The organism is Clostridium sp. YIM B02500, from assembly GCF_022324665.1.
Taxonomy (GTDB): Bacteria; Bacillota; Clostridia; order Clostridiales; family Clostridiaceae; genus Clostridium; species Clostridium beijerinckii.
The window spans coordinates 115,343-168,650 of record NZ_JAKGTE010000004.1 but is presented as its reverse complement, the minus strand read 5'-3'; the positions used below and the strand labels follow the sequence as shown (position 1 = coordinate 168,650).

Genomic DNA, 53,308 nt, shown 5'->3' with positions numbered 1-53,308 from the left:
TAGCATACATATCCGTAACTCTTAGTTTCTATCTTATAAATTTTAAATGTTTCTTCATCTTTATTTTTTATTCCAGTTTTCAACATTACTTCGTTGAAATTGCTCTTAAATTTTCTTTCTTCCGATGCATTTAGATAGTTATATAAATATACACTTCCAACCGCTAATCCTAGCTCTACAAACATTACTTGTGCACCTTCTTATAATTAATATCTGTAACTTTAACTATTGCTAGTGCAATAACAGAACCATATAAAACAAATCCCTCAAATGCTCCATAGCCAAAAGCTCCACCCAAGTGTTTACAATTACTATATATGAAATTAAAAAGTTGTAAATCTAAATTAAACATTATCTTTCTCCTTTCTCATATATCTTTCTGGGTAATATATCTCTCCAAGTATTTGTTTTATTTCAGCGCCCCTATCTTCTAATTCATATAGGCGTTTATATAACTCTATTTCCTTTGTAGATGTGGTTTTAAAGCTAAGTGGTATTACTAAAGGCTTATCCATGTTTTAGCTCCTTTTTAATTAATCTTTAGTTAAAATATATGCAACTATTTATAAAAAGTTTCTTGATATTTATAAAAATATTTTATAAATATTAGAAAAAATAAATAAAAAAAATGGTGGCTATTCTTCTAACCACCAAATGTCATCTACTTTTTTATTTAGTATTTTAGCTATTTCAAACATTTTTTTACTGCCTGGAAGCACAGCCCCATTTTCCCATACATAATAAGTCTTTATATTTACCTTTAACCTATCAGCAAAATCTTTTGGATCCTCTGCATATTCTCTCATTCTAATTTCTTTTAATTTATTTTTTACCCCCACAATACCACCTCTATATAATTGTAAAATAATTACATGCAATTATCAATAAATAAAATATAATCCTGTGTTATATATTTTAACGCATATTTTTTAATTATTTACAAATAATATAAGTGCTCAAATATAAAGTTTATACGCACCAAAAGAGATAGCAATTACTCAGTCTCCTAGCTATCTCTTTTTTCATATTTCTTTCCTTACACTTCTACAAAAGCAAATAGAAGCAAAATGTAGTCGATCAATTTCTAAGTTTTTTAGTTCTTCTGAACTTGGAGTCCTGTCAGCCTTAAGTATTCACCATCTTTTACAGTCAAATAGGTATCCGCGGTAACATTTTCATTTGCAATGATATCTCCTACTTCGTATCTACTGTCTTTGTATACTCCATCCTTAGGTATTACGGAAGGTGCTTTATCAATTGGATACATTACTGCATTGGTTAATTTAAAATAATCTCCATCCTTTAAAGTTACATAACTGTTGCTACCATCTGTTAAGTTTTCATTAAAAATTATGCTGCCCGGCTCACCTGTACTATTCTTTGAACAACTATAATAGCCTCTGCCATTTGAAATTACTAAATACTCACTTGCTTGAATATCTGTTCCTACTTTATAAGTTCCTTGTTTAATTGCTCCATCAGATTTTATTTCATCGTCTTTTTTTACTTCTTCCTTTTTAGGTTCGTCTTTTGGGGCAATAGTTTCTTGCTTGGATTCTCCTTTTATATTCGTTGTTTGAGTTATTGGAGCTTTTTCAGATGTAAATATAGAAATCAATAATAGAGCGATTGTTGCTGTAGCTAACTTCTTAATCGATTTCTTTTTATCAGGCAATTCTCTCCCTAATGTCGCCCATTTTGGCTTTATAAATAATAAAATTAATTCAATTAAACATGCAATAAATCCTATTTTAAACAATATCATACTTCTTCCTCCATTTTTAAAGTTTATATTATTAATTGTATAATATGTATAATTTTTGTCAATAAAAAAAGAGCTAGGTTTTACCCTAGCTTCGAAGTTAACAATTACCTGTATAATCTGCATTTAAGAACATATTTGCTTCTTTAGTTCTTCTTTTATATAATCCTTCTAATCTTTTACCGCCTGCCATTGACCATGCTTGGAAATTGGCTGTTATTGTTGCCGAATCTCTAACTCCATTGCAAATATTTCTATACAATGTGCTTCCCAAAACTCCTGTTGTTCCAACATTATAAGCCATACTTACAAGCGCATCAAACTGATTTTGAGTTAAAGATATGTTTCTAGAATCTAAGTCTTGTTTAATAACAGGCGCGTATTTGCGTTCTATCCAATCTTTTAACATATTAGTTGCTTCTTCTTCTGTGACGCTAGAATTGCCTTCTATTTCTTCGCCTGTCATTCCATAACCCAAAGTTTTTACACCGACTTCATCATAGTAAGGTGTAGCTGAAAAGCCTTCCCATGACTTAATGAAATCAATACAGCTATCTGAAACTAAAGAATCTTGCCATACTCCTTTTGAATCAAAAGTATATTGTTTGTCTTCTATTGTTGTTGTACATGATTGATACATAGAACCTTTATATCCAGTTGAGCTAGGTTCTAAGTAATACCATTTGTTATTATCTTTTAGCCAACCTGTCTGCATCTGTCCATTTGAATTTAAATAATACCATTTACTAGAGTTAGGATCTTGAAACCATCCTGTAGTCATAGCACCATTAGGCTTTAAATAATACCAGTAATCGCCTATCTGAGTCCACCCTGTCACTAGTTGTCCATTTTCGTCTTCTAAACACCAGCACCATTTTGACATAAAAACATCTCCTTTTATTGTGGCATATTAGCACTTACATGATTTACTTCTTGTCCTATTGCTTGAATATTATCAGGATTATCTACAGATATTTTAGAACTTGCTAAGTTATCATTTACAACCTGTATAGCATTTGAAATTGTTGAGCTGGTAGATTTATCGCTAGAACTTTGTAACTCTGCATTGCCCTCTAAAGTCTGTTGTACATTGTCGCTTATTCCAGGCGTTGAAGTATCAACCGCTATTCCAAATGCGCCTGCAAGTACAAGTACGCTATTGATTATATCAGCATAATTTTTAGGGATATAATCAGCTAACTGACCTAACCCAATTTGCTGAAGTAACACAATTACCAATGATACTGTACTTACCAACCATGCCTTGTTTGTTAATCTTGCTTTCCAATCTATGCTCATATTTATAACCTCTTTTCAATATTTTCTATTTTGTAATTCATTTCTTTTAAAGTTAATACAATCTCATTTGTAGCTTTTGCGTTTTCTTTTAGCTGTTCAATAAATTCGCTTCTTTCTTCTTCGGCTTTTGCCCTAGCTTCTAAAAGTTCATCTTTCAACTGTTTTTCTCTGCTTGCAGCTTCTTCTTTTTGATTTTTCAATTGTTCCCTATAGAATTGCTCATCTTCTTCAGATTTACTTTTTATTTGCTCCTGTAAGTCTTTTGTTTCTTTTAACGTGCTATTAAAAACATCACGAATAAATTTGCCTAAAAAGAATAAGCCTATAAGTAAGGCTACAGTTAAAACCCAAGTAACGCTTTCGCCTTTAAATAGTTGCAATATCTCAATCAACTGTGATTTCCTCCTTTATCTCTTGTATAAAACTTTCTGAAATTCCATCTATATTAGATAGATCCCATATGCTTTTATACGGTCTATTTTTTATTATCAAGTCAGCTTTCTTATCTCCTATGCCTTTTTTAGACATAAGTTCAGCTTTATCAGCTGTATTTAAATCTATTTTTTTATGTTGAGTAGTACTATCACCAATTGTTATTGCATTAATGTTTATATTACTTACGCTTCTAGCGACTGAAAAGCCAAGCAAAAATGCAATTACCATAATTAAAATAGACAAAACAATTATTATATAAACTTTTTTCATTCATTTACCTCGCTTTCCAGCCAAATTAAAGGCAATAAAAAAAGACCTCTTAAGTCTCTTAATACTGCCTTATAATTTTAATTTGTACTCTTTGAAGCGATTATAACTTCATATTCTGATTGAGTTATTAGACCTTTAGTAACGCATGCTTGTAAGTAAATTTGATCTATTTTATTGTTATCATATGCAAGATTTAAATGAACTAGATAATCCTCCCCAGTTATTTGTTGATATTGTGCTGGAGTTATCTTCCCATAGTACACATATTCCGCTACATCATCTTTCGTATACAAACCCTTATCATAATAATTCTTTATTGTTGTATACCAATCTATACTCATTAAATAATTCATATTACATGCCCCCCATTCGCACTAATGCTAAAAGCACTTCTGAGTTTTGAGCTTCTAATGTAGTTACACGCTCCTCTAAAGCACTTTCTTGATAAAGTGTCACAACTATGTTCCCTGATTCAATCATTTTAGCTATGCTTAAGCAAGATAAATTATTATAAGTGCCATATACGTCTCCAGATGAAGTTGCAAGTTTTATTGATGATAAATTACTTGTAGTCATTAGAGTTTCTAAATTATCTACTGTTTGATTTGTAAATGTCAATGCTAATCCATTTGTAAGAACTGCTATTAACTCTACATTTAATGTTGTTCCATTATTTAAAATTACTTTGTCCATATTTTCACTTTCCTTTCTTATTTAAAATCATATTTTATTAAATTATGCCTTGAATAATTCTCAACCTCGCACTTCCATCTAACACAGTTAACTGATTATTAGATGTAATTTGAAAGCTTACGCTTGCTGGAACAAAACTCATATTAGTAAATGTTACTGTTATTATCTCGTTTAACACAAAATTACTAGGGTAAGCATCACTACAAGTTATAACTTTATTCCATGTTTTTGTAAGCCCACCTCCAAAAGTAATAATTAATTTATTTTGATTCGTTATATTGCTAGAAAGTGCTATAGTTCCGTTCACAACTGTTGTGTAATCTCCATTAAATATTGTTGTTGCTTTTTGAGTAGCTTTTGCATTTATCTCGTTTATAGCTCCTGTAACAGTTTTATCTGTTGTTGTTCTAGCGTTATCTGTATTATTTGCTTTTGTGGTTAGTTGAGAGTTTATAGTATTAATTTCATCTTGTATCGCTTTTCCCTGCGTCGCATCTAATCCAAAACCAGTTTGAGTCGCCGCTAAATTATTAACCAGCTTATCTGTTGTTATTGTTTTTGCTGCAAATGTATCTAGCTTATCCCAATTATCATTTAAAAAAGTTTTTAAGTTGAATGTTTGATTTGCATCTGCTACTGAATCTGGTTTTATTAAATTTAAAATACTTGTAAAAACTGACACTCTATTCACTCCTTTCTTTAAAACGCAAATTTATTTATTACTGTATTGTTTAAATTTTCTATTGTCATCGAATTTACATCTTCAACAAGTAAATAAGAAAATTCATAGTTAGCTTTGAGATATGCTGGTTTAACATCTTCTATCGCATTTTGAAAATCTGTTAAATTGGGTGGTGTTCCAATTACACTTATAAACTTAATAGTAAATTGAAAACTTGATAAATTCAAAGTAACTAAAATCTCACCATTTGGATAAGCTTTTGCTATATCCTTTATCATTTGAACTGAAAAAGCACCTTGTCCAAGTATTCTGGAATTTATTCTAGATCTTCTAAAATCTAAGCTATCACTAGGTGAAACTTTAATATTAAATTCTTTTTCATATCTAGATAAAGTATTAGAATCCGCTGTGTTAGTATCATAATTACTTCTCACTAATTCTAGACTTTGATTTAATAAGTTTAATTCTGTAGCGTTAGCATTATTTAATTGTTCCATAACCTTTGATGATTTGTAGTAGTCTGGTTGATATGCTAATAAAGTATTTTTATCCAAGCGTTACCGCCCCCAATACTGCTACTTCAGTATTTGCTATTGCAACATTTCCAGCTACTCCGTTTAAAAGCAAATTACTATAGTCTGTTATTCCATCTGCATTTAATATTTTATCTCCCACAAATGCATAACTTACATAATTTTGTTGGAATGCTATCTCTTTTAAATATTCTTTAACCGCATTTTCAATATTGGTTTTAGCTACTAAAGCATCCAAATTAGTCTGAACTGTAACGCTAATATTTATAGCCTTTTCTGTTGCACTAGCTACAGTGCAAATCGCACCAGAAAGTGGCATTGTACCAGCACCATCACCATTTTGGTTAGGATCTATATGGTTTTGCACACTTTGAACTAATGTAGAATCAGCTCCTGTTTTATTCGAATTGATTATTAATACTTTTACAGTTCCAGCGCCATTCCATAATGGAATTACTTTAGCATCCCCTACTCCAGTAACTTCAAGTGCCCAATTTTTAAATTGATTAGCATTTGCTGTTGTAACAGGATTTTGAATTTTTGCATAATATCTATTCCTTAAACTCTCGTCATCCTCTTCGTCATATCCATTGCTAAAAGCTTGTAAATTCGTTACCGTCTGTAATCCTGCGAGTGTCTTAGGTAAATATTTAATTGCTCCTATAGGGATATTGCCTATGCTTCCGTATTTAGTGCATTTAACATTAACATAAGCTATCCCATTAGCTGGAACGGTTAATGTATCTGTAAATACGAAAGGAATACTATCGCTTGATACAGATTCACCTTTATTTATATTACTTCCTGGAATCCCTATTATTTTAACTTGTCCACCGGATTGTGTAGTTTCTTTTCTATAAACACCAAATTTATTTACAACTTTGTCTAAATCCTTACCTTCTGCTGTATCTGCAAAAGGTACATTAGGAAGCCTTTCGATAATTGTATATGCATTTTCAAGTTCAATAGCGACAGGCTTTTCGGCATCATACATTATTTCGCCTTCACTTTTGTTATATTCATTACTTATATTGCTAAGCAATCTAGCTTGTATAATATCTCTGCTGTCACTCACGGTATCACCACACTTTCTGTATTCGTTCCATATATACTTACAACATCAAATTCGCAATTAAGCGTACTTTTGTCTTTAGTAAATATAAAATTATTTACTGATACTATATCTGAATTTTTTAATAAAGCATCTGTAACTATTGTTTGAATCTGTGCTTGTTTGTAAGCTAAAGGATATTCACTTGTTATTAAATCTAATAATGAATCAACTCCGTATTTTTCAGTATTATCTGTATTGTAGATCTTGTATTTATTTTTATCTGTTCTTATAGTTTTTTGTATCCATTGTTTTAAAGCTTGATATCCTCTTACTGTTTGGACTTTTCCATCTTTAACATTAAAATCTCCTAGTTCAAAATCGAAACTAGGAGATTTACCACCACTATTTATTATGTTTGTATTATCTAATTGAGTTATTGCACTAACTGCCTCTTGATTTGGGAACAAATAATATCACCTGCCTTTTAAACCCTGTCTACTGCCACGTATGATTGTCCTCTTGAGAGCGGAATACATAAAACATTATCACCATTATTTATAGTTTTATTTCTTAAATTTTCACATACATAAAGCATTGCATTTTCATCGTTTTCGGTAAAGATTACAGCTCCACCAAATAAACTTATTTTAATTGGTCCTGTAGAAATCACTTTACCTATTCTTGTCTCGTCTGGGTCTCTATTATCTCTATCTCTAAATAACTTCATTAAACCTATATCATAATTATCCATTTTTCACCTACCAAACAACTGTAATGCTAACTTTGTGATCACTATTTTCCAACTTATGACTTGCATTTTTAATCTTGTAATATCCATTTAACCTCTTACCTGCTGATAAATAAATCATTCTATTAGGTTTTATTAAATCTCCACTTTCAACAACAAACATATCATTCAATGAGCATGAATATTCTATTTTATTACTATTAGCTAGTGTATTGTTCGCAATGTTTTGAGCTTGTGCGACATTCTTATCATCTACAGTTAAATTATCACTTAAAATACCGTAAAAACCTTGTTGGCTTGAATCTTCTGCGGTCGCTTCTACTTTTGCATTATCATCATTTCCACTAGTAACAGTTATTTTGTTTTTCATATTTTCCATAGACATATCTATATCTATATCTTTAGGTAAAATCAATCTAGGAGTTATTTTCATTTCTTCAAGCTTTCTAACATACAAAATGTTACCTTCAATTTCTTTAAAATATGTTGTTCCTTGATCGCTTTGCGCTTGAGTTAAAATATCATCAATTATTTGTGCCATAGTAGTATTAACATATGTTTTGCTTATCTGAGTTGGAATATCTGCTATAACACAAGTTAAATAGGCTTCTCCGGCTAATGATTTTATTGCTTCGTCTGCTCTCATATTGTAAAATTGCTTAACTGATATCTTATTATTCTTAAGATAAAAGCTATAATCTTGGCAGGTATAACTCCATGTCCATCTTTTCTGAGCTGGTTTAAAAGCAATTCCTCTAAATATCTCTGAAGAATCATTAAATAATTGTACAACTGTCCCTGTCGGAATTTCTTTTATACTATCAAAAGTTAACTGCATACCTAAATTATCAGTATCTCCACCCCATGAAATAGTATTACCATCCTTTATTATGTCTTGATTATTAACAATAAGCCTATACATAATACCACCTAGCTTTCAACCAATGCGCCATCATCATCAAATGTATATTGGACATCATCTATTGTAGCAGTTCCTCCAAAATACATTGCTCCATCAGAACCGAAATAATACCATTTATCATTATATTTAATCCACTCATTTCTAGCCATCATACAATTATCTTTTAGATAGTACCAATATCCTCCGTATTGTAGCCAGCTAGATTGCCTAGCATAACCAGCAGCATTAAAACTATACCATTCATTATCTATAAGTTGCCAAGAATCTTTATAATAATTTCCAGATGTATCAGTATAGTAATACCATCCTGTTGAATCTTGTTGCCAGCCAACAGTATAAACTTTAGCAATAGTAGTATTGTAATCTCTCCATTGCTTAACACCTAAAGAATATTCATAATCGCCATTTTTCATTATCTGAGGTTCAAATTTTTCAATACTAAATGTATCATTTACATAATAACCATCTGGAGTATTTATAACTAAGCGAATAGGCTCTGCATTAGTTTTAGCATTTTCAATCAACGTGATAATTTCTTTTGCATTAACTTTGCTTTTACAGAAATGATATTTGCTAGCATTTCTAGGTAACCAATCACTCCACGATCCTTGAAGTAATCCTTTTTTCTCTATAAAGTTATATGGAATATCCCAATAAGTTTCAAATACTTCATTCTTACCATCACTAGAAAAAGCAGGTAGCTTACTTGGTATTGTTGGAAATTGTAATACTTTTGTTCTGTTATAATCACTTATATAAATATTATAATTACTCATAACCTACCTCACTTTCTAAGAATTAACCATTTGATAATATAATTTATTATAAATATGTTGTCCTACTTGATCAGCGAATTCTTCATTTCCTACCATGTTACCTTGTACTGTTAGGTATACATGCACTCCACCATTCCCATTACCATTTAACATTTTATTAGTTTGACTATTTGTATAAACTTTACTTCCATTTGGCAAATCAATTAACTCTGGACCATATTCACCAGCTATTGTTAAACCGCCTTTAGAATATTGAGTACCAGTTGCTTTGTGTTGATATGGATTAAATGATACTTGATCCGCGTCCACCGTGTCGGCATTTTGTGCATTTTGAGTTATATTTACTGTTTTATCAGCAAAATTTGTACCATTCCACCAATCCCAGAATCCTTTTAATTTCTCCCAAGCCCATTGAACTGAGCTACAAACATCATCCCAATGCTTAGCCAGCTCATAAATAACATTTACAAATGGGATACACTCTAAAATAAATGATGCAATTGGGTTATTTTCAAGAAAATCCCATGCTCTGCTTATCCACTCACAAATATCTTGCCAGTGTTGAACTACTTCATAAATAACAAATCCTAATCCAGCTATAGCGAGTGCAACAACTCCTACCGGATTCGCATCTAAAGCAACATTTAGCGCCCATTGTGCTCCTTCCCACGCTGTAGTGGCATTTCTAATGCCCCAAATCATTAGTTCTATTGTTGACCATGCGGAAGTTGCAAGTGTTGTAATTCCTATCCATGTGTTAACTGCCATAATTGCCAATTTCCACGCTATAACAGCCCCTATAATTCCTTCGATAACTGGTTTTATTGTAGGCCAATCATTATTTATATAATCAACAACGCCTGTTGCTTTATCAATTATATCTTTAATAGCATCTCCGACTGAGTTCCAATTATCCGGCTTTACTGAATCAAATGATGGAATTACACTATCATAAATAGTTTTAACTAAATTTGTTGCCGAATCAACTAAACCACCGATTGAAGGTGACACTTTATCTATAATAGAACCTGCAACATCTAAAAAGTTTTGTGTAATTCCACCGATATCTTCTTTCACATTAGGTATATGGCTACTAAACCAGTTGGAAAAATCATTTAATCGCGGTAGAACTGCATCCGAAATTGGAATTAATATGCTTGTTTTTAACATACGCTCAATACCTTCAAAAGCACTACCTATATCGTTATATTTAATTTTGTTTATCTGTCCTAATGCATCATAGGTATTAGTTATTTCTCCATCAATATTTCCTAAACTTTCTATTACATTTATGCCTAAATCCTCAAACTGTGTACCGAAAAGTTCAACACCGACTTGAGATTGTTTAAGTGGGTCCTTCATATTCGATAAAGCTGTTATAACATCCTCAAAAGAATTTTTTGCAATATCTCCACCTTGCGCAAACTTTGCTGCTAAATCATCTGCATTAAACCCAAGTTGAGTAAATCCATCTGTTGTTGTTTTACTTCCATCTACAGCTCTTATAGAGAACTCTTTAACTGCATCTCCAACTTTATCTAGATTGAATCCGCCTTCTTGCGACCCTGCGGAGAATACATTAAACATATCTTCTGCATTTAATCCAAGTTTTTTAAATTGAACACTATATTCATCTATAGAATCTAACATTTCACCGCTAAAATCTAATCCACCTTGCTTACCCTGTGCAATTAAATTAAATGCTTCATTTCCATCAACACCAAATTGTTTCATTAACATTGATGCTGCTCTAACAGATTCATTTACTTCATAACCAAATGTATCACGTAAAGTTATCGCATTTTCTGTCATTCCTTTCAAATCATCGCCAGTATACCCTGTTTGTTCTCCAACTGCTTTTATTGCTTCACCTATATCTTCAAAGTTTTCTCCAAAATTATCATTATAAATGTCAACCATAACATTTTTCATTTGTTCCATTCCATTCGTGGTAAGTCCACTAGCTGCCATTACACCATTTAATGACTTTTGGAGTTCTGCACCGAATGTTACAGTTTCGGATATTCCGTCTTTCATCTTTTCCCAAATATCCATTCCTGCACCTATTCCGATACCATGCAATACAGACTTGCTTATAATATCATAAGCATTTGAAACTTTATCACGCATACTTAAAGCTTGATTTTCTGTCTGCTGCATACCACTTCTAAAGGATTGAGTATTTTTTGCTACATTTTGAATTGTTGAGCTAAAATTATCTTTTAAATTCAGTATCGTATTTATAACTTTACTTGCCAAATTACCACCTCCTAACTTTTCGGCGGTTCTGTATTTCTCAACTCTTTTTTATATTGAACGTATTGTATTAATAGTTCTTTTTCTAATGATGATAGATTCCATAAGTATTCGAGGGGATGGCCACATTCAAAGAAATAGCCAAGCCAAAAAAGCTTTCCTATGTCTCCGTTTCCATTCCCTCTTATGAGTTTTTTATTGATCTCCTAATCTTTTCACCACTAAACTTTTCATGAATTAAATTAGCTATATCAACTACATTTTCAATTCCAAAAACCTTTATAGGTATATCAAAAGGGTCCTTTATTTCATGAGCTTCTTGTAATTCTGGCTCTTGTAAGTAAGGGCAAGCAAAATATACATATTGTACTGCTGAATCGGTCAAAACTCTTAAGTCTGTCTCCGTAATATTTCCCTTTTTATCAAATTTAACTGAATTAGCTTGTGCATTAAGGAAATCTAATGTTTGGTCATTAGTTGGTCTTTTAACAGGGATTTTTCCCCATCCTGGTATTTCAATTTGATCTTCTTCTTTTTCTTTGCTTGACCTATCTATACTTTTATTTAAAAAGTCTTTAAGACTTAATTCTTTAATTGCTTCTTTACTCATTATAAAATCCTCCTAAAAATTAAATTTAGAAATAAAAAAGATGCTTAATTAAAAGCATCTTAATATTAAATAGTTTCTATTGGGTCGAAATCTCCAAACTTAAATGGGAATTCTTCTTCAATCATCTTTTTACTTTCAAATCCAGCAAGCATAAATTCTGTAATTGTTATTCCTTCAATGCTTGTCTTTTCGCTTTTCCCTGTTGCTGCATCAGTTAAACTTGATATTAATTTAATATCCGGCATAACTCCACTCTTATAAGCATCAGCACAAATCTTCCATATTGTACTATCAACCTTTTTAACAGTTAATGTTCCTTCACCAGACCATCCGTTATATCTACTATATGTTGCATTATCTCCACAAAAGGAAACATCTTCGAAGTCTCCTTTTACCTTTGCTTCAATTTTAGATAAAGTGGCGAGTAATTGACCATTAAACCACAAGTTACCGCTACTTCCTGTTAAAATTTTATTTGCAATTGCTTGATTAGCCATCTAACTACCTCCTTTATGCTAAATTTATTACAAAGTTTAAATCAACCATACTTTGTAATATCTTCACATTTGCACTTAAAAACAAACTTCTTTTATAAGTATTTAATCTCACCTGTAAATCTGTCCATTCGGCAGCTTCTGTTTTGCCTGACGCTACCCATGCTGCTCTTTGTGCCTCAACATTTATATCACACAAATTGCTATATTCATTATCAAGAACATCGTTGCCAGCTAAATTCTTAAAATATCCATTTACAGCACTTATAAATAAAATTTGATTATCATATTTATTTTTATAGCTGCCTAGATAAGTATTTTTGAACGTATCTGAAATATCATCCAACATAAGGTCCATAGCTTCTACAACTTCTATTTCTTTCATATCTTCTGTTGATGTAGTTCCATTTGTAGTTGTTAAACTATTTATTCCTCTTGCGATCTTTACATCACCATCATTAATTAAAATAAACTTACCAGCACCAAGAGCAGCATTTCTATCCGCTACCTCTGTAACTCTTACAAGATTACTACATTTAAAATAGTTACTTCCTCTTGCAACATTACATTTAGCTAAGATTCCAATAAGTGAAGGGCAATACTTTTCTCCTGTCTCTTCATCTCTAGAATCATTAAAGACTACTTTTGTATTAACAAAGTTAACGATATGTTTTTCGTCTGGTGCTGTTGCTGCATTATAAACTACAGCTTTATAAGTTTTCTTAAGTGTTATTTGAGATTTGACCCAGCTTGTTAATGCTGTAAAATCATCTGCTGTACCATCTGCAATTGTTATCCATCCAGTTTTAACATTCTCCAATACTAATGGTAATGCTGTTGTTATTGCTGGTGCACTTGGTGAACCTGTTGCATCTATTCTTACAATACAAACTTTATAAGGTGCAAATGCAAAAATGTCTTTAATATATTGATAATTAGTAGCCGAATAATCAGCTTCATCAACATCTGTTATAAGACTATATTCTTTATAACTAAATGTCTTATCTGTATCATCACGTAAAATTAAAATTGCATAACCTCTTTCGCTTCTATCAACTAATGAAGCTGCTAGTTGCTTAAATGTTACGTCAATGTTTGGCATTGTTACTGACATATTATCACTCCTATTCTAAATTAATATTTAATTCTTCTATTGGTTCTAATGCTGAATCGTCATAGATTTCTTCTAAACTGTATAAATCAAAACTGCATTCTAATACAGTATCTATAATTTGACTTTGTACACCTTCCTCGTTAGAAATAGGCATAAAAAAAGAAGGTGTAACTTGTACATCTTCTAGGAATGTATTTTCTAGCAGGTCCTGCATTTTTAAATTGTCTTTTTTATATTTGTATTTGTCTTGAGCAAAGAAGTAAATTCTAACTGTCAAATTTCTTTCTTTAAGCTGGCTGTTAAATTTACCAGCTTGTGCACTATCAAATGTTATTCTTAAAGATGGTCTTAATAGTGCGGTAACTGTTCCATCAGTGTTACTTTGAAAAGCGCTTTTTTCATCTTCGGAATAAATTTTTACTTGTGAGAAATCAGTTCCTACTAAAGCATTTGTTATTGCATCATTTATTGCCGCATGAATTTGCGATAGTTTTATTATTTTGACCACCTCCTAGAATAATTTGCTTATGTTTTCTTCGATAAATTTTTCGGAATCATTGAAATATTTATTTTCAAATTGTTTAGATGCTTTATCTACTACATGATATCCATGTACGAAATAACCTGTTTCTTCTCCGTCTTTAGTTATTTGTCTATGTCCATTTTCCACTAAATGAGCATGTGGAGAACTATTATAAACTCTTATAGCTAAAGAACCTTTATACTTGTATGCTTTGCCTCTTTTAAAGCCTTCCATATAATTACCTGTTTTTTTACCAACAATTGTTTTAGCTGTTTTAATTACTAATCTTTTTAAAGCTGTGCCTTCTTTTCTTAAGAATTTTTTGCTTTCTTTTGGTAATTGGTCATTTGCCATAGCTAAAATATCTTTTGTGAACTTATCCATTTCTTTAAAATCAAAAACATTAGCCATAAGCTTACCCCCCTATAATCTCTTGACAGAATATTTCTAAGAAATCGTTAGACATATATGGGTTTAAAATATATTTAATATCAAATCTGTGACCTTTATTACCTTCCTTGTATATAAAGTGCATATCTTCCGTTATATCTTTTCCTGCGCCATATCTAACTTTTATTTTAGTGGTAACATTAGATAGCATTGTATCGGCTTGTTGCTTTTGTAACGAACCAGTTTGAGGGATTATACTAGCCCATATAGTTTTTATTTTAGTATCTTTGAACGTCCATTCCTTAAGCTCTTCATCAAAAACTTCTTCATTTCCCCATATTTCAATTCTTTTATCTAAACTTTCTATACTCATACTATTACCTCATTTATATAATCGCTCGATAAGCATAAGTGAGTTTTGAGCATATCATAAGAATCTCTGTATCTTGCTGATTCAGAATCATCTGTGCTGAATTCGGATTTGCAAAAAATCTTTATTGCTCTAGTAATTAAAGGATCAGTATCATCAATCTTACTTTCTAATATTCCACTAAGTTTTAAATCAGCTTTAGCTGCATCAATAGCGTCTTGTATTTCTTCATCTAAGCTATTATCATCAATTCTTAATGCTAATTTTACTTTATCTATTAACACATAATCCCTCCTTTACAAATATGAAAGGAAGGAAAAACCTTCCCATATTAAGCAGTTGTAGCTTTAGAAATCTTAACAAAAGCTTCACTAAGTGCTGGCTTACCATCTGCAACAGCAAGTCCTCTATAAACAATCTTTCCACTTTTAAATCCTGCAGATCTATCTGAAGAAATTTCAGGAGTTTTACTAAAGTTCATATAGTAATATGAATGATCGCAGAATAATATTGTATCGTCTGGAACATAATCATCTAAGATTATTGGATATCCTAGTATAGTCATTGCTGCTCTATCTTGTGGGTTATAAGTAAATATAGGATTCTTTAAATCATCCTTAATCTTTCTTATACCTCCAAATAGCATTTTTCTATTCATACAGAAACATGCATTTTGATGATACATTGTTGGGAGTAAAGCCATACCATCCATCAAGTTATCATATCCAACATTTGCTGAGCTTGCCCAAGTAGTAGAATTTGTAGCATCCCAAGTAATACCTTTAAGTATTCCTGTTGGTTCTCCATTTCCAGCGCCATTAATGATTGCATTCTCTATTGCAATAGATAATTGTCTTCCAATTTCACCAGATATATAAGTTTCAAATGCATCTATTGTCATTGCATCAGATGCAGCTGAGATTTCTACTAATTTAATTAATTCAAAACCTGCTAAATTAACTTTAATTACTGTATCATCTTGAGGTGTTCCATCTGAGCCTTCTGTTTTCCATGAAGCTGCATTTTTAGCATTAGCTACTGCAAGTGATAAGTTTCCTGGAATATAAGTTACATTAATTTGATTAAATAAAGCTGATGTTTGTTGTAACTTTTGGATTATTAAATTAAGTGTTGTAGTAGGTACTGCAGCCCCTGCACTATTTGAAGCAGTAGTTAAAGCTCTTCTCTCAGTTTCATTTAAATCTTTTCCTTGCAAATTCTTAAGAAATGCTGATCTATACTCAGGTGAAGCGATAATTTCATCTTGAGTTAAATTTCTAAAGTCTTTTTGCTTATCTCTTTCTCTTTCTTCTGGAGTATCAATGTGATTGGCATCAATAGTTCCATTATTTATTCCTTTTGCTATAGACATTCTTTTTTCAATGGATTTTTGTTCATCATCCAGTGATCTTAATTCCTCTTGGATAGTATCTAATTCTTCATCTTTTGCTGTTTCTAATCTACCTCTAATTTCTTCTTTTTTAGTCTTTATTTCTTGCATTCTTTTTTCAAACATATTTTATACCTCACTTTTATTTAAATTTTTGTAGAAAAAAAGAACCCTTTCGGATCCGCTTATAAATAAGTTTTTAATATTAATTTTTTTCTAAGTTCATCATTCCTGATTTTTTTATTCCTCTTTTGTTCAGCTTCTTCAAGCTTTTTATTTCTAAGTTCTTCTATTTTCTCTTTGCATCTTTGTCCAACTACAGCCTCAGTATCTGGATAAGCTGGAGTTGTTACTACTGATACATCATATAAGGTTTTTATCTTGTTTATAGTTCTTTCATAAATCTGATCTTTCTCATTCCATGTTATTTCTTCTGCTGTTTCATCATCATAGTCTATATCAAAAGCAAAACTACATTGATTCACCACATTGGAGCGAATATTTTCTTTTAAGTCATTTGCATAACTTGTGCTAGTTGGAATGCAGTTAAAATTTAAGCCTATTCCATCTATGTTTAAATTTAAACTTCCAGAACCACTTCTAATTGTATTCCTTCCTAATGGCATGTCTTGACTATGATTAAAAAGTGCAACAACATTTGACATATCGCAATCATCCAAAGCCCCTGGCATTATTTTCTCTCTGAATGGTACAAAGAAACCTAATGTATCGGACCATTTATTAAATTTAAGAGCATAACCTTCAATAGATTCTTGTTGGTTATCTCCTTCTCCAACTGATCTTAACTCTATTCTTGATGTTACTGTTCTAATTTCCCTCTGTCCCTGTTTGATTATCTGTGGCATTATTACCATCACCTCCTCCACTATTATTTACGCCTTGATATTGGTCTGCCTTTTGAGCATTAACCATATTAAGTGTTTGTACTCTTCTCGAACCTTCTTCGCCGCCTATGGTTGGCATATTAAACATATCAAGTATATCGTCTAGACTAGCTGCTCCTATGTTAGTCAAGAAAGTTCCTACATTAACTTTTGTAGTATTACTAGCATATTGTAATCTGTTAGCTTCGAATATGACTTCGTTACCAAATCCTCGTTCTCTATCTGTAAATAATTTAGATGTAAATTCTTGACTTAATTGAATTCCTATAGGTTCAAGTACACTTTCATAAAATGCATTCCATTGTTCTTCAGTATAATCTGAAATTACAATAGATTTACTAATCCCAAAATATTTATAAACTTTTTGCTCTATGAAATCCATTTGAGAACTATTTACCATCTTAGGCTCTGAACCTACATTCTGATAATCACATGATCCATCAATAGCAGCTACACCGCCATTATTATTTATGTTCATATAATCTTTAACAAAGTCTTCAGTCCTATCCTTTTTATCTTCACGTTTTAATATTTGAGTAAATTTCAAAATTCCTCGAATAAAAGCTGATGTTTTTATTGCATTAATAATTCCTTGGTCTGTAGTATGAATAAGTTCCAAGGTCGGATATAATGCATAATCATTTCTTTCTCCAAACAAATCATCATTATAGAAAAATCTTCTTAAATGAATTAATTGAGAATAAGGAACTGTTATATAATCTCCACTCATAAATGTGAACTTTGCAAATATTTCTGAATTACTTTCGAGAAACTCCATATTTGAAAAATTAATAGGATATAATCCTTGTAGGTTGCCTTTAGAGTCTAATGAAATATAAATAAATGCATTATTCTGCATATAAAGCTGGGTTATTACTTTATATCTAAATATATAAGCATTCATAAACGGATTAGGCTGTGTATCAAGCAAGTATTGAACATTATCATTGAACAGCTTAACATTCCCTTGATTGTCTTTTCGCCTATACTTAGGTTGTAATTTAGCCGCATTTCTTGCTATAGCATCTACAGCACTTCTAACAACATCGCTTGCATATGCATCATTCCCAAACTGACTAAAAATAGGAACATAGCCATTTAACATTTTTAATTGAGTTGCTTGTCCTGTTGGTTGCCTTGGTTTGTTGCTACCAAATATAATATTAAACAAGCTTCTTTTTTCTCTTGCCAAGTTATCACCACCTTTCAAAGGCAAAATAAAAAGCCCTATAGGCTTACTTAAATTTATTTAGTATCGCTACTATATCAAATCCACATGGAATTATTGCCACCTTGCACCCAATTCTGTCTGAAATTTGTTTCTCAATATTTTCATAATCTGTATCTCTAAGTAGCCTATCTGCTTTTAGAATTAAGACATCATCTTTATCAACTTGAATTTGGGTTAATTTTTCTATGGTTATTTCTTTATACTCCATAACTTTAATTCCTCCTTAAATAAAAATAAGCCTTAACGCTGGCTTTGCGAGATATGGACCACCTTAACCTTTCTCAATTTTGGTTTGATTTTGTATTGGCAATCTTATCAACTCCTTTATTCATCTTCTTGGCTAAATTCTAATGTATCAGTACTTTTTCTTCCTGGAAATCCTGGCTTTTCTCCTGCAGGTGAAGGATTATGGCCTATTCCACATCCTGGTCTTAGTGGTCTTGGATATGTTGGGCTTTTACAATAACCAAAATATTGATTATCTCTAGGCGGTTTTATATTTTTTATTTTTTCGCCTGATTCTGTATTTGGTGTTCTTGTACCATGTCTAAATGTTAATAATGTAATTAAACTACACAGTATCATAGTTCCACATATTATTAATGTTACTTGTACGCAATCACTCATTTAATCATCTCTTCTCCCAACTAATTAATTTTATTTCATCTTTATCTTTAGTTATTATAGGAAAATATTCTGGCGTTTCTTGTCCTTCTTCAACAATGTTAAAATGCTTTGAATATGCATAATAAGTAATTACATTCTTAAAGAAATCATTATCAGCCTTTATGATTAAGATATCTTTAAAGATTTCTAAAAGAGCCTCTGGTTTTTCATTTATAAGATCTCTACTTATTGGAATTATTCCTTTTCTTTTAAATAATTCATTCATTTTAATCTCTCCTAACCTACTAAATTTATATATTCCTCTGAATGTTGTCCTAAGCCTACATAAGCGTCTAATAAACTCACCATTCCATCAATACGTTGACGTTGGTTTCTTCCTTTTAACGGTCTTATATTATCGTTATCATCATATTTTACACTCGTATTAGTTAAGCACCATTTAAGAATTGGATTATTATTATAATTAATTAGCTTACTCTTTAAGTCAGCTTCCATAACTCTCATAGGTTGGCTGAATGTTAGCGCTCCTTGAGCACATGGATACATTTGAAATCCTTTGCCTTTCATTTCTTCAACCCAATAACCTGCAAGAGCTCTATCATAGTAAATCCATAATGGTGTGATATCATATTCATTTAACATTTTTTCATACCATGCGGTAACATCACTAAAATTCACTCTAAAACCTTCGCATGTTGTAAGTAATCCTCTATCCCTCCATAAATCATATGGAATTTTATCTTCTTGTACACGCTTATCCAGCAATTCCTCTGGTAAGAAATACTGTTGCAATATATATTTTTTATTGCTGTTAGGCTTCATGATTAATAATGTTGCACATGTCAAATCGGTAGTCGCTGATAAATCACAACCGCCAATAGCATAAGTATTTCTTATGTCTTCCATATCAAAAATTTCAGTATTATTTATATCTTCAAAACTCAACCATGCTTCTCCATTAGTTTCTCTAATATTAAAGTCTTTACATAATAAGTTTTTAATTAATTTAGAATTTGCTTTTGCTTTGTTAACTTTATTTTGTAACTGGTCAATCTTTTTAATTGTTCCTAGTCCTGGATTTGCTTTAGTCCAGCATTCTTCGTCTGTCCACTCATCTCTATCATCTAATTCATAAACAATAGCTAAGAATCTTTCGTTTTTATATCCTTCTGAATCCTCATAACCATTTATAAGTCTTTCAGATTCATCATATTTAAGGTCATATACGCATTCTCTAACTGTTCCGGCTGTAGTTGTTACAAATATAAGCGGCTGTTCTCTTGCGGTTGTACCATCGACTATAACATCATATAAATTTTGGTCTGTCCATGCATGTATTTCATCAAGTAAAGCTCCATGTACATTTAATCCATCTAAGCTATCTGAATCTCTTCCAAGCGGTTTAAAAAAAGAATCGTTAAATTCGCTTGTCATTTCTCCAACTAAAGGTTTTATCCGTTTAATTAAAGATGGCGATTTTTTAACCATTCTTTTAGCTTCTAACCATATTATCTTGGCTTGATCTTTCTTTGTTGCTACTGCATATATTTCACTTCCTGGTTCTCCATCAGCTATTTGCAAATATAATCCTATAGCTGCACTTAAGGTTGACTTACCATTTTTTCTAGCTACAACTAAAAGTACTTCTTGATATTTTCTAGTCCCATCTATTTTATGTATAATACCAAATGTTGCGGCTACTAAAGCCTTTTGCCATAATTCTAGTATAAAAGGTTTGCCACCCATTGAACCCTTAGAATGTTTGCAGTAGTTCTCTATAAACTCTAATGCGTGATTAGCTTTCTTAGGGTTATATTCCCACTCAGAGCTATCATCATTTATAAGCCTTACAAGTTCTTTATATGTCTTGTAAACTTTAAGGCTTACATTAACTATCCCATCAGTTAATTTCAATTTATCAATTTCTTTTATAGCTTCTTCAAGTTCTTTTTCTTTAGATTTCAGCTCTACTTCATTTGTTACTTTATCATTCTTAAGTAAAACAATTTCTTTTTTTAGTAATTCTCTCTTTTGGAATAATGGTTTATGCTTTATCTTTTCCCAGTATTCTAAAATAGGGTTATAAGTTAATTCATATATTATTTTTCTTGCTGTATTACTCATTTGTTATTCACGAACTCATCAAATCCATCGTCATCATTTTTAGGAGGTTGTTTAGGCAGCAAATCAGTAAGTTGTTTTATAACTGACATATGATTTTTAATCATTGTATTATATATTTCAACCTCTGGACTTTTTTTAGTTCCCCACTGATTTTCACCATTTTGATATTCACTTATAACCCCATTTTTATTTATGGTTGCTTGTAGATCTTCTAATGTTATAGACATAAAAGCGGCATTTTCAATTAGAGAATGAACTGCTTTTTTTGTTTTCATATCTACATCTTTAAATAATTTATCAAGTCTTTTTATTTCTTCTGATATTCTTTCATCCTTTGATAAATCTTTTAACTTATCTTCATTTCTCATTAAAAATTCACCTTCTTTCATATCTTTTATACCACACCCCCTTATAGAACCAGATTTGTGTTTTTTGATTGAGCCCTATACGGTCATTCACAATCTTTCTAAAATTCATTGATAGGGGGGGATATTATTCATCTTCATCTGCTATCTTAATTAAATTTCCTTCATCATCAAAGGTCACATCATCTCTTATAGCTTTATATTTACTCATATGTTCTTTGTTATGACAATCTTGGCATAGATACTCTAGCTTATTCCAATTAAGAGTAACACTTGGGTCATTTATATTGCTAGGTGTAAGTACTACTTTATGATGTACTATCTTCCCAGGCTTACCACATCTATTACATAAACCATAAACAGATTTTATAAAACCTTTCTTACATTTCTTCCACGCTATACTATTATAAAAAGCTTTTGCAAACTCTCTAGCCATACTATCACCTTATAGCTTCTTTAATCTGCTCTACTATTCTCTTGCCTATTTCATTTATAATATCATCGTTAAGCTCAACATCAGATACAGTTATCTTTATTCCTTCGTCGCTTTCCTTCTCATTCTTTAATAAATAGAACCATTTGCCATTATTAAATGTTATTTGAAAGTAAGGAAGTGCACTTAAATCTATATCATTTATCTTGAATACATTCTTGTTAGTATTTATTTCTATATCTGGCTTTGTAATATTTTTGATTTTATATTCAGTTATCATGATCTCACCCCTTCATTAATATCCCAATTTATAAATCCTATAAATGTATCTATTTATTCTACCTAACAGTTTCTTTTTAACCTTTATTCTTTTTACTCTTAATGCTATCTTTCTAAGTCTTTCTATTTCACAGCTTAGATGTACAAATAAGAAAAGTCTCCTTTTAGATTCTCCTGTTAGCTTAAAAGAACATTCATATCTTCCATTAATCCCAAAAGGAATATCTTTTATTTCATCTTCTTTAGTATCAACTCCAACACTCATTTGAATATTGCTAGATGTCCCTATCTCTTTTCCATCAAACATTAATGTCACGTTATCTATATTGGTATCTGGTCCCATAACCCTAGCTCCTATCTTTCATCGTAAATTCAACAACCAAGATCAACACCATACAACAAAGTGCTAACAGTTCTCTATTCTTGAATATATCCCAAGCAGCTGCAGACATAAGAAATATTTGTAATAAATCTATTATGTTTTCTTTAAGTTTCTTCATAATCCCACCCCTTTAATTTAAAGCATAAAAATAGCACCTACCATTTAGTAAGTGCTTAATCATTTTCTATTTTCAGTTTCCATCCTATACATACTTTAACTTTTTTATCTGTAACCTTTAAACAATCTCCATCGTGGAAATCATCATTATCAACTTTTGGATTGCAACACATACATTGGAGCTGTTTTAAATCTTTATCGTAATAATTCAGATGATGTTCACAATTGCAGCAATGCTTTTTTACATCTCTTTGAATTATTTTTTCAGGTACAGCATCTTTACTTAATCTAACTTTATGCATTACCATTCAATCACCTTACTTATTAATATTCTTTCTGATTTCTCTTTCCTCATTTATCTGTTTCCAGTGTGTAGCCATACATACTAGTCCACCGCCAAAACACGCTATAGCTGCTAATAATAAAGGTGCAAATATCATCCCAATAAGAAAACAAGGTACACCAGCAAATATTAATTTAAGATGTGTATCATAATGATTCTTTCTAACTTCCATATATTCTTTGCTTTTCATTCTTGCCGCATCTTGCATAGCCTGTTCATGTCCATCTTCCTTAATTTGTTTTACAGTTTCCTTAATATCCATAATTAAACCCCTTATCCCTTTTTTATTAATTATATAACTATCTGTCAAAGAATAATATAGTATCAATATTTATTTCTTATAACTATTTTTAAAACATTCTTTTATCCCTTCATAAGGATAATAATACGTATTTATTGTTTCACAGTTATTTATATTTTCACATGTATTACATTCTACTGGAGACTTAGCACATACAACTATTCCTTTATTGAACTTTATATTTAATTTTAATTTCTTTCTCTTGTGGCTGTTCATGTTAAATCTCCTTTCTTTGAATTTAAAATTTAGGCTGTTTTATTATATTAAAAAAGAACTCTGTTAAGAGCTCCTATAGTTGTTGAGAATTTTGGTTCTGCTTAATAATTTCATTTTTCATTTTAACCCAATTCTCTAAATTTTGAATTTCAATGGTATATCTATTTTTACTATATTCATAAATATGATTATAAAGTTCTTCATTCCTCCATAGCTCTTTCCAAAATATTAATGAAATATTCCATGCAAGCATATCATTTTTTATATTTAAACCTATTATTTTATCCTCGCTTATATATAGCTCATATGGTATAGAGCGTTCTCCTTGTACTAGCCTTATCTTGATATACAATAACGTTATACATAAATCCTTAACCGTGCTTTTGTCTATTGAGTTAATTGCTTCATCAAAAAGTACTATATAGCTCTTATCGATTGGTTTATCAGCTTTTTCTTCTTTAGTTGTGTCAGCATCTGCCGAAACTCCATTAAATTTATTTTCTATTATTGTTTTTATTTTGCTGTTTAGTTTCACTGCATTTTCAAATTCACTGGTTGTTTTCTCAATTTTTTGAACTATTCCTTCTAAATCTTCGGATAAATTAATCAACTTATCTTTTGTGTTTTCAGATTTATTTTCTCCAACTATTGTCATAATAATTGCTATAACTGATAATATAATTGAAGCTACAGTACTTGCAAATGATACTTCATTTACGAATTTATTTTTCGTAAAACAAGCCGCCACTATAGTTAATGATGTGCTTGTCAAAGCTATTCCTAATACATATTTTATATGTAGTTTCATTTTCTCATATTTTACTTCTTCACTTAATTCATTATGTTTTCCCATATTCATCCCCCCTTTGTACCCTAATTATACAAGCCATTCCAAATTATATCAACAAAAAATACCCAATATCGACTACATATCGCTACAGGGTATTTTAGTAAAAAGGGGTTTGTGAGATTATAAGGGCTGTAAATTTCCTTTCAAGGAATTCTTTACAATACTATAATATCACATGTTTTAAGCTTTTTAGTCTCAACATAGTCTCAATTTTGTCTCATGGTTTTACGCTCTAACTGCAAAACCACATAATCTACAAGTGCAGTATTCCCCTACTGCTACTCCACATTCATTTTCCTTTCTAAAAATACCACAGCTACATTTACTACATTCTTTTAATTTGCTACAAAAACATTTATGTTCATCATCCTTATTTTTATATTGTATAATGCATTTCATCATGCGAACCTCCGTTCGGTTTTTCTTCTATTGTATAATAAAAGCACCACACCTACAATAAAATGTGATGCATATTAGTTCTGATTTTTTATGGTAATTTATTTATCTTATCTTGTATGTTCTCAGACTTTTTAATTATTATCCATTTTCTTATGTCTATCCACAATAGTAATACCAAAATTACTGCTATTACTGAGTCTGATATACTAACTTGAACTCCACCATCAAATAATATCTCTAATTCATCCCATAATACTTTTAATATAGCAAATAATCCAGACATGATAAGCACATCAACTATATATCTTTTAAACTCTTTAATCATTGTTTCCCCATCCTTTCAGAATATCATTTAATTAAGTACATGAATTGTGATATATTCTCCACCAACTCTTCTCTTTTCCTATACACTGTAGCTCTAGCCATATTTAACTTATTTGCTATTGAGGTTACTTCTTCTACATCACAATACTTTAACTCTATGAATCTCTTATCTTCCTCACTGAGCATTTCTATATTGAACTCCATATTTCTTACATAGCTTTCTTTTTCTCTTATTTTAGATTGTAATTTAAGTACACTTTTAACCATGTTGCATTGCTCTTTTTCAAGCTTTGTAACTTCCTTTTCCATTTCTCCCTCAACATAGCTTGTACCAGTTGAACTTGTTTGTACTCTTTCTGATATTCCTGCGCCATTTTGGTATGGATCTACACTAATATATTTATGAACATTTCTAATGCTTTCATCTATATCACTTATTTGCTTTTCTAAGACTTCTATTCTTCTTTTCATATGCTGAATATCTTTCTTATACTTAAAGTATCTGTATAGTCTTCCTTCGGTCTTTCTGAATAGTTCTTTATCCATGCAATACCTCCTACTTAAAATAACTCTTATCTACTTTTACCCACTCTTTACCCTTCTTAATCTCTATCTTTACAATTCCCTCTATTATGTCAGCTTGATTGTAGCTTTCTCTAAAGGTTGGTTTCCCATCTTTATTAAACTCTACTGTTATCTTAAACTTATCTAAAGCATATATAGTTCCAGATCTTTTATTCATCTTTATAGTATTAGAGTTTTTACCTTCCTTAGTTTTAGTTACTCTTGCTGTTTGTCCTACCTTCATAGATTAATCCTCCAACCCCTCAACATAAATATTACTTGCAAGTATTTCATTAATTCTTATTAGCTTCACAACAAGTTCTTTAAGCTGTGGTAATTTAGATTCATATTCTTTTAGTTTAAAGTTGGATTGTTGAATTTCTTCGGTTAGCTGTTTATTCTCAGCTGTTAACTCTTCATTTTCTTTCTGAAGTCTGAAACATTCTAATTCAAAATCAAAACCTGCCAGATATTGATTACCACATATTTTATTATCTGTGCCTTTACCTCTTTCATTTTTAGGACACTTTCCGCTTTCTTGGTAACACTCTTTCTTTTTATCTTCCATCTATTTCAACTCCTTTAATAGCTCTGGATTCTCATAAATATTACCAATCACTTTTATGAACATATCATCTATCTCCATATCTCTTAAAGGTTCTGTTCCATACTTAAAATGTTTCATGCAAAAGGCTCCCAAATTAAAACACACTTCTACTTTTCCTGGCTTTAATATATAGTCTACATCATTGAAAAATCTGACTATATCGCCTTCGTATATTTCATTATCTTTATAATCTTTAACTCCTGTATATTGCCCTAATGTATTTATATCTACAGGCTCATGTTTGGTTTGCATACCCGGCATGTCATCTTGATAAACAACAATATGTCTATCTTCATCTTTTCTACAATCTGGCATACAATAATAGCCACCATAAACCCATTCATTAGTGATTGAACTTTTAGCTCTAAATTTAATTTCTCTCATATTATTTATCCCTCCTAGGGCGATCTTTTAATTTTTCTAAGTGCTTAGGATAATAAGCCTGTACTTCCTTTGCTGTTATTCCGTACATATTCAGTAACCCTAAAGGTGATTGCACTCTATCCCAAAATTCTTCAATAACATGTAACTTATTTTCTTTTGTCTGTTTCTGTAAATATTCAATAAATGCTTCTCTAAATTCAATTTCTTCTTCTTTAATTTTATCTAGTTGATCTAGTTCACTTATTCCAGTTAAATCTATATTCTTTAGCTCTATCCCTGTAACATTTACTTTTTGAAGATATTCAGTATAGAAATAGCCACTGAATCCTTCTAAAAATACTCCATTTCCACTTGAATTTGCTTTAAATTCATCACTTTCACAAGTCCATATTCTTCCGTTATGTGTTTCTGCTTCTAAACATGTATGCATTACAACCTTGTCACCTTTTTTTAACATCTGCTCATCTTCTTTCTATCAAATTTAAACATTGTAACCATAATCTAAACAGAATATATATCTTATCGCTTCACATAATAATATTGAGATCTGAAAACTGCCATTAGATTACACTCGTTTTTTTGTTTACCTAATGGGATTCTATTATTAATTGATTCCCAAATGAGAGTAGAGAAATAAAGCTGTATTGCTTTTATTCCTCATTCTCTATTAAATTTAAATACTTGTTTTTTAGTATTGAGTGTTATGCCTTTTCTAACATTTCATCATTGAACATAAATAACTCAACATCTTCTAGAAAATAAATTGGTTTTCTTTTTTGATACTCTTCAACGCATATGATTGTGTGAATGCCCTCATAATCTGCTATTTATCTCATTTCTGGATCAAACCATAAACCATTATATTTTTTATTTGGCTCTAATTTTTTAATCTTTACTTTATCATTTTCACTAAACATCAAATCATCCTCTCTAGCCTTACACAAACATATTTATTTGCCCTGGTAAAACTAATTCTTTTTCTTGTTTTTTCTTCACTTGGTAAGGTTCATCTTCCCATCCTACACCTATATAATCAAGAACTCTTCCCCATCCAAACTTTTCGCCTGTTTCTTTATCAATTGCACATTCATACATCCAAAAATGCCATTCTTTTTCATTATGCTCTCTAAGTACATCAAATCTATGAGGGCGTTTTTCCATGTGTATTCCAAATCCACACATATTGCACCCTGTTCTCTGAGCTTTAGTCGTATATAATTTTCCATTTTTATCTTTTTCAATGGTTCCATATATCTCAGGAATTATTGTATCCGGAAAATGTTCATTTGCTTTTAGTCTATCTTCTTCAATGGCTTTTCTTTCATACTCTTCCCTTAAGCCATCTTTCCATAACTTATCCATTTCCAATGATAATGTTAATAAATCCTCTCTATTGAATATTGCAAATGGTGCAGATCTAGTTGTGCTTTTTCCAAAATAATTACATCCATGTATCATTAATCCCTTAGCTCTTCGTCCACCTTCTGATGCCATTAAACCCATAAAAGGTACTGCATTATGTTCTTTCGCCCAATCTTGGCAAGGCTTTTCTTTTAAGTAATAGCAGCATTTAGAACTTAATAAGAATGGGGCTATATCATAATCAACATCTTCATTCTCATTTTCATAACCTGCAAACTTTTCAAGCCATTTCTGAGCCAACTTCATCTTTGTATTTTTTCTATATCCTCCATAAGCTCCTGTTTCTCCAGTTATAATTGCATGTCTTACAGTTTTATTTTTCTCTGTTGGATTTTGCAATTTCTCAACTTTTGAAGCTATTTCTTTTGACAATACAGGAAAACCAAACTCTCTTATTATCTTAACTTTACTATAAGGTTTCCCACTTTTGTCTTTGGCTGATTTTAATTTAATTAACCCTAATGCATCATGAATTTTCTGTATGCTTTTATCTTCCAGACTACTTACAGAAACTCCTGGAGCTGTTATCCCTATACTTCTTAAAAATAGAAATAATGTTATGCTATCTAATCCACCAACACTTATATAATAATCAAGTTCTCTTCGATTACATTCTTCAACAAATTTTAGGGCTATTATCTCAGCATACTTCTTCTTAAATTCGTAATCTTGCTTTTGCTTAACCATAAAGTTTGCAATCTTTGTCTTTGCATCTATTTCTTCCATTCTCTCTAATACATTTTTAGCCATTTTAATATTTCCCTCCACGTCTGGAGATATGCGCATACTTTTTATCTAGAATTACTCCTATTTATTTTAATTAACTATTTTTCTATTTTCTCAAATCTATCTTTGGTATAATTCCCATTAGTACCATACTTTAATTTAATTACATAGTAATTTTTTGTTTCCTTTACTAGAGTATAAGTTTCCCCTACTCTCAAAGAACGTTCCATATCTTTATCATTTATACATTTTACTTTTGTCATTGCTTACATCTCACTTTACTGCATCTTTATACATACTTCTTACTTTCTTAATTAGAATGGCATGTCTCCGTCATCTACTGGCGTTATGTCCTCTTCAAATCCACCATTAAACATATCTGTTGGCATTGATTGTTCACTGCTCTTTCCTTTACTTCCCCAAAATTCTATGTTTTCAACAATAGCTTCTTGTGCATAATGTTTAATTCCATCTTTCTCATAAGTTCCACTTTGCATCCTGCACTCTAACTGTATTCCTTGACCTTTTATAAAATTATTTGCTATGAATTCTGCGTTTTTACCAAATGCAGTAAATGGAATAAAGTCACTTTCATATTGATTTGTATTTTTATCTTTAAATTTTCTTCTTGATGCAATTGTATTTTTTAATACCGCATTCCCAGTACCAGGGGTAAATTGTAAATCTATATCTCTAACCAAATTCCCGTTTATAATTAACTTATTCATTCTCTTTTCCTTCTTTCTCAAAGGACAAGTTTTAAGCCTGTCCTTTTTATATTGCTCTTAAATCAAATTCAACTCTTTCATTATCAAAAGTAAAGAATTTACTTACTTGTAACTCTATAACTTGGCTATCGTCTTTATATGCAATTCCATTTAAACTATCTAAAATTATTTTCGCTATATTATCTGCATCTGGTTTCTTTTGTGGACGTTCTAAGCCTTGTTTTATGCCCTCAATTCTCTTTTTTGAATAACTCTTAGGTACTTTATGATAAACTCTTATATCAGCTCTTATCGGTTCATTAAAAAAGTGTCTCCCATCCTGTTGCTGGTAACATATTTTTACCCAATTTTCATAATTTACAGTATCTTCTGGAGTTACTGCATGTTTCCCAAATACTCTAGGTCTTGCTTTTCCTTTTATCGTTCCTTCAACTATTACCATCGGCAACCTCCCGCTCTAACATTTCAATTTTTCTTTTTCTTAATACTTCGTTCTTTAAAATATCCGAACACTTCTTTTTCTGCTGTTTCTCTTCTTTTAGCTATATCTCTTATTGTTTTCTGTGCAAGTTCTTTTGGACTCATATATTTCCTTCTTTCACTTGATTTTCATATGAGAATTGGCGATTGCAGCATTAGTGTTTTATCACTCATTCTATTAACTTTTAGTACTTAATTTCTTAGAATTGTGAAATATTATTTCTTATCCATTAATGGTTTCATCTCATTGCACAAAACTTCTAATCTTCCAATTCTGTCGCGAATAAAAGTATTTAGCCATCCAAATAACATATCGAATATTTCTTCTTCTGTCATTTCTTCAAGTCCACCTTCCCAACCTGCGCAGTATCTTTCATCTGACCATGCTTCATACATATCTCCACATTCTCTTAATGTTAAGTGAACACAATGATTATTAAATGCACTTTGAATTTTCTTAGACTCTTTTAATTTTGTATCATAGAAACCTGTTTTCTTAACTGATTCGTCACTTATTCCGTAATATTTGTCTAAATCACTTATACTTTTTTCTCCATAAAATACATTTGACATAAAATTATCCTTCCTTTACTGCACAATATCTCACATTACGAATTTATTAATTCGACCTTAGACCATGCCAATAAACTTCTTAGCGTTTCTATTTCTAATCTTGTATTTCTAATAGATTCTTGACATACTGCATAAGAATTTTCTGCTAAGTCCCTTTCTAACCTTAATTTACTTACCTTCTCTTCACCCTTCGCTAGATCTTGTATTATTGACATTGGATACTTGTCTACCTTAAGTTGTAGCAGCTCTTTTCTTAATGCTACTCTGTATTCTTTTTCAGCATTTGCTTTTTTAAGTCCTAAAGTTTTCAGATTATCATTACCTCTTTGTAACGCTATTTTAGCTAATTCTATTTTTTCTATAATCCTTGGTGGATTTAGTTCTTTATTATTCATTCATCACACTCCCTTATATCATCTTCTGTAACAAGCTTGTCCGCCATGCATTTGAGAATTATATCTTCTCTTGAGTATTTATCCCCATGCATTGTTAAACACTTTAAAATCCGTTCTAGTGGCTTGTCCTTTATTTCCAAAACTTCTTGTATTTCTTCCCTTGTAAGATATTCTTTTAAAAAATGTTGTTCTAAATAATTTTGAAATTGTAATTTGTATTTTAGATATAGTTTTCTATTAAAATGAACTCCTGTTTTATGATCTCTATGGTGCTTATAACATAGATAAACGAAATTATGTCTGCAATCTTCTAATGGTTTTAGCTGCTTTCTAGAAATTATATGATGTAGTTCTACTCCATAAGATGTTCCACATTCATTACAATATTCATCCTTCGCACTCATAGGCATTAACCTTCATATGCAAAAGCTGCAATTATTTCTTCAGTTCTTATTTTTATAAGTTTTTCATTTTCATCTATTTGGTGTAATTCATTTTGAAGTTTTTCAATTTCTTTAATAACTTTTATTTTTCTTTCTTCATCCCTATCTAAAATATCTTTTTTATGTGCTTTGACATCATCAATGCTTATATAAAGTCTTCCTCCAAAAGCAACTCCATCTTTAATCTTTTCATAAATACCATTTGGGGTTTTTAATATTATTGTTTTCTCTACAACTTCAAATATGCTTTTTACATCTTGTTTCTGCTTGTCTATTTGCTTCTCTACGCTCTTATTTTCCTCTTTAGGTGTAATTACATTACTAGTTTCTTTTTGCTCTAAAATCGGCTGATTTTTAATATCTTCTTTTGTTCCATTATTGGAATTTTGCTTTAAATATTTTTTAGGTGTATGCTTTTTATTACTTAGCTCTGGGAATTCAGTTTCTTTAACCATTAAAAATATCTCATTTGCATTATCCAAAGGTATATCAAATTCCTTTTGTACTTTCTTAACAATTTCAAGCCTATTAATTTTCTTGGGATCCATTCCCTTAGTAAGTCTTAAAATCTCTTCTTTGATTTTTGGTTCTAATTCTTTTATTTTATCCATGAAATCCATCCCCCATTTCTCTAAAAACTTTTCTTTTTCTTTTAAATATTCATTGCTCTTTACAATAACTTGTTCTATCTCTTCTAAACTAAAATCATATAGTTCAAATAATGCTGCTCTTATTGAAGTAGTTAACCCGTTCTTTATATCTGCCATTTGTCTATCTACTTCCTTTGCGGCTTCCTCGTCCTTGGTTTTCTTAGCTAAATAAGCTAAAAGTGTAATTTTATCTGGTGGTAATTCTTTTTCCCAAAGTTCTAATTTTTTAGCCATTGACAGCAATTCAACCACCTCCTATTCATTTAATGGTAATAGCTTTTGAGTTTCTAAATCATAATGGAATTTAACAGTGCCTAATCGCCCGTTTCTGACCTTCTGAAAACTAACCTCCAATGTATCGCCTCTTATTCTTTCGCCCTTTTCTCGAGCCGAATAGTAACCCTCACGATAAAGCATTCCGATTGTATCTGAATCTTCTTCGATATTTCCACTGTCTCTTAAATCGCTCATTACTGGGTGTTTGTCTTGTCTTTGTTCTACCGATCTTGAAAGTTGGCACAAAACTACCATTGCAACATCGAGTTCTCTAGCTATACTCTTAATTTTTTTGGATATCTCTTTCATTTGGTCGTAGGCACTTCCATTTTTCTCGCTTGTTATTTTCCCTAAGTGGTCTATTACTATAACCTCTAGTCCTTTTTTAGTTTTAATTTCTTTGGCTTTGGATCTTATTTTTGATATTGTAGCTTCTGGTGGAGAATAAAACATTAGGTTATCTTTTTTAGATAAGTTGTTAAATGATTTTGATAACTCTATCCATTCATTCTCTTCTAATCTTCCCCTACTTATTTTCCCATTACTCATGTTTGTATCTGTAGCAAGCATTCTGAAGCCTATTTCATCTAATCCCATATCTAGTTGGATGAATAAAGTATTTGCTTTTATACTCTCCAGGAGCTTTAAAGTGAATGCTGTCTTGCCGATTGAGGGTCTTGCTCCAAACACAATCATGTTTTTCTTTTGAAGCCCGTTTATAGCATTATCTATTACTTTAATCCCTGTTGGCACTCCAGTTATTCCACCTTTTCTGTTGTAAGCTTCTTCTACTTTTTTAATGCTCATTTCTATCAGCTGAGCTGTATTATAAACTTTGTCATCCTCTCCGCTTATATTCATTTTCATTAGTTCGTCTTGAATATAGTTTATTTTGTCTTGTGAGCTCTTTTCCGAGCTAGCTATAATCTGCATTAACTTACTTATTTTTCTTTGCCTGCTAGACTCAATAACTGCTTCTAGATGTGATTTAAATGTCGATTTGATTCCGCATAGTGAAATGTTTGATATTTCTGTAACTGTTATTAAATTTTCTTTTATTTTATCTTTGAGTCTATTCAAAAGTATTACTGCATCAAAATTGTTATCTTGCTTGTACAGCTCTTTCATGGTTTTATATAAGAGTTGATGTGGCCCTCTATAGAAATCACCCTCTCTTAAAGTATCTATAGTTTTTAATATAAGTGAGTTGTCTTTTATAATGTTGCCTAGTACTTCCCTTTCGCTTTCTATAACCTTGTCTAGTTCCTGCATTTAATCACCTCTGTTCGTACTTTTTTAGTATTGCGAATTAATTATTATCCGAAACATACACCAGCATTCCAAGCTTGTATTTTAATTTCTTCTTTTTCTCGATTTAATTTTTCTATTGTTGCCAATAATCTTTTAAATCTTATAGAATTTATTATTTCAGTTTCCTTTATTTCTTCAATTTCATCATCTGTATAAGGTTCATAACTATTATTTTCATTTAAACTTTGATTGTATGATTTCATTTTGCTACTTCCTTTCTACATATTATTTACTAGTAATTAAAGTCATCCCCAGTACTTTTAAATACCTTAGGAGCTTCTTTATTATTTTTAGTACACCAGTTATTTAATGTTCTATAATGATCTTTATATTTCTTAGTTCCATTAGCTATATAAGTATCTAAAGATATTATTGTTTTATGAACTAAGTCTTTAGAAAACTTATTAATTAATTTGTCATATTGTTCTTGAGTAAGTTTTACTTTATCAATAGAATCATCAATGAAAGATAAATTTATATTATCTATACTATTCTTATCTTTACTTATCTTATCTTCTCTTATCTGTGGTACAGTTTCGTCACATTCACGTAACAGAACCGTGGACGAAGGTGGATTTAATGTATAAGATTTGTTAGTTTTGGTATATAACATGGACTTTTCATCTATATAATTTGTTGGCTTGTAAGTGTCTTTTCTTAAATAATTGTGTATTAACCAATGTTTTATTACTACAACACCACTATCAAACTTGATTACAAATCTTTTGGCTATTAATAACTTTAAATCATCTTCGCTACAGTTAATTAACCTTTGTATTTTCTTTGGGCTATTTATAAAACCATCATCATCAGCTCTCATATTTAAGTGGAAGTATAAAGCCTGAGCGCTTAATGGCATATCTAGGAAAGCATCTGAGTCTATTATTTGTTTACTGAACATGCGTTTATCGGCCATACAATCACCCCCTATAATTCATCAATTGTTAATATTTGACTTACATATAATGTTTTTCTGCAATGCTCACATACTCCACATGCAACTGGTTTTTCTTCGCCATTTTTAATCTTTATAACTCGTTCAATGTTGTATTCAATTTCCTCTAACTTTGGTCTGGTATATCTTTCATCAACTTTTATAATGGCTTTTAGTGGATTATCATTCTTTTCTATTGCAACAATGTATGGAATCAAATCTTTTCCGAATTGCTGCTTAATTAACTCTCTATAAATTGCCATTTGTTCAACGTATCCATAATGTTCAATGAAAGTTAATCCACCATATTTTTTATGGATCCCTTGGGTTGTTTTTAAATCTGTAAAGAATCCTTTTTCTAAGTTCAGTACGTCCACCATTCCGCGCCACTTAATACCAAATAATTCACCTTGAATAATTACTTCTTTTTCCCCTTGCAAAAATTTCATACAATTCGAATCATCTGCTAAGGACTTAACCATTGTTTCAGCTACTTTAAAGGTTGATTTTAATTCTCCTTTAGTTTTGCCTTGAGTTGAATATAAACTTGGATTTTCTTCTTTAAATTTATCCAATGTTCCTTCGCTCCATGAATGTACATATTTACCTAACAAGAATGCATCACTTTCAGCCTGCTTGTACTCTCCTTTTAGCTTCGCTGTAGCCATTAATTCACATTGTTTGAATAGTTTATACTGTGATACTGACATAGTGCTTAAATCAGCTTCTAGGCTGTAATAATTCTCTTTAGTTATCTTCATTTTGGTTCACTTCCTCAAAAGGTGTATCTACAAAGTTTGTTTGGTCAACTATATCACCATTAGACTCCAATTCTTTTTCAAGATCACTCTTTTCTGTTGCTGCTTCTTTTGGCTCTTGGCTTTCGAATTCCATATCTGAACCTTCATCCCATGCATTTTTCTGAGGAATATTATCAAAGTCGATATTTATATGCTTACACAATCTTCTTAAAACTGTTTTCTTTGCCATTTCTCCAAAACTTTTAACCCATGCATCTGAAAATTTGCCTGTCTTTTTACTCTTCTTTGAAAAATTATCCCTTATATATTCAACATCTTCTTTTGACATTGTTTCATATTCCATTGCTCCATCCTCATAGTAGACAACTGCGAAAACTCCTATAATATCATCATTATTAAATGCCTTTGGTTTAAAGTTTATATATGGCTTTCCATGATCTACGCCTTCCTCAAATTCATCACCATATCTAACAAGTTTTGCATAGATATCTTTAATTGGTTTTGCACTAAATTTTCTTACTAATTTTGTTTCTCCTTTATAATCTGTCATAAACTTAGGAGTTCCATCGTAGGTAATTACATAGCATTCATTATTAGCAAAATCTAAGTCTAAATAAGCACCTTTCATTATGCATTTAGCTAGGTTAAATTCTTGCCCTTTCATGTTAGTTATATCAACGCTATTTAGTACACTTAATACATTTTGTTTAAATCTTAAAGTGTTAAATCCTTTAGGTAGTGCTTGAACTTCTTTTTCTAACATACCTGTTAAAAACTGATTTGTTGTTCTTAATACTGTTGTTTGTATTTGAGTATTAGCCATTTATACTCCTCCTTATTTTTCAACATCTGATAATACACCGTCTAAAGCTTCAGCTACATCTAAAATCATGCTATAAAGCACCGAATAATCATTTTCTAAATACTCTGCTATATCATTATCAGGTAAAGCGTTTCTCACATCATTTACATGAGAGTTAACAACTGCAGCTTTGTCTTTTAATTGTTTTAAACTAACCAACTTGCATTCCTCCATTTCTGTGATATAATGTACTTGATTATTTTGTTATGCTACTACGGATTACTTGCCGGTGTCCTTAGTAGTTTTTCTATTTTTATGCATCCTTAATGCTCCTTCAACTTGACATTTAGTCATATTGAATACTTTTCCTATGTCTTTATAAAACATTCCTTCCTCCTTCATTTTTGAAATCTGTTCCATAAATTCATCACTATATTTACTTTTTCTGATTATCTTTTTATGATTTTTTCTCATACAAGTTCTTCTAGCTGATACATTCATTAATGAAAGTGCTTTATCAATCGAAACATCTTTTAATATAGCAATAAATAACGCATACCAGTTTTCAATCACTTTTCTCTTCCTTCTTGCTAAAATCAATTGCAGCTTGTCTAAGTGTTGCTGTTAAATTCAGATGATTCATTAAATACATATTTGCTATATCTTTAGATATTTCTAACTCTTTATTTATCATAATTAATCTCCTATTCATGATTGAATTTCGATTTCTTTCAAAATGATATCTTCTGAAACAACATCCCATTCGTCATATTCATAACTAGTTTTCTCCCAATATGGTATTGTTGCTATTAACTCATTTTTTCTTTTGTATAAGATATAAGGCATTTTTCTAGATATTATTTCAATTTCACCATTCCAAGGATGATCTTCTCTTAAACGTTGTATCTCTTCAGAAAAATCTTCTTTGCGAACTAAATCTCCCTTTAATTGCTTAACTGCTTTTCTGATTTTATTATTAAGTATCTGGATTGCTTTGCTATAAGTGCTTGCATATTCTTCTTTCATCTCGAATCCATAATTGTCTGAAATATAAATCTTATATGCTTTCAAAGTTATACACCTACTTTCTTTTCCTATCTGTAGTTTTAAATTTATGTGTGCTTGGATTAAACCATATAATAAACTGTTTTCCGATTATTCTTATTTGGTATCCTTCCATTGTTATTTAACCTTTCTTGCCTTATCTATTAACTCTGCTACTTTCTTAAACTCAACTAAACATTTAGGGCAGATATCTAAATCAAATACTTTTGTTAGTCCTTTCATTTCTCCACAGCAATGGCAGCCTACTTTATACTTTCTTAAAATGATATCTTCACCTTCTACAAAGATTTGTAATTTATCTCCTTCATTTAGTTTTAAAGTTCTTCTTAGCTCCATTGGTATTACTATTCTTCCTAATTGATCTAATGGTCTTGTTACTCCAGTACTTTTCATAATTAACACTCCTTCACTATTTTTAATATTTTGTATTAAGCCTTTTCCACTAATCGAACTGATGTTATTAAATCTTCTATGTCATTTTCGCTAATTTCGGTGTCTATTTGCCATCCACCATCGTCATATAGATATAATATTGTATAGTCCCCATTGTCACTTTTAAAAAGTTCTTCTTTTACTTCGTCTATTGCAGTATCAATTAAATCCATCATCGAACAATTTGAATTTTTTATAGCTTTGTAAAATTTTGCTTTGAAATTATCTATTTGGAGAATCACTTCTATAAGCATATTTTGGGGAGGAAAATCGTGATTATATTCTTGTATGAGTTTATATTCCTTAGCAGTGGTGCACTTGGCGCCTATATAATAATAAGTAATAGGTTTTAATTCTCCTGTTTCTTTGTTGTAAATATTTGTATCATAAGAAAATACTTTGTCACCTTTGAATTTTTCTTCTAATTCTTTTAGCTTTATCTCTTTATCAGATGTTTCTTTGGCTATAAGCACTGGCGCCACATCATTTGGATAGTCCATTTCAAACTCTCTCTCACCACATTTGAATTTTTTCATTTTATAAATCTCCTTTATCTAGTTTTTACATATCACACATTAAACTTCGATTTATTTTTAAGTAGTACTTTGGGTGTATTGCCATACTTCTTAGCTTTCTTCTTAGCCTTTTCTTCACATTCAAAACATACATAATCTTTATCTTTTGCTTTGTTCTTTACGCTTACATTGAACTCTTGGTGGCATACTTTACACTTCTTATAAAGAAAACCGCTTTTCATAAAACCGTATTTCATTTGTATACCTCTAAGGCTAGTAGTAAAAAGCCTGTCCAAAAGATACAACCTACTAAAAATGCTCCGAAGAATCCAACATCTTTTTTAACTTTTAAATGTGGTATACGTTCCATAGTGAATGTTTCTATTACAGTATCTAAACAATTAAGTTTTTGACATACTATACATTTTCTTGTGTTATCTACGCTTAAGACTTCCCACTTACACACTTGGTCATCTATCTTAAGATTTAGCTTTTGTCCTGGAAAATAATCTTGATTCTCCATGACTTTAATCCTCCTTACACTCTTATTCCGGTTATTGATTCGAATTTTTCACTATTAAAATTAGGTATGCTCTTAATTTCTTCTTTTTCGTTATCAGTTAAGTTGTCCCATAAGTTTTCCCAAGCTTCTTTATAGGTAAACACTTTTAAATATCCGCCAGTAGTTTCATATGTTGGGTGTTCCTTCTTTTCTTCATCCGACATATTTTCTTCATAAATCCATGCTGCAGTTTCTATATTCCAGCGAATGATATCTCTAGCTTTAATATTTAACCAATCTCTATAAGTTAAGTTCGAAGGCTTATCAAAGATCCTTATTTTATCTTCTTCAGTACAAAATACTCCTGTTGAAAAATCTGTTGTGTTACAATCACCTGTGTTCCTATCACCTGTGTTCCAATCACCTGTGTTCCTATCACCTGTGTTCCAATCACCTGTGTTCCTATTACCTGTGTTCCTATTACCTGCGTTACAATCACCTGTGTTCCTATTACCTGTGTTCCAATCACCTGTGTTCCTATCACCTGTGTTCCTATTACCTGTGTTCCAATCACCTGTGTTCCAATCACCTGTGTTCCTATCACCTGTGTTCCTATTACCTGCGTTACAATCACCTGTGTTCCTATCACCTGTGTTCCTATTACCTGCGTTACAATCACCTGTGTTCTTTAACCCAGTGCAATCTTTGCCCTCATTAACAATAGTTAATAATTCCTGCCATGGTATTTCACGAATTATTCTAAGTTCATTAGTAACTGATTTGTTATCTTCTGTTTCTACTAGGTCTAATGCTTCTACCTCTGCAACTTTATTGCTACTATCAAAACTGTAATAGTTAAAACAATCACTTGCTTTTTGGCAGAAATGAAATCCCTTACCACAAAGTCTTATATCTCCTTCATGTTTGAATGTTTTGCCTACCTCATATTGAAATCCTCTGCATGTCCAATCACTGTTAAATACTTTAAATCCTTTTACTTTACTCATTCCTCTTCCTCCTTAATATCAATCCCATTTTCTAGTTGTAGCCATATTTTAAACTGTTCTTCTGTCTCAAACTTATTAGCCATTTCATATATTATCTTTGAAAATTCTTCTAGGCTTAGAAACTTGAGTAAGTCTAGATTCCTCATTTCTGTTCAACTACTTTCTCCAATTAATTTATTTAATACACTCATTTCTACCCTCCTTAATTCAGAATCTTAATATTAATTTACGGAATTATAATTGCAACCTTTTATCATTAATTCCAACTCTCTATTTGGAACCCAATTTATAATTGCTTGTTTAGCTGCCCCAAAATCTTTAATTAAAGTATTTCTATAAGAATTTACATTTAATTTATTCTTATAATCATGCCAAAAACTTCTGAATGCTTTCTTTGCTAATTCTCTATATGCAGCTGTATCTTTTCCTCCTAGTATTGCTACTACTTTCTTATTTGCTAGATCATTTAATTCTTGTTGTTGTGAATAATCTATAGTTGTGTTGTTTTCGATTTTTGTCATTCTGTTATCGAGTTCTACTGTTTTTTCATCTATCATTAGAATTGCTTGTAGCTCTTTAGATATTGGTTTAATAAATGCTTTAGCCAGTACATCTTTTGCTCTTAGTTGATAGTTAATTAACTTTTCTGCTACTTCTGGTTGTTCTTTTTGCATCTTAGGAGTTATAGATATCTTTGCTAACCATAGTGGAAGAAAATCTAATTCTATTCCTAAAACCTCATTGTTTGGGTCAATTACCCCTGCTTCAAATTTGAGGCACCCCTTGTTTAAGACTAAATCACTTTGAATATTTATAACTTGTCTATCTTTTTGACCTTTTGTAAGTCCTATTCCATTACAGATATAGCTAACTCCTGTGAAAATTTTCCCTGTTGATTCGTCTTTAACAGCTACTAAGCTGTCTCCGAAAAACTCAACTGATTTGATTAATAAACTATTCATAAAGTTCCTCCTTTACTATTTCAAAATTATGTCTACCTGATACGAATTTCTTTGTGCGATTGCTATGATTCATACGATGCGATAAATAAGAATTGCAGTTTTTAAGGTTTTAATTTGAGTAAATTAATTAATTGATAGTGTTTTTTTCTTCCTTGTTACACTTTGGTACCATCGGGTTAAAAAAAATTTCTTCGACTGATAGGCCGAATGCTTTTGCAATACTTGAAGCTTCCAACATTGTCCATTTTGGTATCTTGCTGTTTAATCTTCTTTGCAAAGTAACGGATGTCATACCTGTTTTTTTGCAAAGAGTTAATTGGGTCCAATTTTTGTATTTTAGTAGTAATTTTATGTTGTCATTTGCATACATTAAGTCTTTTGCCATATATTGTTTACCTCCTTTTGTTACTTCTTGGTATCAGTATATTTCTATTTAGGCACCAAGTCAATACTTTTTTGAAGATTTTTTTTATTTTTTTGCACATTTGTATTGCATTTTGGTAACACTTATAATATTATATATTGTATAGTAAACACAAGAAAGGATATCAATAATGAAACAGGTAAGTTTAGAAATTTTTGCAAAGAGATTAAAGACATTAAGAGAAGAACACGGGTTAAGTACACGTGCATTAGGAGAAATAGTTGGAACTAGCAACGCAACAATCTCACGTTATGAGACTGGGAAACGTGATCCTGATTTAGTTTTAGTTCATAATATAGCTAAATATTTTAACGTAACTATTGAATATTTATGTGGCGAGGATGTTAATTCTGATGAAGAAAGCTTAATTAATATGTTTTCTAAGTTATCAGAAGAATCAAAGAAAGACGCTATTAAATATATTACATATCTATATGAAAAAGAAAGGTGATAAATATGGAGGGCTCTGTTACAAAACGTAAAGATGGACGTTGGCAGGGAGTTGTTGACGTTCCTACATTAACAAAAAAAAGAGTTAGAAAATATGTTTATGCGGCTACACGCCAAGAGTGTAGAAAAAAATTAAATGCGCTAATTGAAGAAATAGAAAATGATGGAGTTTTAAACCCAAGCAAAATAACTTTTACAGAATTTGCACAAATTTGGCTAGATACTTATTGTGTAAATTTATCTCCTACCACTTTAAATGGATATAAAATAAGTATATTTACTTATGCATGTAAATATATAGGTGATGCCATTATGTCTAAAATACTTCCAATTCACATCCAAGAAATGATAAATGAATTTTCTAAAACACATTCCCAAAAAACATGCCGAAATTTACTTTCAGATATAGGTGGCGTATTTAAATATGCAATACTTAACAAAACTTTAAAAAATAATCCTTGTGAAGGAATTAAAATTCCAAATGATATAAATAAATATGAATATTATATATATAACGAGGACGAATTTAACTCTTTATTAGATCTAGTTATTGATACAAAAGAGGAGATTCCGGTTTTATTAGCTGGATTATGTGGGTTGAGAGTTTCTGAAATCATGGGTTTAACTTGGAATGATATAAATTTTGATAAGAGAATAATTTACATAAGAAAAGCATATGTACATGTAAATGGTGATGTTATAGAAAAGAATACAAAAACTAGAACATCATATAGGGAAATCGTTGCCCCTAAATATGTAATAGAAAGGCTTTCTTTATATAAAAACGTAGGATTTGTTTATCCTAAAAAAGATGGGACTGCAGAGAATGGCGGTAATTATAGTAAAAGATTTTCTAGAATGTTAAAAAACGCTGGTCTTCCTCATACTCGTTTCCACGACTTAAGACATTTCAATGCAACTATGATGCTTAAAAACGGTGTAAGCGATAAAGAAGCAGCCGAAAGATTAGGCCATTCAGATACAAATATGACTAAAAAATATCAACACGTATTATCTAATATGAAAACTAAGTCAGCGGATATCCTTGACTCTATTGTAAAACGTTCGGATGTCAAAAAGGATGTCAAATAGCCGTAAAACTAGGTATTTATGGTGGAGGCGACGGGTGTCGAACCCGTGTCCGAAAGTAGATTGATTTATCTTTCTCCGAGTGCAGTCTAAGTTTTAAAATTCCCTCAAAGTATCGCCCTTAGACAGGCTATACTTCTCAGTAGCTTCATGAATACCCCTCTAGCTCAAAGCTTTGCTAGGCTTCGTTTCCCACTTTAATGACACCAGTGATCCAAGCCGTAGGCAACCTGGGCTGATGAACAGCTATTAAACTAAGCTGCTAATGCAAAATTATCTTCTGCGTTTACATTTAGTGCATACTTTATTAACGAGGCTCCATGCGTCCCTCGACTCGCTTAACAAACCCTTCTTACCCCCGTCGAAGCCAAAACGCCCCCAAGTTAAAGATGGTTTAATAACATATTTTGTTTTCAAAGAAATGTTCATCTTGTATAACCTATTCTAACTTAATAGATGCTAAGTGTCAACTGGTACATTGTTACTTAGTTAGAATCAACAATCAAAAAATCCTGTATTATAACTTAAAATCATTAAATACTTTTATTAAAAAACTTTACAAATTTTAAGTTTTAAATTAATAATCAAAGGATAATATTTATTATAAATTTTATCCTTTGATATAAATCAATAAATATTAATTTACTTTATTTCTATTGCAACCATTGTACAATCATCTTTTAATTTTCCACTTTCTAAAATACTATCACTTAAGAAGTCATCTAAGTAATTCTTAAATTCAAATATGCTTGCATCCCCCATATATTCTTGTATAACTTTATCCTCTTCTAGAATAAAATCTAATCCATCAGTAAAAAAGAAAATTTTATCTCCCGATTCAAAAAAGATGGTTTGCTCACAAAATTCACTATTATCAAACATACCTAGAAAAGATCCTTCTACAATTTTCTCTTCTAAGCTTTCTCCTTTTTTTTGAAAAAGAAATTGGTTAATTCCGGCTCCAACTACTTTAAGCTCATTACTATTAAAATCCATGCTAAAACAACATACAGCAACATAATTTTCTTCGTAATATTTTACTAATTTCTTATTTAAATTTTTTACTATCTCCATTGGATCATGGTGACCCTTATTAACTTCTTGAAAACACAAAATATCAAATGCAGAAATATTTAGAGCTGCCGATATTCCCTTACCTCTAACATCAATTATCATTCCAATAATAAAGTCTTTGTTTATTTCATAAATTCTATAGAAATCCCCACTAATGGTATGTGCTGGCATATAAACACTCATAGTATCAATAAAATTTTGAGCAGGAAATTCTTTTTGAAGCGTACTCCTTTGTAACTCAGCAGCTTTCTTTATATCTCGCTTCATTTCAGTAATATCCCTTATTGCTGCCAATATGGCTTGGTTACCTTCGTATAATATGTAGCTATATGAAACTTGAACATTTATTAATTTATTATTTGGAACGTAGAAGTCATAATCATAAATTTCTTTCATTTTTCGTTCAGATATTATATTTCTAAATACTTTATGCAAAGCCTTTTTATATTTGTCTTCAAAATGTCTATATACATTACTTCCAATCAAATCATCATAAAGCGTTGCAAACAAATTACAGGCTTCATTATTAGCTAAAGCAATTTTATTATCTACTATAATAATTACAGCATCGGGTGAATTATCAATTATTTGTTTATATCGTTCCCTGCTATCTTTAGTTATGTTATCAAGCATTTTTTTCTCTGTTATGTCTCTAAGCCTCTCAACAATAAATAATAATTCTCCATTTTTATCTAACACCGGATTATAGCATACATCCATAAATTTATTTAATTCTGGAATATATCTTTCACGCGATAGCATTTTCTTAGTCGCCACTACTTCTTCAAAAGAACAATCTAAGCATTTTTCGTTTCTAGATAGCACCTCATAACACATTTTTCCCTTTATTTCTTCTGAGGTTTTATTATAAAACTCATACCCTGCTTCATTAAAAAAAGATATAGTATAATCTGTATTGTATACTTTTATTACATCAGGTATTCCATTCAATATGCCTTTAAGCTCTTCTTCTAATATTTTGTATTCAGTAATATCAGTTGCAATTACTAAAGCAAAATCTTTTTCTTCATGACTAAATATAGATATATTAGATTTAGCGTAAATACGTTTTTCATCCTTTGCTTTTAATGTAAGCTCTATTTTATCGCATACTCTCTTATTACTTAAATTTTCAAATATACTAATCTTATCTTCTATATTAGTTAAATTCAAAACATTTGAAGGTAAAATTTTAATAAGTTCCTCTCTAGAATAACCCAATTTACTACAAACTTTATTATTAAAATCCATAAAATTCTTTGGAACAAATCCTTTGCCAATCTCAATTACAAACACTAACTCATTTACCTTGTCCCAAATTTCTTTGTAATTACTTTGACTTATTTCTACGCTTTCATCTAATGTTTTTATACTTTCTTTACCCTCACGCATATAATCGAAAGTCCTTTCTATCTGAATTTCACTTCATAAAAACTCCAGATATTTTTACGGACAAATTTCAAATACCTTATCTAACCTTGTTAATTTGAATAACTTCTCAACTTCTGGCTTTAGTCCTTTTAATTTTATACTTCCATTTTTTTCAGCGCATTTTTTATAAACAGCTACTAATGCACCAAGTCCGGTACTATCTATAAAATTACAATCATTAAAATTGAATATAAAATTCTTTTGTCCTTCATCTATTAACTTATTTACTTTTACTCTAAAATTTGCGACTTCATCAACAACAAAGTCTTTTGGTATATTTATTTCCATCAATTATCACCTCATATTTTAAATCTTTCTACAAGCTTAGTTAATTCTTCTGCCATAGCGCTTGTTTCCTGCGCTGTAGCTGTCAAATTATTAATTGCACTAGCTTGTTCTTCTGCTGCCGAAGATACATTTTCACTATTTGACGCATTGCTTTCTGTTACTGTTGCTATATCATTTATAAGCCCAATTACCTTATCAGACGATGCTACTTCATCACCAGTAATATCAAGTATCTCAGTGACATGTTTAACTATATTTTCTATTGCATTAATGATATCTACAAATGCTTTATCTGTTTCTGATACTATTTTTACTCCATTGTTTACTTCTGACTTAGATCTTTCCATTGCTATTACCGCATTCTGTGTTTGCTTTACCATTTCACTAACTAGTACAGCAATCTCTCTTGCCCTATCATTTGATTCTTCTGATAATTTACGAACCTCATCTGCAACTACACTAAATCCCTTTCCATGCTCCCCTGCTCTAGCAGCCTCTATAGCTGCATTCAATGCTAAAAGATTAGTCTGCTCTGCAATAGAATTTATTATGTTTATAATACCATTTACTTTACTTGATAATCCACTTAAAGATTCTAATGCCTGCGAAGTTTCTTCACTGCCTTTACTTATAATATCCATTGCCTTTACAGTTTCCTCAACTTTTTCTCTTCCAAGATCAGCTGCTGACATTGTATTAGCTGCATTTGAACTTGTAGCTTTAGCTCTACTTTGAGCTAATTGAACAAGACTTGAAAGCTGAACCAACACTTTTGAAACATCAACTATAGATTCATTTTGTTTTTCTGCATCTTGCGCCACTTGATTAACTGTAGCACTTATTTCTTCAGTTGCAGCACTTATTTCTTCTGAAGAAGCTGCCATTTCTTCTGATGCTGCATTCAACTGTTCTGCTGCGTTAGTTACATTTCTTACTATTCGATCTTGATGCTTTATCATTTCATTGAATGATTTTCCAAGTTCCTCAATTTCATCTTTGCTTTGTATATCAATCTTAACAGTTAAATCTCCTTCTCCTGCAGATCTCATTAATCTCTCTAGTTTCTTAATTGGATTAATTATTCCTATTGTTGAATATGTATAAGCACATATCATTGCTATAATGATTGATATTAAAGAAATAATTATTGTATAGTTCCTTATACTTAAAGCCGCTGACATATATTCGTCATATTGCGCTGTAACTGCAATCACCCAGTTACCAACAGGTTGGAAAACAACATATTTATATATATTCCCATATGTATAGAATCCTTCTGAAGATTTTCCTTCTTTCATTTCCTGAACTAAAACTTTTAAATCTTCTCCTGCATTATCATTTGCATTTTCTCTTAGGATTTTACTTGAATCTGGATGATAAACAATTAATCCATTTTTATCAATCATATATGCATATCCACTTTTACCAACTTTTATTTGAGATGCATAACTTGATATACTATCAAACTTTATACTTCCTACAAGTGTACCAATCAATTTACCATTTTCCTTCAATGGATAAGCTATAAAAATAGCTGGATTACCAGTAAATCTAGAAGTTAATACTTCACTAACAACTTCCTTACCGCTACTAAGTACTTGTTTCATATAATCTCTATCACTTAAATCTATATCATTCTCTTTTGACTGAGTATTTACAATTACCTTGCCATAAGCATCTGTAATAATTAATACTTCCATAAAATCTTTATTTTTCTCTTGGACCGCTCTTATATATTCAGAAGCTGTATCTAGATTGCTTGTATTTGAATTTTCAACTGCTTTTATAATATCGCCATTCAAACTTGCAACTTCCAAAGAATGTTTTGTTGAATCCATCGTTTTATTTATTAAATTAGATGTATCGTAAGTCTGTTCCTTTAATTGTTGTTGAACAGCCGTTTGTATAGATGCGCTGGACATTCTATACGATATATACCCAAGTAACCCCATTGGTAAGGAAATGAGTACAAAAAAAGTGATCATAAGTTTTATCTTCAAAGAAATTTTCATCGAGTTGCCTCCCTAGCATGTACAATATTCATTAGGTATCAATTACTAACCATATATCAATCTATATGTCACATAAAAGACTCTTACGCATAATTATAGAACTTCCGTCTAAGATTAGTTCATCAGTATAACAACTTATAATATACAAGCCTCTACCTGATTCATCTAATATATTCTCTTCGTCTATTTTCTTATGCAAATTTATATTCTCAAATCCTTGCCCACAATCTTTTACTATAACACTTAGTAAATTATCTTTCAATTCCCAATCAACATAAATTGGTTTGTTGCTATCACTACTATTTCCATGAATATACGCATTATTAACGGCTTCAAATATTATAAGTTTCACTTCAAAAGATTGTTTTTTTAAATCCAAAACCTCAATGATATCATTAACCTTCTTATCAAGACCATCTAGTCCATAAAATATCACTGATCCTTTTGTTACTGACATATTAACTCCCCCTCTTTTACATAGTTAAAGTATTTTTTCATAATTAACTAAAAATCCTACTTATCTTATCATTTTTTATTAATATTAACTAATTTTTCCAATCAATCAATTAAAGATAAAATATCCCCATTACATTATTACACTTATTTCATCTGCTTTCAACATATTACATCATATCCATTGGTTTTTTTAATATTCTATATTGTATGAAATATAACATCTTCAAAAAATAATTTTCACAATATATTTTCATGTGAACTTCTCTTAATCAAAAAAAACATAAAGTGATAATTTATTTTCAACATCACTCTATGTTTTATATGATTCACCTTCTATTGCCTAGTTTTATTTTATAACTAATCATATCATTAGTTTGTATTTTTCATTTAACTTCTAAAGTCTATCTCTTCTTAAAGTTAATAAGTATTACTATATCTTAAATTTTTGTACCATTTCATTAAGTTTTTGAGCAAGCTCCGCTTGACCTTGAGCAGTTAATGCTACTTGTTCAATAGCTTTTGTTGTTTCATTCATACTATCTTTTATCATTTCAGCTCCTTCACTTGATTTTTGCGATGTTTGTGCCATATTCTGAACTGCTTCACTAACTTGTCCAACTGTAGCTGTTATTTCTTCTGACATAGCAGCAATTTCTTCTGACATGTTACTTACAAAGTTTGAATCATTATAGTACTTGTTACCCACTTCACTATAATCATTAAATTGTTCTTCTACATTTTTGCTTATAAACTCCAATATATCACTACCTGTGTTGATGCTACTATTAAATGCTAACTGAACTTTATTAATTGTATCTTGAATGTTTATTACTGCATCAGATGATTGCTCTGCAAGTTTTCTTACCTCTTCTGCTACTACAGCAAATCCTTTTCCTTGTTCCCCTGCTCTTGCAGCTTCAATTGCCGCATTTAATGCAAGTAAATTTGTTTGTTCTGCTATGCCTCCAATTGTTTCTGCCATAACTTTTATACTCTCTACTACTTTTCCATCTTCTATGGCTTTTTGCATTTTTTCTTGCTTTTCAATGTATAATTTCCTAGTTTCATTAATAGCTTTTTGACTATTATTTTTAACTTCCATAGATTTTTTCTTAGACTGACTTGCATTATTGCTTCCTTCCATAGCTTTAGAAGAAAGTACATTAACGCTTGAATCTACTTCTTCAATAGATGCACTTATTTCCTCAGTAGTCGCGCTAGATTCTTGCATTGCAGAAGCAATATTATCTACTGCTTGATCTATGGTGTTGGCCTTTGAAGATATTTCTTCAACGGTTGCTGAAAGTTCTTCTGAGCTTGCACTTAAATCCTGCGAGTTTTCCATAATTACTTTAACTAAGCTACTTACATTTTCTTGTGCAGTGTTTAAAGCCACACCTGTTTGTCCAAACTCATCTCCCCTTGTAATTGTAATTGCAGTTGCAAAATCATATGTTGATAATCTTTTTGCGAAGTCTTTTATCTCTCTTAACGGATTCAATATATTCTTACTTAACATATATGCCATAAAAAGAATGATTAAAAATGCTATTGTTGTAAAAATCAATATCGTATATCGAACACTCTTAAATTGAGCGATACTGTTTAAATTAGCTTGCTCCGCAGCTTTTGCATTCGCATCAATGCTTTTTTGAATATTTTCAAGTAAAGAATTTTTAATTGTAGTTAGATCAGAATTACTAATTTTAATTGCTTCATCATAATTCCCGTTTTTCGCGAATTCAATTGCTTTATCTCTTACTTCTATATATTTAGCTAAGTCATTTTTCAAATTATTATAAGTTTGTTTTTCTTCTGATAATGTAATTACACTTTCGTAGTCTTTCATACCGTTATCATTTTTTATGTCCAAATTATTTATAACCTTTAAATAATCATCTAGTTTTGTTTTATCTCTTTCGAAAACTAATCTATTATATGTAGCTCTCATATCATTGATATTTCCCTTTATTTCCCCTAAGTCTTTAATGGATGTTAAATTATTTCTATACAAGACCTCTGCATTATCATTTATTTTTGCAGAACTTAATATTCCTTCTGTTCCTATTGCGGCTATAAGAATACAAATCACAAAGAACACTAAAACAAGTTTCTTCTTAACACTTAAATTAATAAGAATTTTCATTATAACACTTCCTTTTTTAATAATATATCCCCAATTTTTCGTACAGAAATTAATTTAAATAAAATAATCCTGCAATTATAGATTCATAGTTATTCTCCATTATAAACTCTGGTCATTTTTTATCGACTTATTTCATTATTTGTAATAATTTTACACCATTTCAAAATATATTTCAATATTCGCTATATAATTACTACATTTCTTACTCTATTGTTTAGTGATTAAGATACTGTATTCAACTTGTTAATATATAATTAATTAAATTCAAATAATAAACTTAAAGAATAATGATATAGAAAAACCAAAATGTAATGTTAGAATTAATATGCCATATTAGGTAATTTTTATAATTAAATTGCCCTATTGAATTTTAAAACATATATGATATAATATTTACATAAATTTCATATTAATCCAAAATAATCATTATGAGATTAATACAAAAATTTATTCAGTTTAATATTTTCAAAGATAAAAATTTTTAAGTTTTGTGCAACCGATTGCAACTGTGCAAAATATAAACTCTAGTTACGCATTATTTTATTCGTGACTAATACTTAATAGAGAGGGGGAAATAATTACTACTTTGCATGTACAAACAAATAAATATAAGATTGCTGCATTTTTTGCAACCGATTGCGCTATGTTAAGGAGTGTGTATCAATGAGAAAAAAAATAATATCAAGATTAATTGCTTCAGGTTTATTTTTAAGTTTAAACTTACTTCCAATTTCAATACCAAACTTTGGAACAAACGGAATTTTAACTACAGCTTATGCCGCTAGTAGTACTAGCCTACCATCTAATACTAAAGATGGAGCTATTCTTCATGCCTTTGACTGGTCTTTTGCAACTATAAAGAATGAACTACCAAACATAGCGGCAGCAGGATATAAATCAGTTCAGGTTTCTCCTGTACAAGGAACAAAAAGTTCAAGTAAAGATCCAAGTCAATGGTGGTTATTATATCAGCCAACCAATCAATCTGTAGGTAATGCACAGCTTGGAAGCTACGATGATTTTAAAGCACTTTGTACTGAGGCTGATAAATATGGCATTTCAATTGTTGTAGATGTAGTAATGAATCATATGGCTAACAATGGAAATCCGGATCAACTAGATTCCAGTATAGATGCTAGCTTCAAAGACCCTAATTTATATCATAACCAAGGACAATGTAGCAATTGGACTAATAGATATGATGTGACGCAAAAAGGTATAGGCATGCCAGATTTAAATACTCAAAATTCCACCGTCCAAAACAAAGCAATAACATTTCTAAATCAATGTATAGATGCTGGTGCTGACGGATTCCGTTTTGACGCAGCTAAACATATTGAAACTAATATTGGACTAGACTCTAATCAATCTTGGGCTGGAAACTACTGGAGTAATGTTCTAGGTAATCTGCATAATAAATCTAATTTATTTATTTATGGCGAAATTCTGCAAGACGGTTCAGTAGATAATATTGCCTCTTATGAATCATTTATGAATGTTACTGCAAGTAATTATGGCGGAGCGGTAAGAAGTGCAGTTACCTCAACAAATTTAAGTTCACTTGGCACTACCTTGGGTGGCGTTGACTCATCTAAGGCAGTCGATTTTGTTGAAACCCATGATACTTATGAAGATGGATCAAGCAAAAATTTAACAGATACTCAAAGAAAACTTGGCTGGGCTATAGCTGCTGCTCGTGCAAGCGCTACACCTTTATTCTTTGACAGACCTACTGGCAATATTGGATCCAAGGGTGATGATCTTTGGAAAGATCCTGACATAATAGCAATTAATAAATTCCATAATGCAATGGTAGGAAAAAATGAATATATTAGGTGGACAAACAATAATACAACCATGTTAATAGATAGAGGAACAGATGGTACTGTAATAGTAAACGATGGTGGAAGCACTTCTATTAACTCTCCTACTAATCTAGCAAATGGCACTTATACTAATAAAGGTAGTGCTAATTGTACTTTAACAGTTTCAAACGGAACAATTTCAGGAAATATTCCTGCTAATTCGGTAATTGTTCTTTACAATGATGGATCAATACCTACACCTCCTCCTGTACCTTCTACTTATGCTCCTCATTCAGGTTATAAAGTGGATTATGATAGCAGCACTTTACTACAAGGTAACAGTTTTACTTTATACTATAGTGGTTCTTTAGCAAATTCTAGTTCAGTTAAACTCCACTGGGGATATAATGGCTTCTTAAATCCATCAGATGTTACAATGACTAAAGGTTCAGATGGATTCTGGGCAGCAACTATAAAAATTCCTTCATCAGCTACAAAACTAGATTTCGATTTTACTAACGGATCCAACTGGGATAATAACTCCAGCAAAGATTGGCACTTACAAGTTTCTTCATCATCTGTGCCAGTACAAGTTAATCCAGCGCCAACAGCTAGTAAAACAACCACTATATACTACAATGGAAACTTAGCAGCAAATTCAACTTCAGTAATTTTACATTGGGGATATAATGATTTTACAAACCCAACTGATGTTACAATGACTAAACAATCTGATAGTAGATGGGCCGCAACTATAACTATTCCATCTGGTGCTTATTCTTTAAATATGGCATTTAAAAATGATTCAGGATCTTGGGATAGCAATAGCTCAGCTAACTATAACTATTCTATATCTCAATAATTCTGATTCATAATTACGTTATACCAATCCTTCAACTTGATTAATATATAATAAAAAACAGAGGTTGCTTATAAACCTCTGTTTTTTATTATATTTCTATTCTTTTAGAGTAAACTAATCAATGAATAATATCATAGCTTTACTCTTATTTTTATAAATTAACTATGCAGTAGCTGTAACACTTTCTTCTGCATCTACATCTTTTTCATTTACTAATAAGTTTACAAACTTTTCTCCATAAGGGAGGCAGAATTGTATAAATGGTCCAGTTGTTATCATTGCTATCACAGTACCAAGACCAACTTTTCCTCCTAATATAAATCCTATTATTAAAAATCCAGCATCTAGTGTTATTCTAATCCAACGGTATTGTACCTTAGTCTTATCTTGTATTATAAATGGAACAATATCATTTGGGGCTACTCCTACGTTTGTTGCTGACAAAACTGCAAACCCTATTGCAATTATTAAACATCCAAATACAACCAATAATGCCTTTATAAAATAGTTATAAG

The 53,308-nt window shown here is 30.8% G+C and carries 83 protein-coding genes and 1 other RNA gene (2 of these 84 cut by a window edge); 3 read left to right on the top strand and 81 right to left on the bottom strand.

Features of this window, described 5'->3' with window-relative positions; all coding sequences use genetic code 11:
• The 74 genes from L1S46_RS04940 to L1S46_RS04580 form a co-directional block, all read right to left on the bottom strand.
• Positions 1–185, bottom strand: partial view of an FtsK/SpoIIIE domain-containing protein gene (locus tag L1S46_RS04940; RefSeq protein ID WP_238899389.1) — the beginning only. 1,081 nt of this gene lie to the left of the window's left edge; the window shows 185 of its 1,266 coding nt (coding positions 1–185); its start codon is at positions 183–185; the stop codon falls past the left edge of the window.
• Complete coding sequence (locus L1S46_RS04935; protein WP_238899388.1) at positions 185–352, bottom strand: hypothetical protein; 168 nt, start codon at positions 350–352, stop codon at positions 185–187. Before L1S46_RS04935 ends, L1S46_RS04940 begins: the two co-directional genes overlap by 1 nt.
• The gene (locus L1S46_RS04930; RefSeq protein ID WP_238899387.1) at positions 345–515 is read right to left on the bottom strand and encodes a hypothetical protein; all 171 of its coding nucleotides are present in this window, start codon (positions 513–515) and stop codon (positions 345–347) included. The genes L1S46_RS04935 and L1S46_RS04930 overlap by 8 nt, the downstream gene beginning before the upstream one ends.
• A 120-nt stretch (positions 516–635) precedes the next feature.
• Positions 636–839: a helix-turn-helix domain-containing protein gene (locus tag L1S46_RS04925; RefSeq protein ID WP_238899386.1), complete on the bottom strand. Its 204-nt coding sequence runs from the start codon at positions 837–839 to the stop codon at positions 636–638.
• A 254-nt stretch (positions 840–1,093) separates the two neighbouring features.
• Positions 1,094–1,765, bottom strand: a complete 672-nt coding sequence (locus L1S46_RS04920) for a hypothetical protein (RefSeq protein WP_238899385.1) — start codon at positions 1,763–1,765, stop codon at positions 1,094–1,096.
• Between the two features lie 97 nt (positions 1,766–1,862).
• Positions 1,863–2,645: a lysozyme gene (locus tag L1S46_RS04915; RefSeq protein WP_238899384.1), complete on the bottom strand. Its 783-nt coding sequence runs from the start codon at positions 2,643–2,645 to the stop codon at positions 1,863–1,865.
• 14 nt (positions 2,646–2,659) lie between these two features.
• On the bottom strand, positions 2,660–3,061 hold the full coding sequence (locus L1S46_RS04910) for a phage holin (RefSeq protein WP_238899383.1): 402 nt from the start codon (positions 3,059–3,061) through the stop codon (positions 2,660–2,662).
• A gap of 2 nt (positions 3,062–3,063) precedes the next feature.
• Entirely contained in the window at positions 3,064–3,453 is a 390-nt protein-coding gene (locus L1S46_RS04905; protein ID WP_238899382.1) for a hypothetical protein, read from the bottom strand.
• Positions 3,446–3,766, bottom strand: a complete 321-nt coding sequence (locus L1S46_RS04900) for a helix-hairpin-helix domain-containing protein (RefSeq protein ID WP_238899381.1) — start codon at positions 3,764–3,766, stop codon at positions 3,446–3,448. The genes L1S46_RS04905 and L1S46_RS04900 overlap by 8 nt, the downstream gene beginning before the upstream one ends.
• A 77-nt stretch (positions 3,767–3,843) precedes the next feature.
• Positions 3,844–4,119, bottom strand: a complete 276-nt coding sequence (locus L1S46_RS04895; RefSeq protein WP_238899380.1) for an XkdX family protein — start codon at positions 4,117–4,119, stop codon at positions 3,844–3,846.
• A 1-nt stretch (position 4,120) separates the two neighbouring features.
• Entirely contained in the window at positions 4,121–4,459 is a 339-nt protein-coding gene (locus tag L1S46_RS04890) for a hypothetical protein (RefSeq protein WP_238899379.1), read from the bottom strand.
• A 37-nt stretch (positions 4,460–4,496) separates the two neighbouring features.
• Positions 4,497–5,141, bottom strand: coding sequence for a hypothetical protein (locus L1S46_RS04885; RefSeq protein WP_238899378.1), 645 nt, complete (start codon positions 5,139–5,141; stop codon positions 4,497–4,499).
• A 17-nt stretch (positions 5,142–5,158) separates the two neighbouring features.
• Positions 5,159–5,695, bottom strand: a complete 537-nt coding sequence (locus L1S46_RS04880) for a putative phage tail protein (protein ID WP_238899377.1) — start codon at positions 5,693–5,695, stop codon at positions 5,159–5,161.
• The gene (locus tag L1S46_RS04875; protein ID WP_238899376.1) at positions 5,688–6,749 is read right to left on the bottom strand and encodes a baseplate J/gp47 family protein; all 1,062 of its coding nucleotides are present in this window, start codon (positions 6,747–6,749) and stop codon (positions 5,688–5,690) included. The genes L1S46_RS04880 and L1S46_RS04875 overlap by 8 nt, the downstream gene beginning before the upstream one ends.
• Complete coding sequence (locus L1S46_RS04870) at positions 6,746–7,195, bottom strand: DUF2634 domain-containing protein (RefSeq protein ID WP_238899375.1); 450 nt, start codon at positions 7,193–7,195, stop codon at positions 6,746–6,748. The genes L1S46_RS04875 and L1S46_RS04870 overlap by 4 nt, the downstream gene beginning before the upstream one ends.
• A 17-nt stretch (positions 7,196–7,212) precedes the next feature.
• Positions 7,213–7,479, bottom strand: a complete 267-nt coding sequence (locus L1S46_RS04865) for a DUF2577 domain-containing protein (protein WP_238899374.1) — start codon at positions 7,477–7,479, stop codon at positions 7,213–7,215.
• Between the two features lie 7 nt (positions 7,480–7,486).
• A complete protein-coding gene (locus L1S46_RS04860) occupies positions 7,487–8,398 on the bottom strand; it encodes a hypothetical protein (RefSeq protein WP_238899373.1) in 912 nt (303 codons plus the stop codon).
• A gap of 8 nt (positions 8,399–8,406) precedes the next feature.
• On the bottom strand, positions 8,407–9,174 hold the full coding sequence (locus tag L1S46_RS04855) for a cell wall-binding protein (RefSeq protein ID WP_238899372.1): 768 nt from the start codon (positions 9,172–9,174) through the stop codon (positions 8,407–8,409).
• A gap of 15 nt (positions 9,175–9,189) precedes the next feature.
• A complete protein-coding gene (locus tag L1S46_RS04850) occupies positions 9,190–11,433 on the bottom strand; it encodes a phage tail tape measure protein (RefSeq protein WP_238899371.1) in 2,244 nt (747 codons plus the stop codon).
• A gap of 181 nt (positions 11,434–11,614) precedes the next feature.
• Positions 11,615–12,040 carry a hypothetical protein gene (locus tag L1S46_RS04845; protein ID WP_238899370.1) on the bottom strand — a complete coding sequence of 142 codons (426 nt, stop codon included), beginning with the start codon at positions 12,038–12,040 and terminating at the stop codon, positions 11,615–11,617.
• 65 nt (positions 12,041–12,105) lie between these two features.
• The gene (locus L1S46_RS04840) at positions 12,106–12,537 is read right to left on the bottom strand and encodes a phage tail tube protein (protein WP_238899369.1); all 432 of its coding nucleotides are present in this window, start codon (positions 12,535–12,537) and stop codon (positions 12,106–12,108) included.
• A 13-nt stretch (positions 12,538–12,550) separates the two neighbouring features.
• Positions 12,551–13,648, bottom strand: a complete 1,098-nt coding sequence (locus L1S46_RS04835; RefSeq protein ID WP_238899368.1) for a phage tail sheath C-terminal domain-containing protein — start codon at positions 13,646–13,648, stop codon at positions 12,551–12,553.
• Positions 13,649–13,658: 10 nt separating this feature from the next.
• Entirely contained in the window at positions 13,659–14,156 is a 498-nt protein-coding gene (locus tag L1S46_RS04830) for a DUF6838 family protein (protein ID WP_238899367.1), read from the bottom strand.
• A 3-nt stretch (positions 14,157–14,159) separates the two neighbouring features.
• Positions 14,160–14,582 (bottom strand): HK97 gp10 family phage protein, encoded by a 423-nt coding sequence (locus L1S46_RS04825; protein WP_238899366.1) that lies wholly within the window; start codon positions 14,580–14,582, stop codon positions 14,160–14,162.
• A 4-nt stretch (positions 14,583–14,586) separates the two neighbouring features.
• On the bottom strand, positions 14,587–14,934 hold the full coding sequence (locus L1S46_RS04820; protein ID WP_238899365.1) for a phage head closure protein: 348 nt from the start codon (positions 14,932–14,934) through the stop codon (positions 14,587–14,589).
• Complete coding sequence (locus L1S46_RS04815) at positions 14,931–15,215, bottom strand: head-tail connector protein (RefSeq protein ID WP_238899364.1); 285 nt, start codon at positions 15,213–15,215, stop codon at positions 14,931–14,933. Before L1S46_RS04815 ends, L1S46_RS04820 begins: the two co-directional genes overlap by 4 nt.
• Positions 15,216–15,262: 47 nt before the next feature.
• A complete protein-coding gene (locus tag L1S46_RS04810) occupies positions 15,263–16,447 on the bottom strand; it encodes a phage major capsid protein (RefSeq protein WP_238899363.1) in 1,185 nt (394 codons plus the stop codon).
• Between the two features lie 59 nt (positions 16,448–16,506).
• A complete protein-coding gene (locus L1S46_RS04805; RefSeq protein WP_238899362.1) occupies positions 16,507–17,187 on the bottom strand; it encodes an HK97 family phage prohead protease in 681 nt (226 codons plus the stop codon).
• Positions 17,150–18,418 carry a phage portal protein gene (locus tag L1S46_RS04800; RefSeq protein WP_238899361.1) on the bottom strand — a complete coding sequence of 423 codons (1,269 nt, stop codon included), beginning with the start codon at positions 18,416–18,418 and terminating at the stop codon, positions 17,150–17,152. Before L1S46_RS04800 ends, L1S46_RS04805 begins: the two co-directional genes overlap by 38 nt.
• Before the next feature lie 43 nt (positions 18,419–18,461).
• Positions 18,462–18,665 carry a hypothetical protein gene (locus L1S46_RS04795; RefSeq protein ID WP_238899360.1) on the bottom strand — a complete coding sequence of 68 codons (204 nt, stop codon included), beginning with the start codon at positions 18,663–18,665 and terminating at the stop codon, positions 18,462–18,464.
• 116 nt (positions 18,666–18,781) lie between these two features.
• On the bottom strand, positions 18,782–19,084 hold the full coding sequence (locus L1S46_RS04790) for a hypothetical protein (protein WP_238899359.1): 303 nt from the start codon (positions 19,082–19,084) through the stop codon (positions 18,782–18,784).
• Positions 19,085–19,088: 4 nt separating this feature from the next.
• Positions 19,089–19,349 carry a hypothetical protein gene (locus L1S46_RS04785; protein WP_238899358.1) on the bottom strand — a complete coding sequence of 87 codons (261 nt, stop codon included), beginning with the start codon at positions 19,347–19,349 and terminating at the stop codon, positions 19,089–19,091.
• An 11-nt stretch (positions 19,350–19,360) separates the two neighbouring features.
• On the bottom strand, positions 19,361–21,208 hold the full coding sequence (locus tag L1S46_RS04780) for a terminase TerL endonuclease subunit (protein ID WP_238899357.1): 1,848 nt from the start codon (positions 21,206–21,208) through the stop codon (positions 19,361–19,363).
• Positions 21,205–21,576, bottom strand: coding sequence for a hypothetical protein (locus L1S46_RS04775; protein ID WP_238899356.1), 372 nt, complete (start codon positions 21,574–21,576; stop codon positions 21,205–21,207). Before L1S46_RS04775 ends, L1S46_RS04780 begins: the two co-directional genes overlap by 4 nt.
• 124 nt (positions 21,577–21,700) lie before the next feature.
• A complete protein-coding gene (locus L1S46_RS04770) occupies positions 21,701–22,009 on the bottom strand; it encodes an HNH endonuclease (protein WP_238899355.1) in 309 nt (102 codons plus the stop codon).
• A 4-nt stretch (positions 22,010–22,013) separates the two neighbouring features.
• Positions 22,014–22,286 carry a hypothetical protein gene (locus L1S46_RS04765; RefSeq protein WP_238899354.1) on the bottom strand — a complete coding sequence of 91 codons (273 nt, stop codon included), beginning with the start codon at positions 22,284–22,286 and terminating at the stop codon, positions 22,014–22,016.
• Between the two features lie 15 nt (positions 22,287–22,301).
• Positions 22,302–22,628 carry a hypothetical protein gene (locus L1S46_RS04760; RefSeq protein WP_238899353.1) on the bottom strand — a complete coding sequence of 109 codons (327 nt, stop codon included), beginning with the start codon at positions 22,626–22,628 and terminating at the stop codon, positions 22,302–22,304.
• Between the two features lie 4 nt (positions 22,629–22,632).
• On the bottom strand, positions 22,633–22,785 hold the full coding sequence (locus L1S46_RS04755; protein ID WP_238899352.1) for a hypothetical protein: 153 nt from the start codon (positions 22,783–22,785) through the stop codon (positions 22,633–22,635).
• 55 nt (positions 22,786–22,840) lie between these two features.
• The gene (locus L1S46_RS04750) at positions 22,841–23,086 is read right to left on the bottom strand and encodes a hypothetical protein (RefSeq protein WP_238899351.1); all 246 of its coding nucleotides are present in this window, start codon (positions 23,084–23,086) and stop codon (positions 22,841–22,843) included.
• A 15-nt stretch (positions 23,087–23,101) separates the two neighbouring features.
• The gene (locus L1S46_RS04745; RefSeq protein WP_238899350.1) at positions 23,102–23,389 is read right to left on the bottom strand and encodes a hypothetical protein; all 288 of its coding nucleotides are present in this window, start codon (positions 23,387–23,389) and stop codon (positions 23,102–23,104) included.
• A 69-nt stretch (positions 23,390–23,458) separates the two neighbouring features.
• A complete protein-coding gene (locus L1S46_RS04740; RefSeq protein ID WP_238899349.1) occupies positions 23,459–23,644 on the bottom strand; it encodes a hypothetical protein in 186 nt (61 codons plus the stop codon).
• A 73-nt stretch (positions 23,645–23,717) separates the two neighbouring features.
• Positions 23,718–24,497, bottom strand: coding sequence for a hypothetical protein (locus L1S46_RS04735; RefSeq protein WP_238899348.1), 780 nt, complete (start codon positions 24,495–24,497; stop codon positions 23,718–23,720).
• Positions 24,498–24,719: 222 nt separating this feature from the next.
• Complete coding sequence (locus L1S46_RS04730; RefSeq protein ID WP_238899347.1) at positions 24,720–24,896, bottom strand: hypothetical protein; 177 nt, start codon at positions 24,894–24,896, stop codon at positions 24,720–24,722.
• 85 nt (positions 24,897–24,981) lie between these two features.
• A complete protein-coding gene (locus L1S46_RS04725; protein ID WP_238899346.1) occupies positions 24,982–25,218 on the bottom strand; it encodes a hypothetical protein in 237 nt (78 codons plus the stop codon).
• Between the two features lie 23 nt (positions 25,219–25,241).
• The gene (locus L1S46_RS04720; RefSeq protein ID WP_238899345.1) at positions 25,242–25,763 is read right to left on the bottom strand and encodes a transcriptional regulator; all 522 of its coding nucleotides are present in this window, start codon (positions 25,761–25,763) and stop codon (positions 25,242–25,244) included.
• A 10-nt stretch (positions 25,764–25,773) separates the two neighbouring features.
• Entirely contained in the window at positions 25,774–26,025 is a 252-nt protein-coding gene (locus L1S46_RS04715; RefSeq protein ID WP_238899344.1) for a hypothetical protein, read from the bottom strand.
• A 3-nt stretch (positions 26,026–26,028) separates the two neighbouring features.
• On the bottom strand, positions 26,029–26,349 hold the full coding sequence (locus tag L1S46_RS04710) for a hypothetical protein (RefSeq protein ID WP_238899343.1): 321 nt from the start codon (positions 26,347–26,349) through the stop codon (positions 26,029–26,031).
• Positions 26,350–26,772, bottom strand: coding sequence for a YopX family protein (locus L1S46_RS04705; RefSeq protein WP_238899342.1), 423 nt, complete (start codon positions 26,770–26,772; stop codon positions 26,350–26,352).
• A 1-nt stretch (position 26,773) separates the two neighbouring features.
• Positions 26,774–27,229 carry a hypothetical protein gene (locus tag L1S46_RS04700; RefSeq protein ID WP_238899341.1) on the bottom strand — a complete coding sequence of 152 codons (456 nt, stop codon included), beginning with the start codon at positions 27,227–27,229 and terminating at the stop codon, positions 26,774–26,776.
• A 479-nt stretch (positions 27,230–27,708) separates the two neighbouring features.
• Positions 27,709–28,944 carry a hypothetical protein gene (locus L1S46_RS04695; protein WP_238899340.1) on the bottom strand — a complete coding sequence of 412 codons (1,236 nt, stop codon included), beginning with the start codon at positions 28,942–28,944 and terminating at the stop codon, positions 27,709–27,711.
• Positions 28,945–29,018: 74 nt separating this feature from the next.
• On the bottom strand, positions 29,019–29,183 hold the full coding sequence (locus L1S46_RS04690) for a hypothetical protein (protein ID WP_238899339.1): 165 nt from the start codon (positions 29,181–29,183) through the stop codon (positions 29,019–29,021).
• A gap of 51 nt (positions 29,184–29,234) precedes the next feature.
• On the bottom strand, positions 29,235–29,648 hold the full coding sequence (locus tag L1S46_RS04685) for a single-stranded DNA-binding protein (RefSeq protein ID WP_238899338.1): 414 nt from the start codon (positions 29,646–29,648) through the stop codon (positions 29,235–29,237).
• A 46-nt stretch (positions 29,649–29,694) separates the two neighbouring features.
• Complete coding sequence (locus L1S46_RS04680; RefSeq protein ID WP_238899337.1) at positions 29,695–30,090, bottom strand: RusA family crossover junction endodeoxyribonuclease; 396 nt, start codon at positions 30,088–30,090, stop codon at positions 29,695–29,697.
• Positions 30,091–30,344: 254 nt separating this feature from the next.
• Positions 30,345–30,701 (bottom strand): hypothetical protein, encoded by a 357-nt coding sequence (locus L1S46_RS04675; RefSeq protein ID WP_238899336.1) that lies wholly within the window; start codon positions 30,699–30,701, stop codon positions 30,345–30,347.
• Positions 30,702–30,736: 35 nt separating this feature from the next.
• On the bottom strand, positions 30,737–31,096 hold the full coding sequence (locus L1S46_RS04670; protein WP_238899335.1) for a hypothetical protein: 360 nt from the start codon (positions 31,094–31,096) through the stop codon (positions 30,737–30,739).
• Positions 31,093–31,500, bottom strand: coding sequence for an HNH endonuclease signature motif containing protein (locus L1S46_RS04665; RefSeq protein ID WP_238899334.1), 408 nt, complete (start codon positions 31,498–31,500; stop codon positions 31,093–31,095). Before L1S46_RS04665 ends, L1S46_RS04670 begins: the two co-directional genes overlap by 4 nt.
• Before the next feature lie 5 nt (positions 31,501–31,505).
• Positions 31,506–32,423, bottom strand: a complete 918-nt coding sequence (locus tag L1S46_RS04660) for a hypothetical protein (RefSeq protein ID WP_238899333.1) — start codon at positions 32,421–32,423, stop codon at positions 31,506–31,508.
• 21 nt (positions 32,424–32,444) lie between these two features.
• On the bottom strand, positions 32,445–33,737 hold the full coding sequence (locus L1S46_RS04655) for a DnaB-like helicase C-terminal domain-containing protein (RefSeq protein ID WP_238899332.1): 1,293 nt from the start codon (positions 33,735–33,737) through the stop codon (positions 32,445–32,447).
• 44 nt (positions 33,738–33,781) lie between these two features.
• The gene (locus L1S46_RS04650) at positions 33,782–33,979 is read right to left on the bottom strand and encodes a hypothetical protein (RefSeq protein ID WP_238899331.1); all 198 of its coding nucleotides are present in this window, start codon (positions 33,977–33,979) and stop codon (positions 33,782–33,784) included.
• Positions 33,980–34,008: 29 nt separating this feature from the next.
• Positions 34,009–34,692: a replisome organizer gene (locus tag L1S46_RS04645; RefSeq protein ID WP_238899330.1), complete on the bottom strand. Its 684-nt coding sequence runs from the start codon at positions 34,690–34,692 to the stop codon at positions 34,009–34,011.
• A gap of 11 nt (positions 34,693–34,703) precedes the next feature.
• On the bottom strand, positions 34,704–35,471 hold the full coding sequence (locus tag L1S46_RS04640) for a PD-(D/E)XK nuclease-like domain-containing protein (RefSeq protein WP_238899329.1): 768 nt from the start codon (positions 35,469–35,471) through the stop codon (positions 34,704–34,706).
• Entirely contained in the window at positions 35,458–36,294 is an 837-nt protein-coding gene (locus L1S46_RS04635; protein WP_238899328.1) for a RecT family recombinase, read from the bottom strand. The genes L1S46_RS04640 and L1S46_RS04635 overlap by 14 nt, the downstream gene beginning before the upstream one ends.
• Before the next feature lie 12 nt (positions 36,295–36,306).
• Entirely contained in the window at positions 36,307–36,492 is a 186-nt protein-coding gene (locus L1S46_RS04630) for a hypothetical protein (RefSeq protein ID WP_238899327.1), read from the bottom strand.
• A gap of 60 nt (positions 36,493–36,552) precedes the next feature.
• Entirely contained in the window at positions 36,553–36,846 is a 294-nt protein-coding gene (locus tag L1S46_RS04625) for a helix-turn-helix domain-containing protein (RefSeq protein ID WP_238899326.1), read from the bottom strand.
• Complete coding sequence (locus L1S46_RS26280; RefSeq protein WP_275298960.1) at positions 36,839–36,967, bottom strand: hypothetical protein; 129 nt, start codon at positions 36,965–36,967, stop codon at positions 36,839–36,841. Before L1S46_RS26280 ends, L1S46_RS04625 begins: the two co-directional genes overlap by 8 nt.
• A gap of 14 nt (positions 36,968–36,981) precedes the next feature.
• The gene (locus L1S46_RS04620; RefSeq protein ID WP_238899325.1) at positions 36,982–37,344 is read right to left on the bottom strand and encodes a hypothetical protein; all 363 of its coding nucleotides are present in this window, start codon (positions 37,342–37,344) and stop codon (positions 36,982–36,984) included.
• 111 nt (positions 37,345–37,455) lie between these two features.
• Positions 37,456–37,731: an AbrB/MazE/SpoVT family DNA-binding domain-containing protein gene (locus tag L1S46_RS04615; RefSeq protein WP_238899324.1), complete on the bottom strand. Its 276-nt coding sequence runs from the start codon at positions 37,729–37,731 to the stop codon at positions 37,456–37,458.
• A 35-nt stretch (positions 37,732–37,766) separates the two neighbouring features.
• The gene (locus L1S46_RS04610; protein WP_238899323.1) at positions 37,767–38,306 is read right to left on the bottom strand and encodes a hypothetical protein; all 540 of its coding nucleotides are present in this window, start codon (positions 38,304–38,306) and stop codon (positions 37,767–37,769) included.
• 32 nt (positions 38,307–38,338) lie between these two features.
• A complete protein-coding gene (locus L1S46_RS04605; protein ID WP_238899322.1) occupies positions 38,339–38,542 on the bottom strand; it encodes a hypothetical protein in 204 nt (67 codons plus the stop codon).
• Positions 38,539–38,808, bottom strand: coding sequence for a hypothetical protein (locus tag L1S46_RS04600; RefSeq protein ID WP_238899321.1), 270 nt, complete (start codon positions 38,806–38,808; stop codon positions 38,539–38,541). The genes L1S46_RS04605 and L1S46_RS04600 overlap by 4 nt, the downstream gene beginning before the upstream one ends.
• Before the next feature lie 14 nt (positions 38,809–38,822).
• On the bottom strand, positions 38,823–39,794 hold the full coding sequence (locus L1S46_RS04595) for a hypothetical protein (RefSeq protein ID WP_238899320.1): 972 nt from the start codon (positions 39,792–39,794) through the stop codon (positions 38,823–38,825).
• A complete protein-coding gene (locus tag L1S46_RS04590) occupies positions 39,791–39,940 on the bottom strand; it encodes a hypothetical protein (RefSeq protein WP_238899319.1) in 150 nt (49 codons plus the stop codon). Before L1S46_RS04590 ends, L1S46_RS04595 begins: the two co-directional genes overlap by 4 nt.
• Before the next feature lie 75 nt (positions 39,941–40,015).
• On the bottom strand, positions 40,016–40,756 hold the full coding sequence (locus tag L1S46_RS04585) for an ORF6C domain-containing protein (protein WP_238899318.1): 741 nt from the start codon (positions 40,754–40,756) through the stop codon (positions 40,016–40,018).
• Between the two features lie 127 nt (positions 40,757–40,883).
• Positions 40,884–41,141, bottom strand: a complete 258-nt coding sequence (locus L1S46_RS04580) for a helix-turn-helix transcriptional regulator (protein WP_238899317.1) — start codon at positions 41,139–41,141, stop codon at positions 40,884–40,886.
• A gap of 169 nt (positions 41,142–41,310) precedes the next feature.
• Here L1S46_RS04580 and L1S46_RS04575 point away from each other — a divergent pair, with 169 nt between their 5' ends.
• Entirely contained in the window at positions 41,311–41,631 is a 321-nt protein-coding gene (locus tag L1S46_RS04575) for a helix-turn-helix transcriptional regulator (protein WP_238899316.1), read from the top strand.
• A gap of 5 nt (positions 41,632–41,636) precedes the next feature.
• A complete protein-coding gene (locus L1S46_RS04570; protein ID WP_238899315.1) occupies positions 41,637–42,722 on the top strand; it encodes a site-specific integrase in 1,086 nt (361 codons plus the stop codon).
• A gap of 19 nt (positions 42,723–42,741) precedes the next feature.
• Here L1S46_RS04570 and ssrA read toward each other — a convergent pair.
• From ssrA to L1S46_RS04540, 6 genes are all read right to left on the bottom strand, one after another.
• Positions 42,742–43,099: a transfer-messenger RNA gene (gene ssrA, locus L1S46_RS04565) on the bottom strand.
• Positions 43,100–43,361: 262 nt separating this feature from the next.
• Entirely contained in the window at positions 43,362–45,185 is a 1,824-nt protein-coding gene (locus L1S46_RS04560; protein ID WP_238899314.1) for a PAS domain S-box protein, read from the bottom strand.
• 54 nt (positions 45,186–45,239) lie between these two features.
• On the bottom strand, positions 45,240–45,512 hold the full coding sequence (locus L1S46_RS04555) for an STAS domain-containing protein (RefSeq protein ID WP_077304293.1): 273 nt from the start codon (positions 45,510–45,512) through the stop codon (positions 45,240–45,242).
• Between the two features lie 11 nt (positions 45,513–45,523).
• Positions 45,524–47,524: a methyl-accepting chemotaxis protein gene (locus L1S46_RS04550; RefSeq protein ID WP_238899313.1), complete on the bottom strand. Its 2,001-nt coding sequence runs from the start codon at positions 47,522–47,524 to the stop codon at positions 45,524–45,526.
• A 61-nt stretch (positions 47,525–47,585) separates the two neighbouring features.
• Entirely contained in the window at positions 47,586–47,981 is a 396-nt protein-coding gene (locus tag L1S46_RS04545) for an ATP-binding protein (protein ID WP_238860937.1), read from the bottom strand.
• A gap of 429 nt (positions 47,982–48,410) precedes the next feature.
• The gene (locus L1S46_RS04540) at positions 48,411–50,126 is read right to left on the bottom strand and encodes a methyl-accepting chemotaxis protein (RefSeq protein ID WP_238899312.1); all 1,716 of its coding nucleotides are present in this window, start codon (positions 50,124–50,126) and stop codon (positions 48,411–48,413) included.
• Positions 50,127–50,789: 663 nt separating this feature from the next.
• Here L1S46_RS04540 and L1S46_RS04535 point away from each other — a divergent pair.
• Complete coding sequence (locus tag L1S46_RS04535; RefSeq protein ID WP_238899311.1) at positions 50,790–52,793, top strand: carbohydrate-binding protein; 2,004 nt, start codon at positions 50,790–50,792, stop codon at positions 52,791–52,793.
• Positions 52,794–52,955: 162 nt separating this feature from the next.
• Here L1S46_RS04535 and L1S46_RS04530 read toward each other — a convergent pair whose 3' ends face one another.
• Positions 52,956–53,308: the end of a hypothetical protein gene (locus tag L1S46_RS04530; RefSeq protein WP_238899310.1), read on the bottom strand. 367 nt of this gene lie beyond the right edge of the window; 353 of the gene's 720 nt are visible here — the last part of the coding sequence; its start codon lies off the right edge, out of view — the gene reads right to left on this strand; it ends in the stop codon at positions 52,956–52,958.

What these genes read in the sequence shown, in the direction of transcription:
- L1S46_RS04935 (WP_238899388.1), bottom strand. Translation starts at nt 352, where the DNA reads ATGTTTAATTTAGATTTACAACTTTTTAATTTCATATATAGTAATTGT.
- L1S46_RS04930 (WP_238899387.1), bottom strand. Translation starts at nt 515, where the DNA reads ATGGATAAGCCTTTAGTAATACCACTTAGCTTTAAAACCACATCTACA.
- L1S46_RS04920 (WP_238899385.1), bottom strand. Translation starts at nt 1,765, where the DNA reads ATGATATTGTTTAAAATAGGATTTATTGCATGTTTAATTGAATTAATT.
- L1S46_RS04915 (WP_238899384.1), bottom strand. Translation starts at nt 2,645, where the DNA reads ATGTCAAAATGGTGCTGGTGTTTAGAAGACGAAAATGGACAACTAGTG.
- L1S46_RS04910 (WP_238899383.1), bottom strand. Translation starts at nt 3,061, where the DNA reads ATGAGCATAGATTGGAAAGCAAGATTAACAAACAAGGCATGGTTGGTA.
- L1S46_RS04900 (WP_238899381.1), bottom strand. Translation starts at nt 3,766, where the DNA reads ATGAAAAAAGTTTATATAATAATTGTTTTGTCTATTTTAATTATGGTA.
- L1S46_RS04895 (WP_238899380.1), bottom strand. Translation starts at nt 4,119, where the DNA reads ATGAATTATTTAATGAGTATAGATTGGTATACAACAATAAAGAATTAT.
- L1S46_RS04890 (WP_238899379.1), bottom strand. Translation starts at nt 4,459, where the DNA reads ATGGACAAAGTAATTTTAAATAATGGAACAACATTAAATGTAGAGTTA.
- L1S46_RS04865 (WP_238899374.1), bottom strand. Translation starts at nt 7,479, where the DNA reads ATGGATAATTATGATATAGGTTTAATGAAGTTATTTAGAGATAGAGAT.
- L1S46_RS04860 (WP_238899373.1), bottom strand. Translation starts at nt 8,398, where the DNA reads ATGTATAGGCTTATTGTTAATAATCAAGACATAATAAAGGATGGTAAT.
- L1S46_RS04855 (WP_238899372.1), bottom strand. Translation starts at nt 9,174, where the DNA reads ATGAGTAATTATAATATTTATATAAGTGATTATAACAGAACAAAAGTA.
- L1S46_RS04845 (WP_238899370.1), bottom strand. Translation starts at nt 12,040, where the DNA reads ATGAGTAAAGAAGCAATTAAAGAATTAAGTCTTAAAGACTTTTTAAAT.
- L1S46_RS04840 (WP_238899369.1), bottom strand. Translation starts at nt 12,537, where the DNA reads ATGGCTAATCAAGCAATTGCAAATAAAATTTTAACAGGAAGTAGCGGT.
- L1S46_RS04835 (WP_238899368.1), bottom strand. Translation starts at nt 13,648, where the DNA reads ATGTCAGTAACAATGCCAAACATTGACGTAACATTTAAGCAACTAGCA.
- L1S46_RS04825 (WP_238899366.1), bottom strand. Translation starts at nt 14,582, where the DNA reads ATGGCTAATGTTTTTGATTTTAAAGAAATGGATAAGTTCACAAAAGAT.
- L1S46_RS04820 (WP_238899365.1), bottom strand. Translation starts at nt 14,934, where the DNA reads ATGAGTATAGAAAGTTTAGATAAAAGAATTGAAATATGGGGAAATGAA.
- L1S46_RS04810 (WP_238899363.1), bottom strand. Translation starts at nt 16,447, where the DNA reads ATGTTTGAAAAAAGAATGCAAGAAATAAAGACTAAAAAAGAAGAAATT.
- L1S46_RS04805 (WP_238899362.1), bottom strand. Translation starts at nt 17,187, where the DNA reads ATGCCACAGATAATCAAACAGGGACAGAGGGAAATTAGAACAGTAACA.
- L1S46_RS04795 (WP_238899360.1), bottom strand. Translation starts at nt 18,665, where the DNA reads ATGGAGTATAAAGAAATAACCATAGAAAAATTAACCCAAATTCAAGTT.
- L1S46_RS04790 (WP_238899359.1), bottom strand. Translation starts at nt 19,084, where the DNA reads ATGAGTGATTGCGTACAAGTAACATTAATAATATGTGGAACTATGATA.
- L1S46_RS04785 (WP_238899358.1), bottom strand. Translation starts at nt 19,349, where the DNA reads ATGAATGAATTATTTAAAAGAAAAGGAATAATTCCAATAAGTAGAGAT.
- L1S46_RS04780 (WP_238899357.1), bottom strand. Translation starts at nt 21,208, where the DNA reads ATGAGTAATACAGCAAGAAAAATAATATATGAATTAACTTATAACCCT.
- L1S46_RS04775 (WP_238899356.1), bottom strand. Translation starts at nt 21,576, where the DNA reads ATGAGAAATGAAGATAAGTTAAAAGATTTATCAAAGGATGAAAGAATA.
- L1S46_RS04770 (WP_238899355.1), bottom strand. Translation starts at nt 22,009, where the DNA reads ATGGCTAGAGAGTTTGCAAAAGCTTTTTATAATAGTATAGCGTGGAAG.
- L1S46_RS04765 (WP_238899354.1), bottom strand. Translation starts at nt 22,286, where the DNA reads ATGATAACTGAATATAAAATCAAAAATATTACAAAGCCAGATATAGAA.
- L1S46_RS04760 (WP_238899353.1), bottom strand. Translation starts at nt 22,628, where the DNA reads ATGGGACCAGATACCAATATAGATAACGTGACATTAATGTTTGATGGA.
- L1S46_RS04755 (WP_238899352.1), bottom strand. Translation starts at nt 22,785, where the DNA reads ATGAAGAAACTTAAAGAAAACATAATAGATTTATTACAAATATTTCTT.
- L1S46_RS04750 (WP_238899351.1), bottom strand. Translation starts at nt 23,086, where the DNA reads ATGCATAAAGTTAGATTAAGTAAAGATGCTGTACCTGAAAAAATAATT.
- L1S46_RS04745 (WP_238899350.1), bottom strand. Translation starts at nt 23,389, where the DNA reads ATGGATATTAAGGAAACTGTAAAACAAATTAAGGAAGATGGACATGAA.
- L1S46_RS04740 (WP_238899349.1), bottom strand. Translation starts at nt 23,644, where the DNA reads ATGAACAGCCACAAGAGAAAGAAATTAAAATTAAATATAAAGTTCAAT.
- L1S46_RS04735 (WP_238899348.1), bottom strand. Translation starts at nt 24,497, where the DNA reads ATGGGAAAACATAATGAATTAAGTGAAGAAGTAAAATATGAGAAAATG.
- L1S46_RS04730 (WP_238899347.1), bottom strand. Translation starts at nt 24,896, where the DNA reads ATGATGAAATGCATTATACAATATAAAAATAAGGATGATGAACATAAA.
- L1S46_RS04725 (WP_238899346.1), bottom strand. Translation starts at nt 25,218, where the DNA reads ATGATTAAAGAGTTTAAAAGATATATAGTTGATGTGCTTATCATGTCT.
- L1S46_RS04720 (WP_238899345.1), bottom strand. Translation starts at nt 25,763, where the DNA reads ATGGATAAAGAACTATTCAGAAAGACCGAAGGAAGACTATACAGATAC.
- L1S46_RS04715 (WP_238899344.1), bottom strand. Translation starts at nt 26,025, where the DNA reads ATGAAGGTAGGACAAACAGCAAGAGTAACTAAAACTAAGGAAGGTAAA.
- L1S46_RS04710 (WP_238899343.1), bottom strand. Translation starts at nt 26,349, where the DNA reads ATGGAAGATAAAAAGAAAGAGTGTTACCAAGAAAGCGGAAAGTGTCCT.
- L1S46_RS04705 (WP_238899342.1), bottom strand. Translation starts at nt 26,772, where the DNA reads ATGAGAGAAATTAAATTTAGAGCTAAAAGTTCAATCACTAATGAATGG.
- L1S46_RS04700 (WP_238899341.1), bottom strand. Translation starts at nt 27,229, where the DNA reads ATGTTAAAAAAAGGTGACAAGGTTGTAATGCATACATGTTTAGAAGCA.
- L1S46_RS04695 (WP_238899340.1), bottom strand. Translation starts at nt 28,944, where the DNA reads ATGGCTAAAAATGTATTAGAGAGAATGGAAGAAATAGATGCAAAGACA.
- L1S46_RS04690 (WP_238899339.1), bottom strand. Translation starts at nt 29,183, where the DNA reads ATGACAAAAGTAAAATGTATAAATGATAAAGATATGGAACGTTCTTTG.
- L1S46_RS04685 (WP_238899338.1), bottom strand. Translation starts at nt 29,648, where the DNA reads ATGAATAAGTTAATTATAAACGGGAATTTGGTTAGAGATATAGATTTA.
- L1S46_RS04680 (WP_238899337.1), bottom strand. Translation starts at nt 30,090, where the DNA reads ATGGTAATAGTTGAAGGAACGATAAAAGGAAAAGCAAGACCTAGAGTA.
- L1S46_RS04675 (WP_238899336.1), bottom strand. Translation starts at nt 30,701, where the DNA reads ATGTCAAATGTATTTTATGGAGAAAAAAGTATAAGTGATTTAGACAAA.
- L1S46_RS04670 (WP_238899335.1), bottom strand. Translation starts at nt 31,096, where the DNA reads ATGAATAATAAAGAACTAAATCCACCAAGGATTATAGAAAAAATAGAA.
- L1S46_RS04665 (WP_238899334.1), bottom strand. Translation starts at nt 31,500, where the DNA reads ATGAGTGCGAAGGATGAATATTGTAATGAATGTGGAACATCTTATGGA.
- L1S46_RS04660 (WP_238899333.1), bottom strand. Translation starts at nt 32,423, where the DNA reads ATGGCTAAAAAATTAGAACTTTGGGAAAAAGAATTACCACCAGATAAA.
- L1S46_RS04655 (WP_238899332.1), bottom strand. Translation starts at nt 33,737, where the DNA reads ATGCAGGAACTAGACAAGGTTATAGAAAGCGAAAGGGAAGTACTAGGC.
- L1S46_RS04650 (WP_238899331.1), bottom strand. Translation starts at nt 33,979, where the DNA reads ATGAAATCATACAATCAAAGTTTAAATGAAAATAATAGTTATGAACCT.
- L1S46_RS04645 (WP_238899330.1), bottom strand. Translation starts at nt 34,692, where the DNA reads ATGGCCGATAAACGCATGTTCAGTAAACAAATAATAGACTCAGATGCT.
- L1S46_RS04640 (WP_238899329.1), bottom strand. Translation starts at nt 35,471, where the DNA reads ATGAAGATAACTAAAGAGAATTATTACAGCCTAGAAGCTGATTTAAGC.
- L1S46_RS04635 (WP_238899328.1), bottom strand. Translation starts at nt 36,294, where the DNA reads ATGGCTAATACTCAAATACAAACAACAGTATTAAGAACAACAAATCAG.
- L1S46_RS26280 (WP_275298960.1), bottom strand. Translation starts at nt 36,967, where the DNA reads ATGATAAATAAAGAGTTAGAAATATCTAAAGATATAGCAAATATGTAT.
- L1S46_RS04615 (WP_238899324.1), bottom strand. Translation starts at nt 37,731, where the DNA reads ATGAAAAGTACTGGAGTAACAAGACCATTAGATCAATTAGGAAGAATA.
- L1S46_RS04610 (WP_238899323.1), bottom strand. Translation starts at nt 38,306, where the DNA reads ATGAAAAAATTCAAATGTGGTGAGAGAGAGTTTGAAATGGACTATCCA.
- L1S46_RS04605 (WP_238899322.1), bottom strand. Translation starts at nt 38,542, where the DNA reads ATGAAATACGGTTTTATGAAAAGCGGTTTTCTTTATAAGAAGTGTAAA.
- L1S46_RS04600 (WP_238899321.1), bottom strand. Translation starts at nt 38,808, where the DNA reads ATGGAGAATCAAGATTATTTTCCAGGACAAAAGCTAAATCTTAAGATA.
- L1S46_RS04595 (WP_238899320.1), bottom strand. Translation starts at nt 39,794, where the DNA reads ATGAGTAAAGTAAAAGGATTTAAAGTATTTAACAGTGATTGGACATGC.
- L1S46_RS04590 (WP_238899319.1), bottom strand. Translation starts at nt 39,940, where the DNA reads ATGAGGAATCTAGACTTACTCAAGTTTCTAAGCCTAGAAGAATTTTCA.
- L1S46_RS04585 (WP_238899318.1), bottom strand. Translation starts at nt 40,756, where the DNA reads ATGAATAGTTTATTAATCAAATCAGTTGAGTTTTTCGGAGACAGCTTA.
- L1S46_RS04580 (WP_238899317.1), bottom strand. Translation starts at nt 41,141, where the DNA reads ATGGCAAAAGACTTAATGTATGCAAATGACAACATAAAATTACTACTA.
- L1S46_RS04575 (WP_238899316.1), top strand. Translation starts at nt 41,311, where the DNA reads ATGAAACAGGTAAGTTTAGAAATTTTTGCAAAGAGATTAAAGACATTA.
- L1S46_RS04570 (WP_238899315.1), top strand. Translation starts at nt 41,637, where the DNA reads ATGGAGGGCTCTGTTACAAAACGTAAAGATGGACGTTGGCAGGGAGTT.
- L1S46_RS04560 (WP_238899314.1), bottom strand. Translation starts at nt 45,185, where the DNA reads ATGCGTGAGGGTAAAGAAAGTATAAAAACATTAGATGAAAGCGTAGAA.
- L1S46_RS04555 (WP_077304293.1), bottom strand. Translation starts at nt 45,512, where the DNA reads ATGGAAATAAATATACCAAAAGACTTTGTTGTTGATGAAGTCGCAAAT.
- L1S46_RS04550 (WP_238899313.1), bottom strand. Translation starts at nt 47,524, where the DNA reads ATGAAAATTTCTTTGAAGATAAAACTTATGATCACTTTTTTTGTACTC.
- L1S46_RS04545 (WP_238860937.1), bottom strand. Translation starts at nt 47,981, where the DNA reads ATGTCAGTAACAAAAGGATCAGTGATATTTTATGGACTAGATGGTCTT.
- L1S46_RS04540 (WP_238899312.1), bottom strand. Translation starts at nt 50,126, where the DNA reads ATGAAAATTCTTATTAATTTAAGTGTTAAGAAGAAACTTGTTTTAGTG.
- L1S46_RS04535 (WP_238899311.1), top strand. Translation starts at nt 50,790, where the DNA reads ATGAGAAAAAAAATAATATCAAGATTAATTGCTTCAGGTTTATTTTTA.